Origin of the sequence: Embleya sp. NPDC008237 (assembly GCF_042956465.1) — a bacterium.
Taxonomy (GTDB): domain Bacteria; phylum Actinomycetota; class Actinomycetes; order Streptomycetales; family Streptomycetaceae; genus Embleya.
The window spans coordinates 1-57,671 of record NZ_JBIBGL010000030.1 but is presented as its reverse complement, the minus strand read 5'-3'; the positions used below and the strand labels follow the sequence as shown (position 1 = coordinate 57,671).

47 protein-coding genes and 2 pseudogenes (1 of these 49 running past the window's edge) are annotated in these 57,671 nt (G+C 70.9%); 32 read left to right on the top strand and 17 right to left on the bottom strand.

Annotated features, from left to right (window positions below):
- On the top strand, window positions 1-1,085 hold the 3' portion of the coding sequence (gene aspT, locus ACFZBU_RS44845) for an aspartate-alanine antiporter (RefSeq protein ID WP_391589590.1). 598 nt of this gene lie to the left of the window's left edge; 1,085 of the gene's 1,683 nt are visible here — the last part of the coding sequence; its start codon lies beyond the left edge, outside the window; the stop codon is at window positions 1,083-1,085.
- Between the two features lie 78 nt (window positions 1,086-1,163).
- Here the strand turns inward: aspT and ACFZBU_RS44840 are convergent, their stop codons facing one another.
- Window positions 1,164-2,852, bottom strand: coding sequence for a bifunctional aspartate transaminase/aspartate 4-decarboxylase (locus tag ACFZBU_RS44840; protein WP_391589589.1), 1,689 nt, complete (start codon window positions 2,850-2,852; stop codon window positions 1,164-1,166).
- 125 nt (window positions 2,853-2,977) lie between these two features.
- Complete coding sequence (locus ACFZBU_RS44835) at window positions 2,978-3,202, bottom strand: hypothetical protein (protein ID WP_391589588.1); 225 nt, start codon at window positions 3,200-3,202, stop codon at window positions 2,978-2,980.
- A gap of 583 nt (window positions 3,203-3,785) precedes the next feature.
- On the opposite strand from ACFZBU_RS44835, the gene ACFZBU_RS44830 reads away from it, so the two are divergent.
- Window positions 3,786-4,928 (top strand): S8 family serine peptidase, encoded by a 1,143-nt coding sequence (locus ACFZBU_RS44830; protein ID WP_391589587.1) that lies wholly within the window; start codon window positions 3,786-3,788, stop codon window positions 4,926-4,928.
- 142 nt (window positions 4,929-5,070) lie between these two features.
- Here the strand turns inward: ACFZBU_RS44830 and ACFZBU_RS44825 are convergent, their stop codons facing one another.
- A complete protein-coding gene (locus ACFZBU_RS44825; RefSeq protein ID WP_391589586.1) occupies window positions 5,071-6,414 on the bottom strand; it encodes a glycoside hydrolase family 18 protein in 1,344 nt (447 codons plus the stop codon).
- Window positions 6,415-6,768: 354 nt separating this feature from the next.
- Window positions 6,769-8,904 (bottom strand): PQQ-dependent sugar dehydrogenase, encoded by a 2,136-nt coding sequence (locus tag ACFZBU_RS44820; RefSeq protein WP_391589585.1) that lies wholly within the window; start codon window positions 8,902-8,904, stop codon window positions 6,769-6,771.
- A gap of 376 nt (window positions 8,905-9,280) precedes the next feature.
- Here ACFZBU_RS44820 and ACFZBU_RS44815 point away from each other — a divergent pair, with 376 nt between their 5' ends.
- The 5 genes from ACFZBU_RS44815 to ACFZBU_RS44795 all read left to right on the top strand — a co-directional run bounded on the left by ACFZBU_RS44815 (window position 9,281) and on the right by ACFZBU_RS44795 (window position 14,849).
- Window positions 9,281-10,150 (top strand): SGNH/GDSL hydrolase family protein, encoded by an 870-nt coding sequence (locus tag ACFZBU_RS44815; protein ID WP_391589584.1) that lies wholly within the window; start codon window positions 9,281-9,283, stop codon window positions 10,148-10,150.
- A gap of 23 nt (window positions 10,151-10,173) precedes the next feature.
- Window positions 10,174-10,719, top strand: a complete 546-nt coding sequence (locus ACFZBU_RS44810) for an acyltransferase family protein (protein WP_391589583.1) — start codon at window positions 10,174-10,176, stop codon at window positions 10,717-10,719.
- A 258-nt stretch (window positions 10,720-10,977) separates the two neighbouring features.
- Window positions 10,978-12,210, top strand: coding sequence for an ATP-binding protein (locus ACFZBU_RS44805; RefSeq protein ID WP_391589582.1), 1,233 nt, complete (start codon window positions 10,978-10,980; stop codon window positions 12,208-12,210).
- Complete coding sequence (locus ACFZBU_RS44800) at window positions 12,207-12,758, top strand: hypothetical protein (protein WP_391589581.1); 552 nt, start codon at window positions 12,207-12,209, stop codon at window positions 12,756-12,758. The genes ACFZBU_RS44805 and ACFZBU_RS44800 overlap by 4 nt, the downstream gene beginning before the upstream one ends.
- Before the next feature lie 519 nt (window positions 12,759-13,277).
- Window positions 13,278-14,849 carry an ABC transporter substrate-binding protein gene (locus ACFZBU_RS44795; protein ID WP_391589580.1) on the top strand — a complete coding sequence of 524 codons (1,572 nt, stop codon included), beginning with the start codon at window positions 13,278-13,280 and terminating at the stop codon, window positions 14,847-14,849.
- Window positions 14,850-14,971: 122 nt separating this feature from the next.
- Here the strand turns inward: ACFZBU_RS44795 and ACFZBU_RS44790 are convergent.
- A pseudogene (locus tag ACFZBU_RS44790) lies at window positions 14,972-16,507 on the bottom strand (M4 family metallopeptidase); the annotation flags it as partial.
- 760 nt (window positions 16,508-17,267) lie between these two features.
- Here ACFZBU_RS44790 and ACFZBU_RS44785 point away from each other — a divergent pair.
- The gene (locus ACFZBU_RS44785; protein WP_391589579.1) at window positions 17,268-17,984 is read left to right on the top strand and encodes a neocarzinostatin apoprotein domain-containing protein; all 717 of its coding nucleotides are present in this window, start codon (window positions 17,268-17,270) and stop codon (window positions 17,982-17,984) included.
- A 111-nt stretch (window positions 17,985-18,095) separates the two neighbouring features.
- Here the strand turns inward: ACFZBU_RS44785 and ACFZBU_RS44780 are convergent, their stop codons facing one another.
- Both ACFZBU_RS44780 and ACFZBU_RS44775 read right to left on the bottom strand, forming a co-directional pair.
- Window positions 18,096-18,977 (bottom strand): HEAT repeat domain-containing protein, encoded by an 882-nt coding sequence (locus ACFZBU_RS44780; RefSeq protein ID WP_391589578.1) that lies wholly within the window; start codon window positions 18,975-18,977, stop codon window positions 18,096-18,098.
- A gap of 520 nt (window positions 18,978-19,497) precedes the next feature.
- Window positions 19,498-19,866: a hypothetical protein gene (locus ACFZBU_RS44775; protein WP_391589577.1), complete on the bottom strand. Its 369-nt coding sequence runs from the start codon at window positions 19,864-19,866 to the stop codon at window positions 19,498-19,500.
- Window positions 19,867-20,250: 384 nt separating this feature from the next.
- Here ACFZBU_RS44775 and ACFZBU_RS44770 point away from each other — a divergent pair, with 384 nt between their 5' ends.
- The 4 genes from ACFZBU_RS44770 to ACFZBU_RS44755 all read left to right on the top strand — a co-directional run bounded on the left by ACFZBU_RS44770 (window position 20,251) and on the right by ACFZBU_RS44755 (window position 24,395).
- A complete protein-coding gene (locus ACFZBU_RS44770) occupies window positions 20,251-21,588 on the top strand; it encodes a HEAT repeat domain-containing protein (protein WP_391589576.1) in 1,338 nt (445 codons plus the stop codon).
- A 234-nt stretch (window positions 21,589-21,822) separates the two neighbouring features.
- Complete coding sequence (locus tag ACFZBU_RS44765) at window positions 21,823-22,146, top strand: hypothetical protein (protein WP_391589575.1); 324 nt, start codon at window positions 21,823-21,825, stop codon at window positions 22,144-22,146.
- A 13-nt stretch (window positions 22,147-22,159) separates the two neighbouring features.
- Window positions 22,160-23,278, top strand: coding sequence for a sensor histidine kinase (locus tag ACFZBU_RS44760; protein WP_391589574.1), 1,119 nt, complete (start codon window positions 22,160-22,162; stop codon window positions 23,276-23,278).
- A gap of 130 nt (window positions 23,279-23,408) precedes the next feature.
- Window positions 23,409-24,395: an endonuclease/exonuclease/phosphatase family protein gene (locus ACFZBU_RS44755; protein WP_391589621.1), complete on the top strand. Its 987-nt coding sequence runs from the start codon at window positions 23,409-23,411 to the stop codon at window positions 24,393-24,395.
- Between the two features lie 237 nt (window positions 24,396-24,632).
- Here ACFZBU_RS44755 and ACFZBU_RS44750 read toward each other — a convergent pair whose 3' ends face one another.
- Window positions 24,633-24,899 carry a YciI family protein gene (locus ACFZBU_RS44750; RefSeq protein WP_391589573.1) on the bottom strand — a complete coding sequence of 89 codons (267 nt, stop codon included), beginning with the start codon at window positions 24,897-24,899 and terminating at the stop codon, window positions 24,633-24,635.
- A 23-nt stretch (window positions 24,900-24,922) separates the two neighbouring features.
- Here ACFZBU_RS44750 and ACFZBU_RS44745 point away from each other — a divergent pair, with 23 nt between their 5' ends.
- From ACFZBU_RS44745 to ACFZBU_RS44735, 3 genes are all read left to right on the top strand, one after another.
- The gene (locus ACFZBU_RS44745) at window positions 24,923-25,672 is read left to right on the top strand and encodes a Crp/Fnr family transcriptional regulator (RefSeq protein WP_391589572.1); all 750 of its coding nucleotides are present in this window, start codon (window positions 24,923-24,925) and stop codon (window positions 25,670-25,672) included.
- Between the two features lie 464 nt (window positions 25,673-26,136).
- Window positions 26,137-26,400, top strand: a complete 264-nt coding sequence (locus tag ACFZBU_RS44740) for a hypothetical protein (protein ID WP_391589571.1) — start codon at window positions 26,137-26,139, stop codon at window positions 26,398-26,400.
- A gap of 48 nt (window positions 26,401-26,448) precedes the next feature.
- Window positions 26,449-26,709, top strand: coding sequence for a hypothetical protein (locus ACFZBU_RS44735; protein ID WP_391589570.1), 261 nt, complete (start codon window positions 26,449-26,451; stop codon window positions 26,707-26,709).
- Between the two features lie 157 nt (window positions 26,710-26,866).
- Here ACFZBU_RS44735 and ACFZBU_RS44730 read toward each other — a convergent pair whose 3' ends face one another.
- Complete coding sequence (locus ACFZBU_RS44730) at window positions 26,867-27,763, bottom strand: alpha/beta fold hydrolase (RefSeq protein WP_391589569.1); 897 nt, start codon at window positions 27,761-27,763, stop codon at window positions 26,867-26,869.
- 105 nt (window positions 27,764-27,868) lie between these two features.
- On the opposite strand from ACFZBU_RS44730, the gene ACFZBU_RS44725 reads away from it, so the two are divergent.
- Complete coding sequence (locus ACFZBU_RS44725; protein ID WP_391589568.1) at window positions 27,869-28,735, top strand: helix-turn-helix transcriptional regulator; 867 nt, start codon at window positions 27,869-27,871, stop codon at window positions 28,733-28,735.
- A 171-nt stretch (window positions 28,736-28,906) separates the two neighbouring features.
- Here ACFZBU_RS44725 and ACFZBU_RS44720 read toward each other — a convergent pair.
- Window positions 28,907-29,203, bottom strand: a pseudogene (locus ACFZBU_RS44720) (enolase C-terminal domain-like protein); the annotation flags it as partial.
- Here ACFZBU_RS44720 and ACFZBU_RS44715 point away from each other — a divergent pair.
- Together ACFZBU_RS44715 and ACFZBU_RS44710 are read left to right on the top strand one after the other, a co-directional pair.
- Complete coding sequence (locus tag ACFZBU_RS44715; RefSeq protein ID WP_391589620.1) at window positions 29,142-31,163, top strand: alpha/beta fold hydrolase; 2,022 nt, start codon at window positions 29,142-29,144, stop codon at window positions 31,161-31,163. The pseudogene ACFZBU_RS44720 and the gene ACFZBU_RS44715 sit on opposite strands and share 62 nt — an antisense overlap.
- Before the next feature lie 219 nt (window positions 31,164-31,382).
- Window positions 31,383-31,862, top strand: coding sequence for a pyridoxal-phosphate dependent enzyme (locus tag ACFZBU_RS44710; RefSeq protein WP_391589567.1), 480 nt, complete (start codon window positions 31,383-31,385; stop codon window positions 31,860-31,862).
- Window positions 31,863-32,017: 155 nt separating this feature from the next.
- On the opposite strand, the gene ACFZBU_RS44705 is transcribed toward ACFZBU_RS44710, so the two are convergent.
- From ACFZBU_RS44705 to ACFZBU_RS44690, 4 genes are all read right to left on the bottom strand, one after another.
- On the bottom strand, window positions 32,018-32,668 hold the full coding sequence (locus ACFZBU_RS44705) for a carbonic anhydrase (RefSeq protein ID WP_391589566.1): 651 nt from the start codon (window positions 32,666-32,668) through the stop codon (window positions 32,018-32,020).
- 173 nt (window positions 32,669-32,841) lie between these two features.
- The gene (locus tag ACFZBU_RS44700) at window positions 32,842-33,489 is read right to left on the bottom strand and encodes an L-threonylcarbamoyladenylate synthase (RefSeq protein WP_391589619.1); all 648 of its coding nucleotides are present in this window, start codon (window positions 33,487-33,489) and stop codon (window positions 32,842-32,844) included.
- 249 nt (window positions 33,490-33,738) lie between these two features.
- Window positions 33,739-34,803: a methyltransferase gene (locus ACFZBU_RS44695; RefSeq protein WP_391589565.1), complete on the bottom strand. Its 1,065-nt coding sequence runs from the start codon at window positions 34,801-34,803 to the stop codon at window positions 33,739-33,741.
- Window positions 34,804-34,933: 130 nt separating this feature from the next.
- A complete protein-coding gene (locus ACFZBU_RS44690; RefSeq protein WP_391589564.1) occupies window positions 34,934-35,491 on the bottom strand; it encodes a hypothetical protein in 558 nt (185 codons plus the stop codon).
- Between the two features lie 514 nt (window positions 35,492-36,005).
- Here ACFZBU_RS44690 and ACFZBU_RS44685 point away from each other — a divergent pair.
- Window positions 36,006-37,937 carry a flavin-containing monooxygenase gene (locus ACFZBU_RS44685; protein WP_391589563.1) on the top strand — a complete coding sequence of 644 codons (1,932 nt, stop codon included), beginning with the start codon at window positions 36,006-36,008 and terminating at the stop codon, window positions 37,935-37,937.
- Between the two features lie 18 nt (window positions 37,938-37,955).
- Here ACFZBU_RS44685 and ACFZBU_RS44680 read toward each other — a convergent pair whose 3' ends face one another.
- Window positions 37,956-38,894, bottom strand: a complete 939-nt coding sequence (locus tag ACFZBU_RS44680; RefSeq protein WP_391589562.1) for a hypothetical protein — start codon at window positions 38,892-38,894, stop codon at window positions 37,956-37,958.
- Window positions 38,895-38,934: 40 nt separating this feature from the next.
- On the opposite strand from ACFZBU_RS44680, the gene ACFZBU_RS44675 reads away from it, so the two are divergent.
- The 6 genes from ACFZBU_RS44675 (at window position 38,935) to rox (ending at window position 47,857) form a co-directional block, all read left to right on the top strand.
- Complete coding sequence (locus ACFZBU_RS44675; protein ID WP_391589561.1) at window positions 38,935-40,422, top strand: pyridoxal-dependent decarboxylase; 1,488 nt, start codon at window positions 38,935-38,937, stop codon at window positions 40,420-40,422.
- Between the two features lie 231 nt (window positions 40,423-40,653).
- Window positions 40,654-41,973, top strand: coding sequence for a WS/DGAT domain-containing protein (locus tag ACFZBU_RS44670; protein ID WP_391589560.1), 1,320 nt, complete (start codon window positions 40,654-40,656; stop codon window positions 41,971-41,973).
- A 405-nt stretch (window positions 41,974-42,378) separates the two neighbouring features.
- Window positions 42,379-42,879 (top strand): hypothetical protein, encoded by a 501-nt coding sequence (locus ACFZBU_RS44665; RefSeq protein ID WP_391589559.1) that lies wholly within the window; start codon window positions 42,379-42,381, stop codon window positions 42,877-42,879.
- A 53-nt stretch (window positions 42,880-42,932) separates the two neighbouring features.
- Window positions 42,933-45,272 carry a protein translocase subunit SecD gene (gene secD, locus ACFZBU_RS44660; protein ID WP_391589558.1) on the top strand — a complete coding sequence of 780 codons (2,340 nt, stop codon included), beginning with the start codon at window positions 42,933-42,935 and terminating at the stop codon, window positions 45,270-45,272.
- Between the two features lie 144 nt (window positions 45,273-45,416).
- On the top strand, window positions 45,417-46,205 hold the full coding sequence (locus ACFZBU_RS44655; protein ID WP_391589557.1) for an aminotransferase class IV family protein: 789 nt from the start codon (window positions 45,417-45,419) through the stop codon (window positions 46,203-46,205).
- 209 nt (window positions 46,206-46,414) lie between these two features.
- Complete coding sequence (rox, locus tag ACFZBU_RS44650; protein WP_391589618.1) at window positions 46,415-47,857, top strand: rifampin monooxygenase; 1,443 nt, start codon at window positions 46,415-46,417, stop codon at window positions 47,855-47,857.
- 185 nt (window positions 47,858-48,042) lie between these two features.
- Here the strand turns inward: rox and ACFZBU_RS44645 are convergent, their stop codons facing one another.
- The gene (locus ACFZBU_RS44645; RefSeq protein WP_391589556.1) at window positions 48,043-48,849 is read right to left on the bottom strand and encodes a dienelactone hydrolase family protein; all 807 of its coding nucleotides are present in this window, start codon (window positions 48,847-48,849) and stop codon (window positions 48,043-48,045) included.
- A 518-nt stretch (window positions 48,850-49,367) separates the two neighbouring features.
- Between ACFZBU_RS44645 and ACFZBU_RS44640 the strand changes: the two genes are divergently transcribed.
- Complete coding sequence (locus ACFZBU_RS44640) at window positions 49,368-50,162, top strand: hypothetical protein (RefSeq protein ID WP_391589555.1); 795 nt, start codon at window positions 49,368-49,370, stop codon at window positions 50,160-50,162.
- A 51-nt stretch (window positions 50,163-50,213) separates the two neighbouring features.
- Here the strand turns inward: ACFZBU_RS44640 and ACFZBU_RS44635 are convergent, their stop codons facing one another.
- Window positions 50,214-51,722 carry a DUF4246 domain-containing protein gene (locus tag ACFZBU_RS44635; RefSeq protein WP_391589554.1) on the bottom strand — a complete coding sequence of 503 codons (1,509 nt, stop codon included), beginning with the start codon at window positions 51,720-51,722 and terminating at the stop codon, window positions 50,214-50,216.
- A gap of 374 nt (window positions 51,723-52,096) precedes the next feature.
- On the opposite strand from ACFZBU_RS44635, the gene ACFZBU_RS44630 reads away from it, so the two are divergent.
- The 6 genes from ACFZBU_RS44630 (at window position 52,097) to ACFZBU_RS44605 (ending at window position 57,512) form a co-directional block, all read left to right on the top strand.
- Window positions 52,097-52,537, top strand: coding sequence for a peptidoglycan-binding protein (locus ACFZBU_RS44630; protein ID WP_391589553.1), 441 nt, complete (start codon window positions 52,097-52,099; stop codon window positions 52,535-52,537).
- A 211-nt stretch (window positions 52,538-52,748) separates the two neighbouring features.
- Window positions 52,749-53,333, top strand: coding sequence for a hypothetical protein (locus ACFZBU_RS44625; RefSeq protein WP_391589552.1), 585 nt, complete (start codon window positions 52,749-52,751; stop codon window positions 53,331-53,333).
- A 107-nt stretch (window positions 53,334-53,440) separates the two neighbouring features.
- The gene (locus ACFZBU_RS44620) at window positions 53,441-54,136 is read left to right on the top strand and encodes a hypothetical protein (protein ID WP_391589551.1); all 696 of its coding nucleotides are present in this window, start codon (window positions 53,441-53,443) and stop codon (window positions 54,134-54,136) included.
- A 428-nt stretch (window positions 54,137-54,564) separates the two neighbouring features.
- Entirely contained in the window at window positions 54,565-55,413 is an 849-nt protein-coding gene (locus tag ACFZBU_RS44615; protein WP_391589617.1) for an ABC transporter ATP-binding protein, read from the top strand.
- Entirely contained in the window at window positions 55,410-56,282 is an 873-nt protein-coding gene (locus ACFZBU_RS44610; RefSeq protein WP_391589550.1) for an ABC transporter permease, read from the top strand. Before ACFZBU_RS44615 ends, ACFZBU_RS44610 begins: the two co-directional genes overlap by 4 nt.
- 84 nt (window positions 56,283-56,366) lie before the next feature.
- Window positions 56,367-57,512, top strand: a complete 1,146-nt coding sequence (locus ACFZBU_RS44605; protein ID WP_391589549.1) for an ABC transporter substrate-binding protein — start codon at window positions 56,367-56,369, stop codon at window positions 57,510-57,512.
- Window positions 57,513-57,671: the final 159 nt, after the last annotated feature.

Sequence of the window (57,671 nt, the reverse complement as noted above, 5' to 3'; positions counted from 1 at the left end):
GCGCGGACCCGACGCTGGAGGAGGGTCAGGAGGCGTCGATGCCGGCCCTGGTCGGCCGGACGTACCACGTGACCGACGGCAGCGGGGTCACGATCGCGGCGCTCGAGAAGGCGGTCGGGCTGCACGCCTCCGTCGAGGGCGTCAAACGCGGCACCAAGGTGCTGACCGTCGCCCCGGACCTGACGCTGTCCCGCGACGACCGGGTGCTGGTGGTCGGACAGCGCGAAGGCGTCATGGCGGCCGGCGAACGGCTCGGGCCGGAGACCGCAGGCGTCCCCGGCCTCGAAACCCCGCTGACGGTGCGGGAACTGGTACTCACCGAAAAGAAGTTGGCCGGCAAGACGGTCACCGAGCTCAACCGGGCGTACCCGGTCGAGACCGAGGGCGTGTACCTCACCGGCCTGCAGCGGGTCGGCCAGGACCTCCCCGCGACCGGGGAGACGGAGCTGCGCCACGGCGACACGATGACCATCGTCGGCAGCGGTTCCAAGGTCGACCGGTTCCAGCGGAAGTTCGGCGCGAAGGTTCGCACCGAGAGCGCCGACTGGGTCTACATCGGCTTGGGCATCTGCCTCGGGGTACTGCTCGGCCAGATCGTCGTGCACGCCGGCGGCGCGGACCTCACGCTGGGCACCGGCGGCGGCTGCCTGATCTCCGGACTGCTGTTCGGCTGGTTCCGCTCCACGCAGCCCACCTTCGGGGCGTACCCGCCCGTCGCCGCGCAGACCATGAAGGACCTCGGCCTGGCCATGTTCATCGCCGTCACCGGCCTGGCCGCCGGACCGGACGCCGGGCCGCTGCTGAAGCAGTACCCGCTGCTGCTGCCGCTGTCCGGCATCGCGATGGTGGTGATCCCGGCGTTCCTGGGACTGTGGATCGGCCGGAGGTTCCTGAAAATCGACAAACCCATCCTCGTCGGCGCCATTGCCGGACAGCAGTGTTCGACCCCGGCGATCACCGCGGTCACCAACACCGCGAACAGCTCCGTACCGATGCTCGGCTACACGATCACCTACACACTCTCCAACTTCCTGCTCCCGCTCACCGGGCCGATCTTCGTCGGCATCATCGGCCTGAGGACCTGATCCGCCGGGGCCGACCGGAACGGCGGGGTGGGGCACTGCGGCTGCCGCAGTGCCCCACGACGTTTCCGGGCCGGTTGCTCAGCGACCGCTGCCACCGTCGGCGCCCGGGCTGCCCGCCTCGACCCATTCGTGGTGGTAGTCGTCGAAGATCCCGCGCACGGCGTGGCCGATCCTCAGGTAGTCGAGGTCGTCGAGGTTGGCCAGCGACGCGCGGATCGACCACTGCGGCCCGTCGAAACCGCCGCCGTTGAGAAGTACGACCGAGGTCTGTTCGGCGAGCCGGAACAGCGGGTCGATCGGCTCGTAATCGGCTTCCAGGAACTGCGCGAAGCCGTCCCCGTGCACGCGCTTCGCCTCCGCCACCAGGTCCAGTTCGACGTAGTAGCAGGCACGCTGCGGATCGTCCGCGATCCGCATCCCCGACCCCTCCAGGAGCAGATCGAGGCGGCGGCGCACGGTCTCCCGCAGGAGTCGCTTGTACGCCTGGCCCTCCTCCAGCAGTCCGAACAACGAGAACAGCGCCATCTGCACCTGCTGTGGCAGGCCCAGGCCCGCGGTGTGGTTGAGCGCGACCTGCCGCGAGTCCGCGACGAGCCGGTCGATGAACTTCAGGGCACCCGGCTCGAGCGCGATGGTGCCGTACCGCTCGGCGAGCCGCTGCTTCTCGGCATCCGGCAGGGTGGCGATCCGCGCGTCGATCACGTTGTCGTCGTGGACGCCGATGACACCCAGCCGCCAGCCGGTCGCGCCGAAGTGCTTGGAGTACGAGTAGACCAGGAGCGTGTTGCGCGGCAGTTCGGCGGCGATGGTGCGGAAGCCGTCGACGAACGTGCCGTACACGTCGTCGGTCACCACGATCAGGTTCGGGTTCTTGTCACGGACGATTGCGGCCATCTGTTGCGCGACCCGCTCCGACAGCGCGAGCGAGGGCGGATTGCTGGGGTTGACCAGGCACACCAGTTTGACCGAGGGGTCTTCCAGCTTGGCGATCTCCGATTCGGGATAGCGCCACTCGCGCACTCCGTTCTCGGCGAACAGCTCGGCTTTGATGTCGACCACGTCGAAGTCGTAGGTGTCCAGTTCGGGGATCTCGATGTAGGGCGTGAAGATCGGCACCATCAAGGCGATCCGGTCGCCCTGGTGCAGGACGCCGTTCTTCATCAGCGAGTCGAAGATGTAGCACATCGCCGCGGTGCCGCCTTCGGTGGCGAACAGGCTCAGGTTGTTGCCGGCGGCCGCCTTGCCGTCGAAGATCTCGTGGTGCAGGTAGGTTCGGACGACCTGCTCGGTGCACGCCAGAATGCGGTCCGGCATCGGGTAGTTGTCCCCGATATAGCCGTCCACCAGCTCGTGGATCCACACGTCCGGATCGAAGCCGAGTTCGTCGATGCCGTGCCGTACGCACTTGTTCAGCACCTCCACACCGACGAGTCCCGGATTCGCGGCGCGGAACGCCTCGAAACGGCCCGCGACTCCGGGCTGTGTGGGCATGCCGCCCAGGTCGTCGGCGGTCCACACCCGACGACTCTCGCCGAGCGCGAAATGCCCCAGCGCGAGGTACGCCTCACGCGGCCCGGTCGCGATCCAGTTCGGATTGCCGCGCCCGGCGTTGAGCATCTGCCGGGCCGCCCGGTGTTTCTGCGCGTCCTCGGGACTCGCGTCCGCCGCGTGCGCCTCGGCGAGCCTGATGAACTCGGCCTTCAGCTCGAACGGGCTCAGGGCGGCGAGCGTGCGCATCTTCTCGCGACTGTAGGTGGCCTTGGGCACGGCACTACTCCTCGGGAGGGAACCGGGACGGGAAGCGGAACGGGAATCGGGACGAGCCTGCGAAATGGAGGGCGAGGGACGGGCCGGTCAGTGGATGGGAAGCACGATGACCGATCCCCGGATGGTCAGCGGCACGTTCCCCACCGCGCAGGGGACCATGTAGCCGAGGTGGGCAACACCTGGCTGCGCGCGTTCTCTTTGATCGCGCCGATCGGTTCGTCGCCGCGGCGGATCCGGGTGATGTACACGCGTCGGCCCGCGTCGTGCTGTGCCGCCTCGAACCGGGCGACGGGCAGGAAGACCGGCAACTCCGCATACGCTTTGCAGATCTCGCCCTTGAGCCGGCCCATGGTCAGCTCCGGAACCGGGAAGGACGACCCGCCCGGAAATCCGACGGGACCGGGCCTGCCACGCCCCCGTCCGACGGGCGGAGCCGCCTCGGGCCCGTACACGTGGTCGGCACCCGTCGGCGACAGCGCGGTTCCATGCTCTCCTCCCGGCCCGCCGCGGTCAGGGGTCGATCGTCGCGGCGCCCGCCGGGAAGAGTGAACGGATCAACCGCGCACCACACCGCGGCTGCGCCGTACGGGTCAGCGGTGCACCCGTCGGGCCCAACCCCCACCGCCCCGCGATACCGGAGGGACACCACCGGCGAAGCCGCCACCGGCGCCCCCACCCCGACCGAACCGGAACTGGCGGAAAACGCTTCCCGAGAGGAATTCGGCCACATATTGCGACGATGCGGTATCCGTCATTCGAGAGATTCGGTGCCCGGCGACGCCGATTCGACGCATATGCAATCGCTGCGACGACGATACGACGATACGGCACGTGTCACCTTTTCGCTCGCAGCAAAATGGTTCGACGGGAAAAACGGAACTCCTCCTCGCACCTACGCGGAATCCCTTTCCATTGCAAACGCGCCATGCCACGATGCTGGCCTTGATCATCTTCCAGGCCTTCTTTGGAGGCACTTCAGTGCGCAAAAGAGCAATATTCCTCGCACCGTTCGCCGCGATGTTGATGCTGCTGACGGCGATCGGGCCGGCCCGGGCCACCGACTACACGCAGGTCACCGACAGTTGGGCGCTGGCACGCATCACGCAGACCGGCCCGGTCGCGGCCCCCGGCAACGGCCGGACGTACAACTACACGACGCACTCCCAGGGCGAAGGGGTCAACGCGTACATCATCGACGCCGGCATCGACATCGATCACCCGGATTTCGGCGGGCGCGCCCAGGTGAAGTACGACCCGTTCGGGAACGGTCCCAATGACTGCACCGGCCACGGCACCGGCATGGCCGAGTCCCTGGGCGGCGCCACATACGGTGTGGCCAAGAAGGTGAACCTGATCGCGGTCAACGCCGAGAATTGCCACGGCTCATGGGCCTGGCAGGATTACTACAACGCGATCATGTGGGTGAAGGACAACGCCGTCAAGCCGGCTGTGGCCGTCATCTCGCACAACTGGAACGGCGCGGGCTACTTCGGACAGCTCGGCCAACTCACCCAGGCCGTGAACGACCTTTCCAACTCCGGTGTCTCCGTCGTCGTCTCCGCCGGCAACGTGGGCGGCCCTGTCCCCTACTGCCTGTTCCCGTGGCTTTGCGTCTCCGCGGGGCCGGACGCACAGCGCTGGGCCGTGGACAACCCGCCGGCCAACGCCGGGCAGGCGATCGTGGTGATGGGCACCTCGCCCGACGACACCGTGCCGCTGAACAACCGGGTCACCCCGGACTGCATCAGCACCAACACCGGACAGCCGGTCAACGCGTGGAGCACCGTGGGAGGAGACATCTACGCACCCGGGTTCCCGGTCATGACCATCCGGGAAGTGCCCAACGCGCACAACGCCCCCTTCGGCTACGACTGCGGCACTTCCTACGCTGCGCCGATAACCGCCGGGGTCGTGGCGCTGTACAAGGCGACGTACGGCGACGCTCCCTCGCCGACCGTCAAGGCCTGGATCCTCGACCACGCCACCGTCGGGGCGATAACCAACAACCCGCCGCAGGACGGAACCAACGCCAACACCTACACCCCGAACCGGCTCCTGAACACCGCAGGGCTGTAACGGCGAATACCGGGATGTCGCCGGCGGGCCCCCGCCGGCGACATCCCCGGCCTGCCGAACCGGCTGAAGGCGCGCCCGATCGGGCGCGCCTTCAGCCGCATTCACCACAGCCGATGTCGAACCGCGAGCCCGGCGACCGGCACTAGTGCCGCAGGCCGCGGTCCAGGGCGGCCATGCCGCTGCCTCGGATGTCGTCGCCGTCCAGGGCCCAGATCATGACGCCGGCCAGGTCGTGCCGGCGGACGTAGCGGGCCTTGGTGGTGAGGATTTCGGCGTTGTCGTAGGTGTAGAAGGTGTTGCCGTCGTATTTCCACGAGGCGCCGTGGCTTCGGTCGACGTGGGTGGTGCCGGGGTGCGCGCCGAGTTCCTTGTAGGTGAGGTCCGGTGCGGTGGCGGTGGCCTTTTGGTAGAGGCCGTTGCGGTCGCCTGCCGGAACGCCGGTCCAGCCGTGGCCGTAGAACGGGACACCCAGGACGGTCTTTCGGGCGGGCAGGCCGAGTCGGGCGTAGTGGTCGACGGCCTTGTCGGCGCTGCGTTGGCGGGCGTCGGGGTCGGTGGGGTCGGAGTACAGGTTGGCGTGGTGGTTGGTGGGGCCTTTGGTCTCCCACGCGCCGTGGAGGTCGTAGGTCATGAGGTTGATGAAGTCGACCGAGGCGGAGACCTCGGGGATCTCCAGGCGGTCGGCAACCACGGAACTGGCCGGGAGGGCGGCGGTCAGCAGGTAGTGCCGGGGCTTGGGGCGTTCGCTCCGGCTCTGGGCCTTCTGCGCGGCGTACTCGTCGAGTTGCTTGCGGAACTCGGCCATCAGCAGGGTGAAGTTGCGGCCGTCCTCGGGGCGTTCGACGTTGCCTTCCGCGCCGCCGCCGCCCGGGTACTCCCAGTCGATGTCGATCCCGTCGAAGACGCCTTCGGCGGCGCCGGGGCCGCCCTCCGGAGCGCCGTCGAGCCGCGGCACGTCGCCCTTGATGTAGAGGTCGACGCAGGAGGAGACGAACTTCCTGCGCGACTGGTCGGTGGCGGCCGCGTCGGAGAAGTACTTGGACCAGGTCCAGCCGCCGAGCGAGATCACCACCTTGAGCTGTGGGTTCCCGGCCTTCAGTTTGCGCAGTTGGTTGAAGTGGCCCTTGAGCTTCTGGCGGGGGGCGTCGGCGACGCCGTCCACCGACTCGGCGGCGGTGAACGCGCGCTGGTAGTCGTCGTACGCGTAGCCCTGACCTTCGATGTTGGCCTCGAAGCAGGTGCCCTCCGCGGAGACGTTGCCGAAGGCGTAGTTGATCGTGGTCAACTTGGCGGCCTGGCCGGTCTGCTGGACGCGTTTGGCGGAGCTGTCGTGGCCCCACTGGGTGAAGTACCCGATCCGCTGGCCTTTCGGCTTCGGACCGTGCGGACCGTGGCCGGGGGTGGCGGTCGCGGTGGTGGCGGAGGTGGCGGCGAGCAGCACGGCGGCGGTGACGGCCGCGAGGAGACCGGCTGGACGAACGGTCACGAGGGCCCACTTTCCGACTGAGCGTCACGGCGCCCGGGGCCGGGCGTAGCAAAGGTCTAGTCCATTCTGTCCCGCGTGTACAAGGGGTGCGTTCGGATCGGTGCAATATGCAAAACGGTGGTGCGGCGAGCGCCGGTTCATTGCCGGCGCCCCTCGCCCTCGCACCACCACCGGCGCCGAGACCGCCGGCTCGCGAGGCGCAACTCGCCGGACGGGCCTGCCCGGTCGACCGCGGGCGTTCCCGGCCCGGCTCGGAATACGCGAACCGTCGGCTCCTGGCGCCGGTGTCGCCCGCGCTCCACGCCGGGGGGCGGTGAGGCGTCCCGGCCCGCCGCACCGCCCCCCGGCGCAGCGCTATTCGTCGAAGCCGGTGGCGTCGTCGGTGAAGGCGGTGCCGGTCGGCGCGAACTCGCCGGGCCCCGGGCGGGCTCCGCCCGAGTAGACGATGTCGATCAGCAGGATTCGGTCGTTGCCCGCCGTGCCGTCCTTGTCCGTGGACGTGGTGAGCCAGATGTCCCCGTCGTGGTCGACCTCCACGGTGCGCAGCCGGTCGTACGTCCCCTCGAAGAACGACTTCTGCTCGACCAGGTTGGAGCCGGAGTCGATGCGCAGCCGGTAGACGCGCTGCCCCCGAGTCGTGGCCACGAACACGTGGTCGTTGATGATGGTCAGGCCGCTCGGCGAGGCGGACGACACCGGCCAGGTCTTCTTCGGCGCGATGTATCCGGAGCAACTACCCTCGGTACCTTGACAGTTGGGCCAACCGTAGTTGCCGCCCTTCTGGATCAGGTTGACCTCGTCCATGATGTTGTCGCCGAACTCCGCCTGCCAGAGGCGTCCCTTGGAGTCGAAGTCCAGGCCCTGCGGGTTGCGGTGCCCGATGGACCAGACGGCGTTGCCGAACGGGTTGTCCGACGGGATCGTGCCGTCCGGATTGATACGCAGGATCTTGCCGTTGAGAGAGTTCTTGTCCTGCGCCCGGGAGTCGTTCTGGGCATCGCCCATGCCGGCGTACAGCTTGCCGTCGGGCCCGAAGCGAAGCCGACCGCCGTTGTGGTAGCGGCTCTTGGCCATGCCGGCGAGCAGCACCTTGTAGCCGCTGAGCGCGTTGTTCTCCAGCTTCATCCGGGCGATGCGGTTGCCGTCGGACGAGGTGTGCAGGAAGTACACGTAGTGGTCGGTGGCGAAGTTCGGGGAAACCTCCACGCCCATGAGGCCGCCCTCGCCGCCGGTGGTCTGGGAGTTGGGCACCTTGCCGAGCCGTGTCTTCTGGCCGGACTTGGTCAACCGGTAGACGTCGAAGGTGTTCCGCTCGGTGTAGATCCCGGAACCGTCCGGCAGGAACGCCACGCCCCAGGCGACGTCCACACCGGTGGCCAGGGTTTTCACGGTGCCCGGATCGGGGGTGCCGCCCGGCTGGGAACCGGTGGTGGTGACGCTGATCTCCGGGCCGAACGCCGACCGGTTGCCCTTGGCGTCGAAGGCTCGCACCTTGAACCGGTACGCCGTGTCGGCCTTCAGGCCGGCGACGGTCGTGGACGCGGTTGCCGAGGTACCCGCGGCGGCGCCGTCGCGGTAGATGTCATACCCCGTCACCGACACGTTGTCCGTGGACGGCGTCCATGCCAGGTCGACGCTGGTCGCAGTCTTGCCGGTGGCGTGCAGCGCCTGCGGAACACTCGGCGCCTCGCCGTCGGGCGGCGCGGGCAGCGTGGCGATGGTGACCACGTTGCTGGCGTCGGAGACGTTCGGGACCGCATCGCGTGCGAACACGGTCCAGTCGTAGCTGGTCTCCGGCGTCAGGCCGGTCACCGTGGTGGCCAGGGTGGAGCCGTCGACCTGCTTCATGAGCTGGCCGTGCTGGTAGACGTCGTAGCCGGTGACCTTCACGTTGTCGCCGGCCGCGTCCCAGGCGAGGGACACGGAGGTGGTGGTCGGCTCCTTGTCCTTGCGCAGGTTCTTCGGGGCCGTCGGCTTCTCGGTGTCGGCCGGGCCCTGCGGGGTGACGGTCAGGCTGTCGAGGTTGGGGCCGTCCACGCCCGAGGTGGTGGCGCGGATCTTGTTGGTGCCCGCAACCAGTGCCGTCGTGACGGAGGCCGTCTTCCAGGTCGTCCAGGCGCCGGTGGCGGGGAAGGAGAGATCGTCGGCGGCCCGGGTGCCGTTGACCGTGATGTCCAACGGCCGGTTGTCGGCGGTGCCGTTGGCGTAACGGAAGTCGAGCTTCGTGGCTCCCGGTTGCTCCGCCTGGACGGTGAACTCGACGTACGCGTCGGACACCGCGTCGAAGTTCACGAAGCCGGTGCCGGTGTGGCCGGCGTGGTTGGACTCCACCTTGCCCTTGACGACTTGGGCGGACTCGGCCTCGTACGAGGCGGTGCGAAGGAGGGGCGCAGAGTGGGCGGCGGGCAGGGCCACGCAGAGCGAGGCGGTGGTGGCAGCAGCCACCAGGGCGCCGAACGCCCTGGACGGCCGGGATTTGATGCGTCTCACGGTGTCCTCCAGCGAAGAGGGACTGAGCGCAAGGCGGCTCAGCAGCTCGTGGTGCTGCCCGGGCGGTCCGCTGCGAAGGTTTCGTGGCAAGCGACATCCGGCAACGGGCGGTCACCCGGGGGAAGTTGGCGCTGGACCTCGATAGTTAGGAAACTTTCCTATCTGGTGATGGAGCACGCTAGGCCTCGGTCGTGTGCCTGTCAACGGGTCACGCCACTCGATATGCGGACGCACTTCCGACCGCGCCTCGGCCGTGCGGCCGTCGGCGGGCACGATCCGGGTGCGGGCTCGGGGTGGATGACTGTTGCTCTCCCAGCGTGTGATGAAACGATGACAACCCCTCTCAGGAGGGATTTCGCAGGCTCTACTGGGCGACATGAACAGCCAGACCAACCCCTCCACCCGCCGTCGGCGCACTGTCCGGCTCACCGTGGGAATCGCCCTCGCCACCGCGACGGGTCTCCTCGGGCTCACCGCCTGCGACGACTCGGACAGGAAGAGCGCGGCCGGCGACGGCCGGTCCGACGCGGCCGCAACCTCCGCCGCCGCCCCCTCCGCCACAGCCCGCGACGGCCGGGAATCGTCCGCCGCCGGGACCAGGAGCGCGAAGCTCGCCAGGCTGCTGTGGACGGGTGACTCCATCGGCGAAGTCGAGGCCCCCGCACTCCAAGCGGCAATGCGGGCCAACGGCACGGAGTTCAAGTCGATGGCGGCCGCCGGTGCCGGCGGTGTCATCGGCGAGGTGGCCGAACCCACCTGGGAACAACTGCCGAAGGAACTCGGCTCCTTCAAGCCGAACGTCGTCGTCTACCAGATCACGACCTACGACTGGGGCAAGCCGGAGGAACAACACGCGAGCTACGAACGGCTGGTCAAGACGGTGACCGACGCGGGCGCCGAACTCGTCATCGTGTCCGCGCCGCCGTTCAGGATCGACGACTTCCACAAGCCGCACGAGGCGGAGATCAAGTCCGCCCCGAAGTCGGCCCGGGACGTGGCGGACAAGCACCCGGGCAAGGTGCGCTACCTCGACGCCGCAGCCCTGTGGGGCACCGACGGCGCCGCTGCCAAGGCGCACCGGAGCAGCGACGGCATCCATTCCTGCCAACAGGGATCGGCCGCGTTCGCCCAATGGTTGGGCAAGGAACTCGGCAAGCAGTACTCCTTCACACCGGCGGCAGTGGACCGCTGGGCCACCGGGTCGTGGACCGGCGACAAGGTGTACGGACGACTCGGCTGCAAGTAGTCGATCCCGGGCGATGTGCTCTGATGTGCTCGCCCTCGTGTTCCCGTGCACAGCGCCTCGCTTCCCGTGCGCGGTGTCGGGTCTTCAGCCACCTGTGGAGCATCGCCGTCGAGGAGCAGTTCTACCTGTTCTGGCCACTGCTCCTGGCTCTGGTGGCCCGGGGCCCGAACGCGGGCCGAAACGTCGCCGTCGTCGCGGCGACGGGGGCTTTGGTCTCGCCGGCTCTGATGATCGATCTCACCGACCCGATCGACACCACCCGGGTGTACGAGGGCACCGACACGCGTGCCTTCTCGCTGCTCCTGGGCGCCTTGACGGCCACGGCGCCGGCCGCTCGCGCGGTGGCCCGCCTGGGCGAGCACCTGGCCGGATGGATCTCTGTGGCCCTGGTGTGCGGCATCGGCGCGTACTGGGCCCTGGCCGACGGAGAGGATTCGCCGTCCCTTTTCCAGGGGGCATGTTCCTCCACGCGCCGGCCGCCGCCCTCCTCGTCTGCTGCCTCACCCGGGCCCCGGGCAGCCCCGTCGGCCGTGTTCTCGGCGGCGCTCCGTTGTGCCGGACCGGTCTGATCTCGTACAGCCTCCACCTGTGGCACTGGCCGGTCTATCTGCTGCTGGACGAGGAACGTCTGGGCTTCTCGGGCTGGGGACGGACGGCTGTCGTCGTGGCCGTTTCCGTTGCCGCCGCCGTACTTTCCAAGGTCCTGGTGGAGGATCCGATCCGCTTTCGGGCCCGTTGGGCGCGTGGTCGGACCGGGGCCGTCGCCCTGTTGGCCACGTTCGCCGCGATGGCGGTCCTGTGGGCCGTCATACCGGAGCCTCGCAACGGTGCGGACTCCGTGTGCCCCCGGCGCGGTCACCGCGGCGCTGCGATCCGCGGTGTTGCGGCGAAACGGCGCGGTGGCCCAGCGCGTTGCGGGGGCCGACGGCCCGCGGCTGGTCATCGGGATGCCGATCCTGCACGCGGGGCAGGACGACACCCCCACCCGGATCGTGGTGTACGCCGAGATGTCCCTGCGCGGCGAGCAGGCCGACATCCGCGCCCTGGTCACCGCGGCCCGCTACGGCGCGATCCCCGCCGTCGGACTCGCCCTCGTCCCGGCACTCATCGCGGCCGCGCACGTCCTTCGTCCGGTACGCCGGCTGCGCGCGGGCGCCCACCGCATCGCCGAGGGCGCGCTCGACACCCGCATCCCCGTCCGCGGCACCGGCGAACTCGCGGACCTGACCGCGACGTTCAACACCATGGCCGACACCATCGAACGCGACGCCGCGGAACGGCGCCGCCTGGAGGCGGGCGCCCGGCGGTTCGCGGCGGACGTCTCCCACGAACTGCGAACCCCGCTCGCGGCGATGGTCGCCGTGACCGAGGTCCTCGACGAGGACACCGCCCATCTGGGCCCCGACACCGCCGAAGCGCTTCGACTGGTGGCCGAGGAGACCCGCAAACTCGCCCGCATGGTCGAGGACCTGATGGAGATCTCCCGCTTCGACGCCGGGGCCGCGATCCTGCACACCGACGAGGTCGACATCGCCGGCGCGGTCTGCCGGACCCTGCGGGCGCGCGGGTGGACCGACCGAGTGGAGACCGAACTCCCCGACGGTATCCGCGTCGTCCTCGACCCGCGGCGCTTCGACGTCGCCCTCGCCAACCTGGTCGGCAACGCCCTGCGGCACGGCGGCAGCCCCGTGCGCGTCGTCCTGCGCCGCGCCGACGGCGGAGTCGCCATCGACGTGGTCGACCACGGCCCCGGCCTCGATCCGGCGGTGCTCGCGCGCATCTTCGACCGCTTCTACAAAGCCGACTCGGCCCGGACCCGATCCGAGGGCAGCGGCCTGGGACTTGCCATCGCCCGCGAGAACATCCACCTGCACGGCGGCACCCTACGAGCGGCCGGTGCCGCGGACCAGGGCACCGTGTTCACCATCGAACTCCCACTCGTGCCGCCCGCCGTGCCGGGCCGGCGGCACCTCGACGGCATCGGCGCACCCGGAACCGATCCCGACGGCGAGCCGGAGTCGCCGGGCGAGGTCGGACACCGACGTGAGGAGGATCAGTGAAGCTCGTCACCGCCGTGATCGCCATCGTGGCCTTCCTCGTCGCCGGATGCGGCATCTCCACCACGAAGCCGCACGGAGTCGGCCCCCCGGCCAGGGGCGTTCCCCAGGTCGGCGCCGTCCCCGACCGGGCTCGTCTGTTCTTCGTGTCCCTCGACGGTGTCCAGGCGGTGTCCCGACCCGCCGATGAATCCCTCGACCCCGGCCGGGCGGTCGCACTGCTGCTGGAGGGACCGACCGAGGCCGAACGGCGGCAGGGATTCTCGACCGCCCTGACGGATGTGGCCGGCCGGGTCGGCGTCGACACCGGGGACGGCAGGGTCACCTTCACGCTGCCCTTCGACGCCGGCCGAGTGCCGGTGGAGGCGATCCACCAACTCACCTGCACCGCGGCCAACGCCCGGGTCCCGGGTGGTCGACCGGTCGCCGACGTCGACATCGACTTCCGCGAACTCGGCAAGCCGGGCGTGTGGGGCCCCTTGCACTGCAACGTCGCCGGCTACTACGCGCGGCCCGAAGGGGGCCGCTCCCCGGGGGGCCTTCCCGGCTGAAGACTCTCGGGCCGAGGGTCCGAGATCCCCATCGACGGTGTGGAGATCCGCACGACAGGCGTCCCGGCGCCCCGGGTGGACACCGCCGCTCGTTCGACCACGCCCTCCCTCACGACGGCCACACCGGACGGTACGACGCAGGTATGGACGCCGCCCGCGGTGCGCTCGCGGGGTCGAATCGCGTCGGATCCGAGAATCCCGGAGACGGCCGGCCTCGGCGTCGGCGATTCGCACAGGATCGTGGAACGTTCTTCGTGCGCGGCGACGATCCCCCGGTTTCCGGCCACTGCCTACCGTGATCGTCCGCAGCGGCGCAAGCCGCACTCCGAGGAGGTTTCCCGTGACGGGACGATCCGCATTGCCGGCCATGCCGCCGACAGACCGCCGATGGGCACCGGGTGCCGAGTCGGGTGCGGTGCGCGGCACCGGGCACGCCGTGGCCGGGCGTTTCCCGGTCGCCGAGTGCTCCGCGGCTGCCGAGTGCTTCGCGGTCGGCGGGCATTTCCGGGGAGGCGCACGATGAGACGTGTCTCGCGTGGGGTCGTGGGGACCCTCGTCCTGGGCCTGCTCGCCGCCGGCTGCGGTGGGAGTGGTGGGGGTGGCGCCGCCGGCGACGGCGATACGCTGACCGTCGGGGTCGTCGCCGATCCCGGTGGCCTGAATCCGCTCACCGCGCTGAACGCGAGCGCGTTCATGCTGAACCGCTTCTCCTACGACGGGCTCCTCAACATCCAGCCCGACGGGCGGATCGTCTCCGGTGTCGCCGAGAAGTGGACGTCCGAAGCGACCACCGCGAGCTTCACCCTCAAGCGCGGCGTGACGTGCGACGACGGTACGCCGTTGACCGCCTCCGCGATCGCGGCGCAGTACGCGTACATCGCCGAGCCGGCCAACGCGTCGCCCATGCTCGGCATGATCGTGCCCACCGGCCTCACCGTCTCCGCCGACGACGCCACCGGCACCTTGACGTTCAAGACGCCGGAGCCCACTCCCTTCCTGCTGCGCAATGCCGCGACGCTGCAACTGGTGTGCCCCTCCGGCATGCGCGCGCAGGGCAAACTGGACCATGCCTCGGACGGCACCGGGCCCTACCGGCTGACCGAGGCGGTACCGGGCGACCACTTCACCTTCACCAAGCGGCAGGGCTACACCTGGGGTCCGGACGGCGTGGACAACGCCCGCACCCCGGACCGGGTGGTCTTCAAGGTGATCGGCAACGAGTCCACCCGGACCAATCTGCTCCTGGGCGGCCAGTTGGACGTCACGACGGTGGTCGGCCCCGACCGGTCCCGGCTGGCCGCGGCCGGGATCAAGTCCACGGCCATGCAGGACCCGCTCGGCCAGTTGTTGTTCAACGAGGACCCGAACCGGGTCACCGCCGATCCGCAGGTGCGTCGGGCACTGGTCACGGCGATCGACCTCCGGCAGCTCGGCGCGGTCGCCACGGGCGGCAAGGGCAGGCTGCCGACCCGGCTGGGCACCGCGATGTCCCCGCCCTGTCCGACCGACTCGGTCACCGCCAACCTGCCGACGCACGACGTGGACGGCGCCGCCGAGTTGCTGCGCACCGCCGGGTGGAAGAAGTCCGGCGGGTACTGGACCAAGGACGGGCGGCAACTGTCCATCGCCGTGCCCTACCCGGGCCTGTCCGGCACCCAGGTCGTGGCGGCGGCCGAGCTGGCCGTCAAGCAGTGGAATTCGTTCGGCGTGAAGGTGACCCTTCAGCCGACCACGCCGGCGACGAAGGTCTCCACGCTGATGACCGGCCAGTGGGACGTGGCGTGGGCGCCGCTGTCGTTGAGCACGCCCGACCAGATGGTCCCGTTCTTCTCCGGGGCCAAGCCGCCCGAGGGCCTCAACTTCGGTTCCGTACAGAACCCGGAGTACCAGCGCCTGACCGCGCTCGCGGCGGCCAAGTCGGACACCGCGGGCTGCGCCGAATGGACCGCGGCGGAGGAGGAGTTGATGAAGCGGATCGATGTGATCACCTTCATGGACAGCAACGTCCCCTACTTCACCCGAGGCTACGCGTTCGAGGTCGACGGCGGCGGTTTCCTGCCCACATCCCTGCGCCGTACCGACGCGGGCTGACCGCTCGCGCGTCCACGGGTTCGGCCCGTACCCGGACACTGCGAACGAGGCCGCGGCGGGTGGCCGCGGCCTCGTCGAAGGACGAGCGTCGGATGTCTATCGCAGTGCGTTCGGCATCACGGGCAGGTCGGGTCACCGACCTGGGCCGGCACGCTCACCGCGTCCCAGGCGGCCTTGGTCTTGTTGAACAGGCCGCAGGTGGAGTCGAGTGCCTTGGCGGACTTCAGAGTCGCGGTGCGGTACTTCTTGTAGGTCATGCCGCTCGTCTTGAGCAGCATGCCGCCGTAGAAGATCTTGCCCGCGGTCTGGATTCCGGCGCCCGTGAGTCGCGTGTTGTTGCAGGTCGGGCTGCTGGGCTTGCCGCCACCGGGGTTCGTGCCCTCGGCGAGCAGGTAGAACCAGTGGTTCAGGGGTCCGGCCGCCGCGTGGGTCTCGGTGCCCGGGATCGACGAGCTGTAGCAGTTCGGGTTGTTGCCGACCTGCGAGGGGTTGTACATGTTGCGGATCGGGCCGTTGCCGACCAGGTTGACCGTCTCGCCGACCAGGTAGTCCGGACGGTCGTAGGGCGAGGGCTCGTTGGTGTACGCCTCGGTGAGCGCGCCGAAGATGTCGCCGGTACCTTCGCCCAGTCCGGCCTCGGCGCCGGCGCCGCCGGGGGTGAACTGGTCTATGCCGTGCCCGAATTCGTGGCCCACGACGTCCATGGACGCGATCCACTGGTTGCTCTGGTTGTGGCCGATCTGGATCTGCGAACCGGTCCAGTAGGCGTTGATCGCGGGGAGCCCGACCCGTACCGGCCAGCTTCCGCCGTTGCCGTTGTGCCCGTTGCGACCGAGCCAGTCGCGGAGCATGTTCCATTCCTTCTGCGCCGCCCACATGGCGTCGACGCAGCCGGTCTCCTTGTTGGTGGCGTTGCCGTTGCCCCAGGTGTCGGTGGCCTTGGTGAAGACGCCGCCGCTGTAGTCGGCGCAGGACAGGCCGGGCCGGGTGGTGTCGATCATCTTGTAGCTGCCGGGGCTGCCGCTGGTGTTGATCGTCAGCGGGTTGGGGCCGTTCCACTGGCTGGTGCCGGTGCCGCCCTTGACGTCGTCGTAGGAGTCGAGCACCTGCCCCGACCGGGCGTCGACGAAGACGTGCAGCCGGCTGGGCGCGGTCTCGGTGCTGCCGATCAGCACGGTCTCCCAGGCCAGGTTCGCGGAATTCTCCCGGACTCGTACGACCAGGCGCCGCGACTCGACCTTGTCGACGACCTTGAGTCGCGACCGCGAGACGTTCTCGGCCGCGCCCTTGCCGACGATCGGCTTGACGGGGACGTCGATCCGCACATCGGTGGCCGACTCGGCGGCCCGGACGGTGCCGTTGCCGTCGGCCAGCACCGCGGCGCTCGCGCCGACCACGGGCAGCCCGCGGTAGGTGCGCTCGTAGGCCACGGAGTACAGGTTGTCGACCCACGGGGTCACCTGCTGCCGCACGTAGCTCTCGTCGGGGCCCTTGGCCAGGACGTCCTGGCCGCTCGCGGCGGCCTTGTCGGCGGCGGACACCGCCGCCGCCAAGCCGGGCGCGGGCGGCGGCGTCGCCGCGTTCGACTGGGACGTACCGACCACGAGGCCGGCGAGTAAGGCCAGGACCGACCCGACCGTCACCGTGCTGCGTTTCATCGAGGCTCCTTGGATAGGGGAAAGACCTCGACCACGAGTCCGGTTCTCGTCGGCTCCGCGGGCTGAGCGGGACCGACCATCGCGTGCGCCGGGTTCGTGCCCGAGCGTACGAAACGCTCACACGCTCCCAAGTCGACCGTCAACGAATGTGTTCGACGCGGCACATTCTGTCAACAACCACCCGTGCACCCCCGTCGAGCCCGCGGGCCGCCCGCTCCTTTTCCCGACAACCGGGCGCCCAGGAAGGCGAGTTGACCCGAGTGGCGAACCGGACGCGGATCGTCGGGGGCGGCTGCCCGGTGCGCGGCGCGCATCGGCAGGGGACGCCGACCTGCCTGGCGGGGAGCCGAGCCGGTGGTCGGCGCGCGACACCCGGCGGTGCCGCGGCTCCGTCGCGGCCATGCTCGAGAACTCCTCGTTCGGGATGCGGACGGACGACTTCGCGCCGACCGTTCCGGAGCATGCTCGCCTCGGCGAGACCCGAATCGGTTCGGCCCGGGACGGCTCGGGAAGTTGTCGTTCGATGTACGCGACCGCGCTCGTGTCGAGGATCGTCCCCCACGCCGGTTGCTGCGTCCGAGGTGGTCACCCGCGAGTCGTGGATGACCGCGACCCGACCGGGTAAGGGCAAGCACCGAAGCGATCAACGCTTCCCGCGCCCCGGGAATCCGGGGCGCCTCGGCGGGCACGACACCGCACGCCGCCACCGCAGGCCCAAGGGCGGGCCGACATACGGAAGCGATTGGGAACGATCATGGTCATGCCCCCCACCGGCCGCCCCTGTCGAGCGGCCCTCGTCCTCGCCGCGCCCGCCCTGGCCTGGACGCTCGCCGGCCTACCGGGACCGGCGCTCGCCTCCCCCGCACCGACGAGCCAGGGCGGACCGACCCTGACGGCCGACCGCACCAGCGCCCTGGATCCGGCCGGCGACCACATCACCGTGATCGGTCGCGGCTTCCGACCCGGCAGCGAGGTACGCCTCAAAACGTGCGACCCCGCACAGGGGCCCGACAAGGCATGCGACTCCGATCTCGGCGAAGACCCCGTGCGGGTCGACACCGACGGCTCCTTCGGCCGAGCGCTGCGCGTACGCGCCGCGTTCGGCTCCGTCGACTGCCTGCGCACCCGCTGCGCCGTGGCCACCACCAAGGTCGGCGGCGGCGGGGACCGCAGCCAGGAGACCTACCTCTCGATCGGCTTCCGCGGCGAAGTCCCCGGACTACCCCCCACCTGGACACCGAGCCCGGCGCCCGCCCCCGGCAGCGACGGCGCCTCGGCCGCGCAGCCCGCACCGACGACCCCCTCGGCCTCCGCCGACTCGGCGATCCCCGACGCGCAGGACACGGACACCGACAAGAACCCATGGGTCCTCCCGGCCGTCATGGCCGGCGTGATCGCGGTCATCGCCGTGATCGTGGTGCTCGTGGTCCGCAACCGGCGCCAGGCCGGAACCGGCCGAGGCAGCGGAGACGAGTAGCCGGCGACGGCCGAACCTCGCCCCCGGCGAAAAGCACCACCTCGGTTCCCTGTCGCGCGCGTGGTGGAACACCGAGGAGGCGGTGGTGCCGAAGACGAGTGCCGGCGGTCACTACCCGATGCGGCGCCGGGCCTGGAGAACGACGGCCACGACCTCGTCGGACACTTCGTCGCCCACCGAGATCCGAACGTCCGTGACCGTGCCGGGCCCGGGAGCCGTGAGTTCGGTCGAGACGTAGTCGTTCTCCAGGACCGCCAGCAGCTCACCGTCGCGGACGGTCCGCCCGCGCTTCACCAGGCCCTCCATCACGCGCCACGGTCCGCCGAATGGCGCACCCCCTGTGGTGAGTTCCCGCGGCCCCAGCTCGAGCCAGACCGGCGGTGCCAGTGGTCCACCGATGCGTCGCTCGACGCGATCCAGCGCCTCCGCGGCGCGTCTTGCCGTGTGACCATCGTCGGCGCTCAGCCTGCGCAGCAGGGGTTCGATTGCGCGGACGTCCCCCAGCCGCCCGAGTACGTCGAAGGCTTCGGACCGCGTCGGTTCGCTCGCGTCGTCCAGGCAGTCGACAACGGCCTCCGTGTGCTCGGCGGTGCCGTGCACGGCCAGACCGCACAGGGCTGACCAGCGGACTCCGCTACCGGGACGCAGCCCGCGTTCGAGAATCGGCACCGCGCGCGAATCCTCGACACACCTGAGCATCCGCATGACCGCCGGTTCGAGTGTGCGGTCGTGCGCCACCGCATCGAACAGGGCCTCGGGAAACGCACGGGCCAGGAGCCCCTGCAACCGGTCGAGGTGCTCGAACTCCTCCCGGCCGCTGCGTTCCCCCGCTGCCCCCGACGCGTTCCAGCCCGGGTCGACCCGGCCCGCCAGTGCGTCGATCAGACGGCGCAGACTCACCGGTCCCGCGGCCACCAGCCTGTCGCCGGCCCTGTTGTCGCCACGCAGGAATGACACGATGAGTTCGTCGATCCCCTCCGGTACCACGTACATCGGCAATCAACCACGCTTTCGGCCGGCAAGGGGTCGGTGCGGACAGGGGATCGGTGCCGGCAAGGGCACCACGCGGGGTGCACGAACCGGCCCCGCCCAGTGTCCCTTCGAGCGGTGACCCGCGGAAGTCGGGTCAGCCGCAGACCGCCTTGTCCAGGAGGGCTTCGACGGCGTCGTGCCCTCTGCTACGGCGGCGTGGTTCGGTCGGTGCTCCATACCATCCTCGACGACGTGATGGGCCGACCCGATTCGTCGGGCCGGCCCATCACGGACGGGGGTTCGGTATGCGGCTGAGCGCTGTTCGCGGGTGTGTGCGTCATGTCCCGGACGCCGGGCACGGGGTCGGACGGTTCGTCGGACGTTCCGCGCGGTGGGCAGCACCCCGGGCGGGGGCTGTTCACCGGATCGGCGCAGCGGTGGTGAGAGCGGCGTCGCACAACGCGCCGCGTCCGGCCGGGTCCGGCCGTCCGGCCGGTGATCCTCTTGGCGGATCACCGGCCGAACGACCGGTCGCTGCGGATCAGATCAGACGCAGGTACAGGGCGACGCTGCTACCCGGCGCGTTCCAGGCGAACGTCTTCTTGGTGTTCTTGGGGCAGGCGTTGGCGCTGTTGACTGCCACCGAGCCGACGCTGCCGTAGACCTCGGCGCACTTTCCGTCGGCCTTGGTGTCCTTCACGTAGCCGTCGACGTAGACCCGGCCACCCGAGCACCAAACGGTCCAGTGGGCTTCGGCGCCGTTGATGGACACGTTCCTCGTCTCCGGGCAATTGCCCAGGACGCTCACCTGCCCGGACGGTGCGGCGGGCGCCGCCGAGGCGACGGCCGTCCCGGAGCATGCCGCGAAGGCTGCCACCGCGACGAGCCCCGTGGCTATGCGTCGTTTCATGGTTTTCTCTCCCCTGTGTAGTCGGTTGTGCAATGGCAGGACGACGCTATCCACGGGGCCGGCAGAGCACGTCAAACGTGGGGTGGATCCGCCCCCACCACGGTCGTTCTACACGCGCGCCTCGGCATACCACCGTCGTGCCGGCCGACGAGAATCCGGATGCCGCGCCAACGGCGACGCAACCGGCGCCGGAAATCGCTCCATACGCCGGGAGCCTGGCCCTGACCGAGCGCACCGTCTCGCGGGATTCATCAAATGACGCACTCGAGCCCGGGTGTCCCCGATACTTCACCAGGTGATGCCGACCCGTGCGCGGGGGCCCGACCCGGCCGGCTACCCTCGTTCCGTCCTCGATCTCGTGGTGTGACAGGTGGAGGACGCGGTATGTCGAAGCGGACGGGAGACGCGGGCGTGGAGCCACTCATAGCCGCAGTACGGAGTGGGGACGCAAAGCTGACAGCCGCGTTGTTGGACGCGGGAGCCGATCCCGATTCCGTCGACGAGCACGGCACTCCCGCGTTGTGTCTGGCGGTGGACGCTTTCGACCTTCCGGTCGTCGACGTCCTGCTCGCGTGGGCCCGGCTGGACGACGCCGCGCCCGACGGCCGCACTCCGCTGTTGCGCGCGATCGGCCGAGGCGCCTGCGAGATCACGGACAGACTCGTCGGGCACGGGGCCAAGTTGTGGCTCGCGGACGCCGAAGGACGTGACGCCTTGGCGACGGCCCGGTACTGGCACGAGGCGGACGTCGAGACGGAGTTGCGCCGTGGAAGCGGTTCCGGTCGGGTCGAGCGCGGAAGCGTCCGACGGTCGGAGTCCGGGACCGTCTGCGAGGAACTGTCGTCGGGTGGTCTGACGATCAGGAACGGACACACCGCCATCCTCACCGCGCTCGAGCCGCGCTACGGCATCCGCCCGCCGTTCGACGAGTTGTTGTCGCGCGCCCTGGCCGAACCCGATGTCGACCACGAGGTGTGGTGGGCGACGACGTACGCGCTCGAGCAGCGTCATGACACCGGCGTGTGGGATGCCGCCGCCGCCCTGTGCGACCGGTCGGACCCGTTGGAGCGGTACTTCGGCGCGGAAGTACTCCGCCTGATGAACCTCTTCGACGAGCGTGCCGACGCACCGTACGACCGGCCGCTCGTCGACCTGTTCCTGCGCCGGGTGGCCTGCGAACCCGATCCTCGGGTGACCCGGGTGCTCACCGCCGGGCTCGTCGACGCCATGGATCCACGCGCCGGCCAAGCGCTTCCCTCGCTCACTCGCCACCTCGACGCCAAGGTTCGGGAGCAGGCGGTCGGCGGACTGCGTTCCGAGATCGAGACGGCAAGCCCCGAGGCCCTGGTCGCCGCGACGGAGCGCATCGGGGACGCGAACGCGGCGGTTCGCCGAGCGGCCTGCTGTGCCCTCGCCTCCGCCCCACCGGACACCGCCGACGTCTCGGACCTGCTCGCCGGCTGCCTCGTCGACCCGGACCGGGACGTACGCGTGGAGGCGGCGGCACGGCTCGCCCTGCGAGACGACCCCCGCGGCGACGAGATCCTGCGCGGCCTCGACCCCACCGACGAGGACTCCCCGTACCACTGGCTGCTCGACGACGTGTACCGACACCGCGCTCGCGCCGCCGAACACCCACAACACACCCCGGCCATCGCACCATCGAAGTCCCGAAGCGCCGACGCTCGGCCTCGCCACGTCGAGTGCTCGTCCGCTACCTGAAGCCCAGTCGCATCCGTGGTGACCGGGCGCCCGGGTCGGCCCATCGGATTCTCACCCGACACACGAAGCCCCGGACGGGCCGTCAAACCGCCCCGGCACGGCAGCGCTTCCCCCGCGCGGTGGCCGCCCGGGCGGTCGCCCCGTCCGGCTCGGCGCACAGCCGTTCGGCAGGTTGCCGTCCCGGACGCGGTTTTCGATACGGCGACGATATGCCCGGGCTCGTAGCCTCGGCGTATGCGTGTGTTGATCGTCGAGGACGACCCCCGTATGGCCGAGGCCATCTGCGATGGCCTGCGCCCGGAAGCCATCGCGGCGGACATCGCGGTCGACGGCGGCACCGCGCCGGAGCTGCCGAGCATCGATACGTACGACGTCGCCGTCCTCGATCGGGACGTTCCCGGGGCCGGCGTCGAAGAGGTCGCCGACGCGGTACACGTCACCGTCTCGGCCCTGCGCAGGCATCTCGGTGAGCCCTGGATGAGCGCCACCGTGCCGGGCGTCGACCACCGCATCGACACGGCACCCCGCACCGGACGCGCGGAACGTGGCCGTGGATAGGCGGCAGCCCGGTGTGAGCGTTCGCGTCAAACTCACCCTCAGCTACGCCGGATTCCTCATGCTGGCCGGCGCCCTGCTGATGGCGGCGGTGTGGGTGTTCCTCCTGAGTTACGTCCCCGACCGCGCGATGCTCATCAACCCCGATGACAGGCCCCAGGGTGGCGTCTTCCCCATCCGGTCCGCCCTTTTGGACGTTTTCGCTCCGAGGGCGGCCGCGGTACTGGCGTTCCTGCTGGTGTTCGGTCTCGTGGGCGGGTGGATCCTCGCCGGCCGCATGCTCGCTCCGCTGACCCGCATCACGGACGCCACCCGGATGGCCACCAACGGATCGCTCTCGCACCGCATCCGGCTGCCGGGACGCGGGGACGAGTTCCGCGAACTCGCCGATGCCTTCGACACCATGCTGGAGCGGCTCGAAGCACACGTCGCCGAGCAGCAGCGGTTCGCCGCCAACGCCTCGCACGAACTGCGCACGCCGCTGGCGACCACGCAGGCCCTTCTCGACGTGGCCCGCAACGATCCGCATCGTGACATCGACGCGTTCGTCGAGCGCCTCCGCGTCGTCAACGCCCGGGCGATCGACCTCACCGAGGCGCTGCTCGTGCTCAGCCGCGCCGACAAGCAGGCCTTCACCCGGGAGCCCGTCGACCTGTCCCTGCTCACGGAAGAGGCCGTCGAGACGCTGCTCCCGCTCGCCGAGAAGCGCGAGGTCACCATCGACACCTCCGGCGACATCGCCACGGCTTCCGGCTCGCCGGCGCTGCTGCTGCAGATGACGACGAACCTGGTGCACAACGCCATCGTGCACAACCTGCCCGAACGGGGCGCCGTGTGGGTCCGCACCGGCGTCCGGTCCGGGAGCGCGGTACTCACCGTCGAGAACAGCGGCGAAGAGCTCTCCCCGCAGTCGGTCCCGACCCTCACCGAACCGTTCCAGCGCGGCACCGAGCGCATCCACAACGACCACGCCGGGGTCGGCCTCGGCCTGGCCATCGTCCAGCGGATCGTCCACGTACACGACGGATCCCTCACCCTCGTCCCGCGCACCGACGGCGGCCTGCGTATCACCGTTCGACTGCCCGCCCCGGCACCGCATTCAGCCAAACAGTTCAGGAACTCGATCAGTGAGTGAAGCAAGAGAAGACGTCGCGGGCGCGCCGTCGGCCGCGCCGCCGCGGACCGAAGCGGAGGCGCGCGCCGAGACGGCCGCAACCACCCGACCCGCCGAAACCGCCGACAAGCGCTCGGTCGTCCACCGGGCGATCGGCGGCCTGTCCCGACCGGGGCCGTGGAAACGCGCCCGGGTGCTCACGGCGACGGCGTTGCTCCTCGGCCTGCTCCTGCTCCTGCACGCGTGGATACCGAACCGGATCTGGAACATCGGCAGCCTGGTGGAGGCCTTCCTGCCGTGGTTCGGAGTGTTCATCCCGGTGCTCCTCGCCGGGGCCCTGTGGCGCCGCTCCGCCGTCGCGGTGGTCGCTCTGCTGCTGCCGGTCGTGACGTGGGTGAGCCTCTTCGGCGGCTTGCTCACCGACAAGTCGCACCCGGGCGGCGACCTCACCGTGATCAGCCACAACGTCGACGCCGACAACCCCGACCCCACCGGCACCGCCCGCGATCTGGCCGCCTCCGGTGCGATCCTGCTGGCCCTCGAGGAGATCGACACGCAGGCCAAGCCGGTGTACGAGAAGGAGCTGGCGCAGGCATACCCGTACCACTCGGTGCAGGGCACCGTCGGACTGTGGAGCACGTTGCCACTGTCGGACATCCGGCCGGTCGACATCGCGCAGGACGTCGGGCCGCTGGGCGACTCCAAGCCGGCCGCCGACAAGTGGGCCGACAACCGGGCGCTGCGCGCCACGGTGGCCACCGACCACGGGCCGCTGGCCGTGTACGTCGCCCATCTGGGCTCGGTACGCGTGAATCCCAGGGGAGGCTTCGGGACGGGGACCCGGAACAGGAACGCCGAGGCGCTCGCCAAGGCCGTCGCCGCCGAGCAGAACGAGCGGATGGTGCTGCTCGGCGACATGAACGGCACCACGGACGACCGTGCGCTCGACGGCATCACCTCGCAGCTGCACTCGGCCCAGGACGCGGCCGGCAACGGCTTCGGCTTCAGCTGGCCGGCGACGTTCCCGATGGTACGGATCGACCAGATCCTCACCCGGGGCGTGAAGCCGCAGAGCGCGTGGGTGCTGCCGGCCACCGGAAGCGACCACCGCCCGGTGGCAGCCCGCCTCGACTGGTGACCGCACCCCGGCACGAACCGTGCCGGACCCGATCGGCAAACGGCGAACCGCCGCCGGCCGCCTCGTCGTCGGCACGGATGCTCCGCATCCAGCCGCCCCGCCAGGATCGAGCACCGCGGGTGCATCCGCCGGTCCTGGCGTCCCGCAAGCGGTGCGGTGGACACTCGTGCCCACGGTGTGCCGCCGTCGTGGGTGTGGATGTAGGTGTGGATGTAGGTGTCGCTGTTGGAGCGCCCGTCAGCGCTTCGGGCCGACCACCGGTGCCCATTCCCGGATGCCTGTGATCGTCACACCCGGCGTGCGGTAGTACGGATCGGCGTCCAGGATGTCCTCCAGTTCCGGGCGCTCCAGATCGAATACCAGCAGCGCGCCCGAGTCGTCCGCCCAGGGACCCGCCGCGAGCAGGCGTCCCTCCTCGTGCAGCCGGGCGAGGAACGACCGGTGTGCAGCACGCGCGGCGAACCGTTCGGGGGAAGCGGTGAAGGCCAGTTCGAGGATCATCATGCGGGCGACGGTACGGTCTGCCGATGGGAAGTTCAGTATCGGCCGATACATCGGCGCCATGGCGGGCCATGGCCGCCGTGCCCCTGTTCGCCACACTGCCCGAGGATCGGCTGCGCGCGCTGTGGTTCGTCTCGCTCCCGCGGCGCCACCGCGCGGGAGAGGTGATCCGCAATGCCGGCGATCCGGCCGAGCACCTCCTTGTGCTGCTGCGCGGCCGGGTGTCCGCCGCCACCACCACGGCCGGCGGCCGGGCCGTCCGCTTCGGCGACTGGACGGGTCCGTGCGCGCTGGACAAGGTCGCCGTGATCGACGGTGGCGGGCACACGGCCACCCTCACCGCGGTCACCCACTGCTCCGTGCGCAGCCTGCCTCGAACCCGATTCGAGGAACTGGTCGACGACGTGCCGGCGGTGCGTCGGCACGTATTGCGCCTGCTCGCCGAGCATGCCCGACATCAACAGGAGCGGTTCGCCGACGCCGCCACCCTGCCGGTCGAAGCGAGGCTGGCGACCTGGCTGTTGACGCAAGCGGCGGCTTCCGCCCGAGCCCGGGTCGAACTTCCGGGCACCCAACAGGACTTGGCCGACGTGCTCGGGACGACCCGAGTGACGGTCAACCGATTGCTCGCCCGGTTGAGCCACGACGGTTTGATCGAGGTCACCCGCCGCGGTGTCGCCGTGCTCGCACCGGAACTCCTCGCTCTGCGCGCGACCGCCCCCGGCCCCGGGCCACTCGCGCATTCGCGTGGACGAGGGAAGATCTCGACGACCTGATCCCCGACGAGCGGGCCCAGGTCTTGCCGGCACGGCCGTTGCGCCGGCCCAAGGGCGGCGGGAGCACTCCCCGCCGCACTCCCCGCCGCGACGGCAAGGATGGCGACTGTCCGCAGTAGGCACCGCCGAAGCGCAGCGTTACGTGTCGTGATCCGTGGAGTCGGAAGGACGCCAATTCGCGGTCGTCGGCTTCCTGCGACGCCGACACGTTGCCGAGGTGCGCGATCGACCATTCCTCCAGCGCCCGCAGCGGCTCGCGCAGGGTGCGGCCCGCCCCGGTGAGCGTGTCCGGTGGATCCGGCCTCGGCCGCTGGGACCACGGTTGCCGGCCCGCAGGACAGACCGGATCGATGGAGACGGACAGCCGGTGACCGAGGTGGGCCGGGTGCTCCGTCCGGGCGAATTCGGCTGCCTTGGCGGGGCGTCGCGGTGAGCGGCGGCATGTCGTCCGTAGGGTCGAACGCATGGCCGAAGCACTGCCCGAGCGCCTGCGCCCCCTGCTCGACCACCAACTCGCGTTCGAGTTGGCCCACCTGGAATGTCTGCGGGTCGCGGACACCGACGACGCCCAGGCGCTCGACCGGGCCAGAGCCGCGCGGATGAACGCCATGCGGGCGCTGATCGCCGCCCGCGAGGACGCCGGCGCCACGAGCGCCGAGGACCGTGACGCCCTCAAGAAGGCCGCCCTGGCCGCCCTCACCGGTCAACCGACCGACCCGCCCGGGTAGTCCGTTCCGCCGCCGGCGGGATCGGGCCGGCCGACGCACACTCGAATGATGGAGATCACCTCGGCGCACGGCCACGTCACCGTTCCCGGCCGCGGGGACATCGAGATCACGGCCGACCTGTACGACTGGCCCATCGACGGCGACACCCTCCCCCGCACCTGGACCGGGATCATCGACGGCGGGCCCGTCCTGGCGACGGGCACCGAGGGCGTCCTGCACCTCGACACCGAACCCACCGCGCTCGGCCACCGATTCGTCGTCGTCGCGAGCGCGGGCCACGTCTCCCGGATCAGCGGACACCGGACCTGACCCGGCTCCTCCCACGTCGCCCGGGACTGCTACGACGGACCCGCGATCGCCGCCGCCGCCGGCACGAGCATCCCCGTCGAGGCCCTGCGCCCGGAGACCGCCGGAATACGGCACGAACGGGTGTGGGCCGACGGCCCCACCGTCGACATGAACCGCTTCACCGAAGCTGCGGTCCGCCTCCTGCGCCGGGGCCTGTCGCGGGTCGGGAGTCGAGCACTGTGTGGATTCGTTCCGCGGTTCCGCGTGGGCGAAAGACGTATCCGTTGTGGCCGCCGGGAAATGTCTCCAGGCGTGTGCCCAGTGCACCGGCGAGCATCGCGGCGCACGTGTGTGGCCAGACGTGGCCCGAGTTCTCACCGGCGGCGGGCACGACACGGGCGGGTGAGCCCTTGAGCGCGGCCACGTCGAGGACGTGCGCCCTGATCGCCGGCATGTCGTGCGTGAGCAGGACTTCCGCGTTCCGCAGGTGGTCGGGCCCCGGAGCGCGTGTCGGGACGTCCGGCTCGCAGTCGCTCGGGTCGATGTCGATGTCGGCCGCGAACCTGCGCATCGCCGGAGCCGCTCCCTCCGCCCTGAAGGTCTCCTCGATGGTGCGCAGTTGCCCGAGGGCGAGGGTGCGCCCGGGTTCCGGCAGCAGGTGCGTGACGGGCGGTTCGTGCGCGACGACCGCCGCGACCTGATCGGGGTGCCTGACGGTCAACTCCAGCGAGATCAGGGCGCCGATGCTGGTGCCGTAGACGAGTGCGGGTTCCGGAGTGAAGGCGGAGAGCAGGCGGGAGACGTCGTCGGCGTGCGTGGCGAGCGTCGTCGCGGGGGCCTCGGTGGTGCTCCCCGACAGGCCGCGCCGGTCGTAGGTGAGGACGGTGTACCGCTCGGCGAGGTGGCCCGCGAGCGGTTCGTTCGCGTCGACACCGTGGTGGCCCCCGGCGACGAGCAGGAGCAGGGGACCCTCGCCGCGGACGGCGTAGCGCAGTCGTGCGCCCGGAACTTCCAGTACGGATTCCCTCATGATGCGACCACCGATCTTCTCGCCGAACAGGCCCTGGAGGGCCATGTACCGATCGTGCCGCCACCGCCGGCACCCGCAGAAGCGGAGCGTTTCCCCTAGGATCGGCGGTCCCGGGATGCGCTTTCACGACACCGATATCCTGGGAAGGACATGACACTCAATCGTCCCGACCTCGCCGATTTCCTGCGCCGATCCCGGGAGCGGCTGACGCCACGCGACGTCGGGCTCGTCGAAGGGCCGAGGCGGCGGACCCCGGGCCTGCGTCGCGAGGAGGTCGCGATGCTCGCCGGCGTGTCGGCCGACTACTGCATGCGGCTCGAACAGGCCCGCGGCCCCCAGCCCTCGGTCCAGGTGCTCGCCGCGCTGGCGGGCGCGCTGCGGCTGACCGAGGACGAGCGGGACCACCTGTACCTGCTCGCCGGACACCGCCCGCCGGAGGGCGCGCGGGCCGGGGAGTACCTGCGGCCGGCCCTGCGGTACCTCCTCGACCGCCTGGACGGCGTGCCCGTGCAGGTGGTGAGCGATCTGGGCGACCTGCTGGCGCAGAACGACCTGGCGCTCGCGCTGTTCGGGTGCGTGTGCACGGTCGCCGAGGAGGACCGCAACATCGTGCTGGGCTGGTTCACCGACCCCGCCGTCCGCGCTCACTTCGCGGTCGAGGAACACGAGGGGCAGGCCCGGCAGTTGGTCGCCGACCTGCGGGCCGCGACGACCCGTCGCGGCGACGACGCGGCGTCCCGCTCGCTTGTGACGCGACTCCGGGCCGCGAGCCCGGAATTCACGGCGCTGTGGGACCGGCACGAGGTCGCCGTGCGCAGGTCGCACCCGTACCGGCTCGTGCATCCCGACCTGGGCAGGATCGACCTGGACTGCGAGGTGCTGGCGACGCCGGCGGCGGACCAGCGGCTGCGGATCTTCACCCCTCCGCCCGGTGGTACCACGGTGCTGGACGAGTTGCGCGTGCTCGGCCCGCAGCACCGGCACGACCGCCACGCGCCGGGCGCGACCGCACCATAGGCGCCGGGAACGCTGTGCGCTCTCGCGCGCCCCTCCCTCGGCCGCGCGCCCCTCCCTCGGCCGAACCCACGGAGTGTTCCGCCAAACCGAGACGTCCCCAAGCCCGCCCACCCCCCGCTCCGACCACCACCCCCGAAATCTCCGCCTCCGCGGATGGCATCCCCCCGCCGGTCAGCCTCGGCGTAGTTCGCTCACCGTCGTGGTGACCTCGTCCAGCACCGCCGGGATCGGCTCGACACCGAGACCGGGACCCGTCGCTACCGCGAGGTGCCCGTCCCGCAGGACGAAAGGCTCGGTGATGTCGGTGGCGAAGTATCGATCCGAGGCCGAAATGTCCCCCGGCAACGTGAAGTTCGGCAACGCGGCCAGCGCCGCGTTCCCGGCCCGGCCCAGCCCGGTTTCGAGCATTCCACCGCACCACACCGGAACGCCGGAGGCAGCGCAGACGTCGTGGATCCGACGGGCCTCCCGCAGCGCCGATGCCAGGGGCGACGCGGCACTCGTCTCGTATTGGCTGGAACGATTCGACGGCGCCGATCTCGATCTGGAATTGCCCACCGACCGGCCTCGCCCGGCCACCCCCTCGTACGCCGCCGCCCGGATCAGCCGTCCGCTGGATCCCGACCTGTCGGACCGACTGCGTTCCTATGCCGGCGACCGGCGGGCAAGCCTGTTCATGGTGGTCCCGGCCGGACTCCAGGTCGTCCTGCACCGGTACACCGGGCGCACCGACGTCACCGTGCTCTCACCGGTTGCCAAGACCGAGAACGTCGACTGCACCGAACTCGTGCCCGCGGTACTGCGCGCGCTCCTCGACCACACCCGGAGCAGCGGATCGGACCTGTCGTTCGTCCGTCTGCTGATCGGCGGCGGCGAGAAGTGGCACGTCAGGGAATACAAGCTGGCGCAACGCCTGGTCGGCCCGAACAACCGCGTCGTCAATTCGTACGGTGTCACCGAGGCCACCGTCGACAACGTGCTCTTCGAAGGTTCGGTCGAACATCTCGCCGACGACGCGCCGTTGCCGATCGGACGGCCCTTCCCGAACAACCGGGTCTACGTCCTCGACGCGCACCGCCGGCCGGTTCCCGCAGGCGTGGTCGGCGAGCTGTATCCGGGCGGGCTCGGCGTCGCATCCGGCTATCACGACCGGCCCGAGCTGACCGCCGAGCGGTTCGTGTGCGATCCGTTCGTCACCGCACCCGGCGCCCGGATGTACCGCACCGGCGACTCGGCCCGGTTCCACCTCGACGGCACCGTCGACTTCCTCGGCAGGCTCGACGACCAGGTCGAGATCAACGGGTACCGGATCGAACTCGGCGAGGTCGAGGCCCGTCTCGCCGTGTTGGAGCGGGTGGCGGCGTGCGCCGTGGCCGCGCACGGGTCGCCCGGCGGCATCAGCCGGCTCATCGGCTACGTGGTGACCCGCGACGGGGCGGATGCCGACGAGGCCGCCTACCGCGAGATGCTCGCCGCGGGTCTGCCCGCGCACATGGTTCCCACCCGTATCCTCACGCTGCCCGCGCTCCCGTTGACGCCGAACGGAAAACTGGACCGGCGCGCGCTGCCCGCCCCGGCCGGAACCGGGCCGGCATCCGCCACGACACCGGCTCGGACCGACGCCGAGAAGCGGATCGCGGCGATCTGGGCGGAGGTGCTCGGGATCCCCGAACCCGGCATCGACGACAACTTCTTCGCCCTCGGCGGCGACTCGTTCTCGGCGCTCGGGGTCGTCCGCCGCATCGAACCGGCCCCCAGGCTGGTCGAGTTCTACCAGTACGCCACCATCCGTCGACTGGCCGCACATCTCGACGCGCGGTCGGAGGCCGGGCCCGCCGATCAGCGGCTGCTGCAACGGCTCACCGCCGGCGACGCCGACCCGGCGACCGGCGGGCACACCGTCGTCGCGGTGCCCTACTCCGGTGGCAGCGCCGTCGCCTATCAGCCGCTCGCCGACGCGCTTCCGGCGAACTGGGCGCTGCGGGCGTTGGAGTTGCCGGGCCACGACCGGTCCAGGCCGGACGAGGACCCGGAGCCGATCGCCGTCGTCTCCGACCGCATCGTCGCCGAAATGCGAACGATCGCCGGCCCGGTCCTGCTCTACGGGCACTGTCTCGGCGTCGCGCTCACCGTGGAAGTGGCACGGCGCGCCGAGGCCGCGGGCGTGCCGCCGGCCGGGGTCGCGCTCGGGGCGGGATTCCCGACCGCCCGGCTGCCCGGACGGTTCTTCGACTGGATCCACCGGCACGTGCCGGTGGACCGCTTCACCTCCGACCGCGAATCCTGGCCTACCTCCGCGCACGCGGCGGTTTCACCGATCTGGACGACGACGAGCAGGAGGCGTTCGTACTCCGCAACGTCCGGCACGACGCCCGCGACGCCGAGGAGTACTTCACCGCCGCGTACCGGCAGACCTACGCCCCACTGAAGGTTCCGGTGCTCACGGTCGTCGGCGCCCGCGACCGGGTCACCGAGCACTATCAGGAACGCCACCAGGAATGGCGGCACTTCACCGAAGGCGCCTTGGGCCTCGTCGTGCTGCCGCGCGCGGGACACTTCTTCCTCAAGAGCCACGCCGAGCCATCGCCTGGCCCACACGTCGGGGGCTCTGGACGGCAATGTCGACGGCCCCTGCCAGGACGCGGTCATGGAGGGCCACGGACATGTCGTCCACGCTCTGCACCGAGAACTGGGCGGCGCCCCGGCCGCTCTGTGGATCCCGGTCGGCAACGGCACGACGATCGTCGCCGCCCACCGCCGAGCCCGCCTGCCGGCCTGGCCGCTGACCATCCACGCCGTCGGCTCTCCCGGCAACAACCCGATCGTGACGAGCTGGCCGGGGCCCTACCGCACGCTGCCCAGCCGGGACGTCGTCACGACGGAGCACAACGAGCCCCTGGTCAACTGGCACGCCCTGCACGGCCCCCAGGCCCTGGCCGCGGTAGCCGACTCGGGCGGCGCGGCGCACGCCGCGGACGACGACGCAGTGCTCGCCGCCCGGGCCCTGCTGGGACAGTACGGAGTTCACCCCACCGCGGCGGGCTCGGCCGCGCTCGCCGGCCTGCTGGCGCACGCCGAGACCACTGCGGTCGGCGGGAACCGGATCGTCCTGCTGACCGGCCGCTGAGCCCCCGCGGAACTCCGGAGGCCGTCGCTCACGCCGGGCAGGCGTGAGCGGCGGCCTCATCACCGGTCAGGGGTCGCCGGGGTCGCGTGGGGTCACCGGGCCACGAGGCACGTGCCGGCGTTGCTCCCGGCTCCGTCGCCGGAGCCGGTCGCCGTTCAGGCGCCGGGGGCCGGGGGCGTCGCCTCGGCCGGTAGGCCGCGGGCCGTGACGAGTCGGGCGCTGCCGTCGGCAAGCCGGTAGGACAGGCCCAGCACGGCCGTTCGTCCCTCGGCGACCTGGTCGGCGAGCACCCGGGAGCGGTCCAGCAGGAGGTCGACACTGTGCCGTATGTGCTCGGCGAGGATGTCGTCGTCCTCGGTGAGCCCGGCCGCGCGGGCGGCCAGGAGGCTGGGCGTGACGCGTTCAATGACGTCGCGCACGTAACCGGTGGCCGCGACGCCGTCGGTCAGTGCGGCACGGGCGGCCGCGATGGCGCCGCACGAGTCGTGGCCCAGGACCACGACCAGCGGGCAGTCCAACACGCTCACGCCGTACTCGATGCTGCCGAGCACCTCCGGCCCCGCCACATGGCCCGCGGTGCGGACGACGAACAGGTCGCCCAGCCCCCGGTCGAAGATGATCTCGGCGGCCAGGCGTGAGTCGGAGCAGCCGAAGAGCACGGCGAAGGGACGCTGGCCGGGCGCGGTCTGCGCGCGGCGCGCGGCGTTCTGGTTCGGGTGTTGTGGGGTGCCGGCGACGAAGCGTCGGTTGCCGGCCATCAGCAGTTCGGCGGCTTCGGACGGAGTCGGTGGCGAGATGTCGGGCATGACCGCAGATTAGCCAAGCCTCGTTCCCCACGGCATCGGGGCCCGCCGAAGGACGGGCGACGGCGGCAGGATTCGTCCGGCGCCCGGTCGGGCATCGGGACCGGGCCCCGACGAGCGAACCTGTCGCGGGGCGGGCTGCGCCGATGGGTGCGCTCGGTCGGCGCGGGATCGCATCACCCGTCCTCCCGCAGGTCGGGTACCACCTCGCGCAGGCGCAGGACGTCGATCGCCCCCGCGCGCTTCAGCACGGGAGTCGCGGCGGTCAGGTCCACGATCGAGGAGGCGACGGCGGCTTCGGTGGGCCCCGCGTCCAGGTAGACGGCGATCGAGTCGCGGAGCATGTCTTGGGCGGCGGCACAGTCCTGCGGGGACGGCCGGCCCGTCAGGTTGGCGCTGGAGACCGCCATCGGGCCGGTTCGGGCCAGCAGGTCGAGGGCCACCGGATGGGCCGGCATCCGGACCGCCACCGTGCCGTGCGTCTCCCCCAGGTCCCAGTCCAGCGACGGCCTGTGCCGCAGGATCAGGGTCAGCCCGCCCGGCCAGAACGTTTCCACCAGTGCCCGGCCCGGCGGGGGAAAGTCGGTGACCAGGTCCCGCAGGGCGTCCGCGGATGCGACCAGCACCGGCGAGGGCATGGCCCGCCCCCGGCCCTTGGCCTCCAGCAGACTGCTCACCGCCTTTCGGTCGAACGCATCGGCCCCGACGCCGTACACGGTGTCCGTCGGCAGCACCACCAGTTCACCCCGGCGCACCGCCGCGGCGGCCTCGTCGAGCCCGACGGAACGCCCGGACGCCGTGGAGCAGTCATAACGACGGGACATCGCCGTCCTCCATTCCACCGGGCCTTCGGCCCGCACCTGCTTGCTCACTCCGGCAGGCTACCGGCCCGCGCCGAGCGTTCCCGCCGTACGGTTCGCCCGCTCGCGCACGAACCCGCGGGAGGTCCGGTCACGGCCGCGCGGGCGTGGGCGCCGCGCGTGTCGCCGGCGCGGGGCTCGGCTCCACCGCGGCGAAAACCCGGCAGGTCGGGGGCGGGCCCGCCCCGGGAGTCGTCCCGGCACGGCCGCTGCTCAGTCGGTGGCCACGGCCTCCACGACGGACAGCACCGTGGGAGTGTCGAGGATGCGGTTCAGCCGCAGGCCGGCCTCGGCGAACAGGGCCGCGAAATCCGCGGCGGTGCGCTCCCGGCCGGCCAGGGAGGCCATCATCATCAGGTCCAGTGCCTTGGCCTGGTGCCGGGCGTCGCCGGGCGGGACGACGGCGTCGACGACCAGGATCCGGCCGCCGGGGGCCAGCGCGCGGCGGCAGTTGCGCAGCAGGGTCACGCAGTGCTCGTCGTCCCAGTCGTGGGTGATCCGCTTCATCGTGTAGACGTCGCCGCCGTCGGGCACGGCGGCGAAGAAGTCACCCTCGGCAAGCCGCCAACGCCCCGCGAGGTCCGGGGAGTCCAGGCGATGGCCGGCCAGCACGTGCGCCCGGTCGTAGAGCACGCCGTGCAGTGCGGGCCGGCCGCGCAGGACGGCCCGGAGCAGGCCGCCGTGGCCGCCGCCGACGTCGACCACCACGCCGTGCTCGGGGAAGTCGTACGCGTCGGCGATGGGCTGGTCCTCCGGGTCGGACATGGCCGCCATGCCGTCGTGGAAGACGGCGGCCGTGGCGGCGTCTCGGGCGAAGTGATCGAAGAACGGCATTCCGAAGATCGCGTCGAAGGCCGACCCGCCCTCGCGCAGGCAGCGGTCCATCTCGCCGGCCGGCAGCCACATGGTGCGGTCGGTGATCATCAGGACGGCGGACCGCACGGACAGCGGGGCGTCGCTGCGCAGCGCGCCGCCGGCGGCGGTGAGCCGGAAGGCCCCGGTGCCGTCCTCGGCGAACAGGCCGCGGGTGGCCAACAGGCGCAGGACCCGGTGGAGGTAGGCCGGGTCGGTGCCGGTGGGGCCGGCCAACTCGGCCGGGGTGCGCGGGCCGTCGGCCAGGTGGTCGGCCACCCCGACGACGGCGGCCGCTCGAAGCGCGGCCGGGTACAGATACGCCAGCGCCTCGTCGATCAGATACGCCGCCGAGGCGCGGCCGTCCGGATCGGCGGCGTCGGCCGGTCGGTTGCCGTCGGCCGGTCGGGGCTGGACATCACTCACCGGATGACCTCCTCGTCGTGGGGGCGGCCCTGCTGTCGCCTCATCGTGGCAGCCGGCGCGCGACGCGGATACGCGTTCCTCGCTTTCCGTCGGGAGGTCGAGCACGAACGTCCGAAACCCACCCGCACACTCAGGACAGGTGCGCGATCTCCACCGTCAACGGACCCGCGGCCTCGGTGAGACCGGCCTCGGTCGCGCATTGTGGCTTGGGCAGTGGCGACAGGGTTCGGGTGGTGACCGTCGTGGCGCCGGCGAAGCGTCCGGAGAGGATCCTCCCCTTGAAGACCGCCGCCCGCCCCCCGCCGACCGGGCTTTCGACGCCGCCGGACTCCTCGAGGGTGCTGCTGCCGCCGTCGTCCCAGGTGATGGTCGTCTTCCGGGTGCGGGTGCCTCCGTCGCAGGTCATCACCCCCGACATCGTGGAGGTCAGGCGACCCGAAGCGGGCAGCGAGTCGCCGAAGGGCAGACAGGAGGTCAGCTCGCCGGTGCCTGCACCGGCGACCTGACGCGGCGTCGCGTTCAACCCCGGCGTGAAGGTTTCGCTCTGGAACCCGGTGCAGACCTGCACCACGGGCACCGGCAGCGCGTGCGCGGCGGGTCCGGCCGAACTCGCCGTACCCGCCGCGACGAGCACCAGCCCGGCGGCGAGGCCGGCCGGTCCCGTACCGAGGAGTCGGGTGGGGTTCATGGGTCGACCTCGCAGACGGATGTGGCCGTCGGGCGGCGGCGAAGGAGCCGTAGGGGCGCTCGCCGCACCCGCCGCGGCGGCGGGAACGAGAATGACAGGCACTGCGATCGCACAACGACGCAGGTCCGGGAGGCGTTGCGGGTGTTCCCTCGAAAGGGCGAGACACCTTCCCGACGGCCGACCCCGGGCGGCTCCCAGCCTCTTGACCCAGTCAATGAGTTCGTGCCACTCTGCGACCGAGGGAATCCCTTCAGTGGCATTTTGTTGGCGTATGCCCGGGTTCACCCATGCGGCGAGACATGCCGCGGCACCGCGCACTCGCCGGGTCGGTTCCGAGCGTCCCCACCGGTCTGCGCTCACCGAACCGGCCCGCATGTTCGGCCCGATGGGCCCGATGGGCCCGAGCGCATGTGCCGCTTCGCCGACGATCACCTCACTCGGGGCGTCGTCTCGTGAGCCACGCAGCCGGCGGACGGTTGCCGCCGGTCGCCTCACCGACTTGGAGAGCGTCCGGATGAACGCCCGCAACCCGCACGCAGGACTGCCGATCACCGATGACGACGCGGCGATCGCCGCGGCGCTGGAGGACGTCAGCGTCCCGGCGCTGATGTTGTCGCTGGTCCACTTGACCGGCGACCCGTCGTACATCCGGGGCGCGATCAAGCCGCGCATGCTGGTACTCAACGAGATCCAGGGCTTCATGCCCGAGGAGGAGCAGGCCGAGGTGCGCAGGCTCGCGCTGGAGGCCATCCGCGCGTACCGGGACGCGGGCTGCGTGTTGCCCGAGCAGCCCGGCCCCGAGCTGCTGCACGAGATGATGAGCTGGGTGGCCTGCGACGAGGTCCCGCGAGAGTACCTGCCGATGCTCCTGGAGGACATGGAGCTCGACGGCGTGGACGCCCGCCGCGCGAGCGAGTCGGGGGATCCGGCCGCCCGTGCGGGGTTCCCGGTCGTGGTCATCGGCTGCGGTCAATCCGGTCTGCTGGCCGGGATCCGGCTCGAGGAGGCCGGCATACCGTTCACGATCGTCGAGAAGAACGCCGGCGTGGGGGGCACGTGGTACGAGAACACCTACCCGGGCTGCCGCGTCGACGTGGGCAACCACTTCTACTGCTACAGCTTCGAACCCAGCGACCACTGGAGCGAGTTCTTCGCCCGCCAACCCGAACTCCAGGCCTACTTCGAGTCCGTGATGAACCGTCGCGGCATCGCCGAGCACGTGCGCTGGGGCACCGAGGTCGTCTCCGCGGTGTGGGACGAGGGCTCCGCGACGTGGCAGGTGACCGTCGAGACCGACGGTGCCCGCTCGGTGCTGACCGCCCGAGCGGTGATCTCGGCGGTCGGCCTGCTCAATCGACCCAAGCTGCCCGACATCGAGGGCATGGACGACTTCGCCGGTCCGTCCTTCCACTCCGCGCGATGGGACCACGGCGTCGATTACCTGGGCCGCAGGGTCGTGCAGATCGGAGCCGGGGCCAGCGGCTTCCAGATCGCCCCCACGATCGCACCGGACGTCGCGCACCTGACCGTCTTTCAGCGCACCGCGCAGTGGATGTTCCCCAACCCGAACTACCACGAGAAGGTCGGCCCCGGCGTGCGGTGGGCGCTGCGGCATCTGCCGTTCTACGGCCGCTGGTACCGCTTCATGATCTTCTGGCCGGGCAGCGACGGCGCCCTGGCCGGGGCCCGCATCGATCCCGAGTGGCCCCACCAGGACCGCGCGATCAGCGAGCGCAACGACCTCACCCGCCGGTGGTTCACCGACTGGATCACCGCCCAGGTCGGCGACGACCCCGAACTGCTCGCCAAGGTTCTCCCGGACTACCCCGCGACCGGCAAGCGCACCCTGCAGGACAACGGGAGTTGGCTGCGCACCCTCAAGCGCGACAACGTGGACCTGGTCCGGGAGGGCGTCGCACGCATCGAGAAGGACGCGGTGATCAGCACGTCCGGAGAGCGGTACGAGGCGGACGTCATCGTGTACGCGACGGGCTTCCACGCCAACAGGTTCCTGTGGCCGATGCACATCGTCGGACGCGGCGGCGCGGTGCTCGGCGAGCAGTGGGGCGACACGCCCACCGCGTACCTGGGCATCACCGTCCCGAACTTCCCGAACTTCTTCTGCCTGTACGGGCCGGGCACCGGGCTCGCGCACGGCGGCAGCCTGATCTTCCAGTCCGAGTGCCAGATGCGGTATGTCTCGGCGTGTCTGGACACGCTGATCTCCGGGGGGCACCGCTCCATGGAGCCCACCCGCGAGGCGCACGACGAGTACACCGCGCGGCACCAGGCGGAGATCAAGCAGATGGTGTGGTCCTCCCCGGCCGTCGAGCACTCGTGGTTCAAGAACCGCAACGGCGACATCTACACCGCGAGCCCGTGGCGTTTGGTCGACTACCGGGACTGGACCAAGAGCCCGGATCCGGACTCCTACACGATCGACTGACGATGGTGGGCCTGGTCGTCACGGGGCGGTCCGGGAATTCCGCGCGGCGGTGCGGATCTCGTCCCGGGCGTCGGGCAGTCGGGCCGGCGCGCCGGCGGGCTCGACGTCCAGGCCGGCGCGGCGCCGCTGACACAGGCGTTCGAGCGCCTGCACTCCCGGTTCCGCGCCGCGGAGCAGGGAGGGTCCGGAGCCGACGAAGCGCGAGCAGACGCCCACATGGGCGTGGTGCACTTCGGTCAGGACCTCGACAAGGCGTCGGTGGGCAGGCCGCAGAGTGGCGGACTTCGTCGGTGCGGCCAGACCCCACTCGCGCAGGCACCGCACCAGGACCCGGTGATCGGCCGACCACAGGCCGGAGAACCCCGTTCGGCGGACATGCGGTGGAGCCATCGAGGGCCGGACGATGTCGTGGTAGTCGTCGACGCCGAAGGACGCGGTGATCCGCAGGGCGGACGCACAGGCGCGCAGGAAGTGCGCGGCGCTGTCCAGCCCGTGCGCCGTCTCGGCGGGCGAGGGGGCGTGCAGGGCGTGTCGCAGGGCGATGACGGTGGCCTGGGTGAGGGCGAAGAACAGTCGGTGTCCCTGGATCCAGCGTTCGCGCACCGTGGCCTGCGTCGCGCGTTCGGAAGAGTCCGTTCGAGGAGCCAAACCCGCCGCGTGCGCGGCGAGTTCGAGGTCGGGCTCGGTCGGGGTTCCGTCCGGGTTCCGGGAGAAGGCCCGCACCGTGCCGAGGATGTCGTCCAGGGCGTCGATCAGCAGGGGCTCGGGGGCACAGGCGCACCGCGCGACTACGAAGTATTCGTCGAACGCGGCTTCGCGGGGGTCGCGTTCGGGGACGCGACGGTGGCCGGGGGGCGTGTGGTGACGATCGGGTCGGTGCGCCGCCGCACGCAGGCCTGCCAAGTCGTGGGGCAGGCGGTGGGGAGGAGCGAGCCACAGCACGGATTCGCTTGTCATATGGGCCGTTTCGATAGGTTTGTGCGGTACGTTACCCGGCATGTCACGAATTCCCATGGATGATTCGTTTCGCGGCGCGATCGGCGTGGTCGCGGAGATCCTCGAAAACTATTGGGAGGACCTGCGCGAGGAACGCCTGCCGGTGACGCCGGACCTGCGGCCGGGGGAGGTGCGCGCGATGCTGCCGGATTCGGTGCCCGTGCACGGCGAGCCGATCCGGGACGTGCTGGCCGATGTGCGGCGTGTGGTGATGCCCGGGCTCGTGCACTGGCAACACCCGTCGTTCCTGGGCTACTACCCCACCCAGACCAGCCCCGCGTCGGTGGTCGGCGAGCTCCTGGCGTCCGGTCTGGCGGTCCAGCACATGATGTGGTCCACGGGTCCGGCCGCCACCGAACTCGAAGAGGCGGTCCTGGACCATCTCGCCCGCGCGCTGGGCCTGCCGGAGCGGTTCCTCAGCGGTGGGGACGGCGGCGGGGTCCTGCAGGACTCCGCGTCCTCGGCGGTCCTGGTGGCCGTGGTCGCCGCCCTGTACCGGGCCTCGGGCGGGCGGTGGCGCGAGCACGGCACCGAGGGGCGGTATCGCCTGTACTGCACCGACCAGGCCAACTCCTGCGTCCCGAAGGCCGCACGTATCGCGGGCCTGGGGGAACCGGCCCTGATCCCCACCACGACGGGCACCTGCGAGATGGACCCGCACGCCCTGCGCGAGCGACTGACGGCCGACCGCGCCGCCGGCGTCGTTCCCGCGATCGTGGTCGCCTCCGTCGGCACCACGGGCACCTGCGCCGTCGACCCGGTCGCCGCCGTGGCCGCGGTGTGCCGGGAATTCGGGGCGTGGCTGCACGTGGACGCCGCCTACGCCGGATCGGCCGCCATCTGCCCGGAGAACCGCTGGATCAACGACGGCGTCGAACACGCCGACTCCTACGCCGTGAACTGCCACAAGTGGTTGCTGACCGGACCGCCCTGCGACGCCATGTGGGTGGCCGATCGACGCAGCCTCACCGCGGCCATGGACATCCGCCCGGACTTCCTGCGCAATCGGGCCAGCGACTCGGGCCACGTCACCGACTTCCGGGACTGGCAGGTGCCGCTCATGCACCCCTTCCGGGCCCTGAAACTGTGGTTCGTCCTGCGCACCCACGGCATCGAGGGCCTGCGCGCGCACATCCGCGAACAGCTCTCCCTCGCCGCTTTGTTCGCCGACCTGGTCCGCGACAGCCCCGGCTTCGAACTCGTCTCGCACACACTCGGACTGGTGTGCTTCCGCCTCGAAGGCGACAACGCGCGCACCGAACGCCTGCGCACGGACCTGGACGCCACCCGGCGAATCCTGGTCACTCCCACCACCGTCGACGGCCGCTACGTCCTGCGCGCGGCCCTGGGCTCACGCCTGGCCTCGCAGACCTCGGTACGCGACGCCTGGGCCTTGGTGCGCGAGGTCGCCGCCGCGATCCCCGACGAACGCCTCGGCTCGCCCGAAGCGCCGACTTCGATGACGACGACCTCGGTGGGCACCCGATGACCACGAACGCGTCGGCCCGCCGCCGCCACCGGAAGGCCGCGCCGCCCGCCCGGGGCACCGCACGAGCGGTCGCGCTCCCGGAGGACGACACGGACCGTGGGCGTGACCGGAGCGGGATCCGGCCGTACCGGAACGTGGTCGATGCGGAGTCCGAAGGCCTCACGCGCACCGGGCACACACACCCACGGACCCACACCATCGGCACACGGACGACATCCCACGGAGAACATCGTGTCCGGACCTGACAAGGGGGCTGCGGCAGGCGAACGCTGGTTCGACTACGCGGCGGCACACCCTCATTCCAGCATGGAGATCGGCGGGGTGGCCGTGGTCGCCGGCCCCACGCCCTCGACCCTCGAACTGCACGCGCTGATCGACCTGGCCCGCGCCGCCCATCCGCCGCTGGGCGACCGGGCCCGCCCGCCCGGCGCGAACGCGCGCGGCCCGGCCGAGCCCGCCGACCACTTCGACGAGGTGGTGCTGCCCACCGACGGCGGCGACGTCGCGCTGCACGCGGCGATCGAGCGCGTGTGCGCCCGACCGCTCACGGACGTCACCTGGGGCGTGACCCTGCTCCACGGCCACCGCGACGACGAGTTCGCCCTGCTCCTCCGCGCTCACCACGGCCTCCTGGACGGCATGTCCCTGATCGGGATCATGCTCGCCGCGCTGGGGGAAGCCGGCCTCCCCCGCCGCCGCACACGTTCCGGGTCGTCGCCCGCCTGGACGCCCGGCCGAGTGCGGGCCCTGCTGGGCGCGGCCGCCGACCTCGCGCTGCCGGCGCGCTCGATCACCCTCGGCCCCGCACGGGTCCAGGCACCGACCGGCCCACCGCGTCGGCGCTGGGCCCACACCCCGTTGCCTCGACTGAAAGCCATCGCGCGCGCGGGCCGCACCAGCCTCAACGACGTCTACCTGGCCGCCCTGGCCGGCGCCCTGCGGCCCTGGCTGCCCGACGACGCCGGCGGCACCGTACGGGCGATGGTGCCCCTCGACGCCCGGCGCCGCGACACGAGCGACGCGGTGGGCAACTTCCACCGCGGCGTCCCCGTCGTCCTGCCCTGCCTGCTTCCCACCGCCGTCGAGCGACTGGCCGCCACTCACCTGGCCACCGCGAACATCCGAACCGGCCGCCTGGACCCGGACGCGGACGCCCTGTTCGAGACCCTGCCCACCCGCTGGCACGGTCGGGTCCTGGCCCGGGCCCTGCACCCGCGACGCACCACCCTGGTGGCCACCCATGTCCCCGGCCCCGCGCGGCCCCTCGAACTCCACGGCCACCACATCCACACCCTGTTGCCGCTGATGTTCCTGCCCGCGGGCCACCACCTGTCCGTCTGCCTGGCCGAATACGCCGGAACCGCGCACCTGGCCGTGATCGCCGACCCGAGCCTGCCCGACGTCGACGAACTCCCCGTCCGCTGGCTCGCCGAGCTCGACGCGCTCGAAGCCGCCCTCACCCCCCGCCGCCCCGACGCCGCTCCCGCGATCACGCCCGAAGCGACCGCCGACCCGAAGCCGGCCCGCGCGATGCGCACCACGACGCCGTGACGCCGCCCCGGTCCGGCCGAGGGTGTTGTCGTCGTGGTCGAGGCGACGCCCGCATTGTCCGATTCCCGGTGTCACTCGGGCGAGGACGGCGTCGACGTCGGTGGTGACGACGCGGCGCCACCGGGCACCGAGGATGCGTTCGAAGCGCCGGCGGCCGCGCAGTTCGCCGGTGTGGCGGACGGCGTCGAGGTGTTCGGGGATGCGGTTCGCGTAGCGGTGCGTGACGCGGCACCCGGCGGGAGTCCGGGCGGACGTCGAAGCGGTGGTCCCACCAGGGCGCCCCGTCGCCCGCACCCGGTGCGAAACAACGAGGGTGGGAACTCGGGACGGGCGGCCGGGCGTTGGGATCGTGAACCGGATCGTGTCCACATCGGCGTGGAAACGGCGCGGACCGAGGAGGGTGCGATGATCCGGCGACACGTCGCCGTGCGTCGTCCCCTCGGCGGCTCCGCCCACAGGCGCGGCCGCGGCTCACCGGCCCCCGCTCGCCGGGGCATCCGGCGCGGTGGGTGGCTCGGGGTGTTGCTCGCGATCGCCCTCGCGCTGCTCGGCGTGGTGGCTTCCCCCGCGTCCGCGCGCGCGGACGTCGTACCCGATCCCGACCGCGCCTCGATCTCCGCGCACACCGCCGCCGACCCGGGGCACGTGCGCGACGTCGCCGACGAGGCGACCCGCGACGCGCGACGCGGCCCGCCGGGACCGTCGGCCGTTCGCGAGACCCCCGACGAGCGGCACCACCTCCACCACTCCCTCGACGCGGCGCTCGCGGGGCGGGACTCGGCGCTCCCGCCACCCGCGGGACATCGAGCCTTCGCGCTCGCCGTCGGCGTCGATCCCTCGCTCCGTCGTTTCGCGCTTCCGCCGGGTCGCGCGCCACCGTCTCCCCGGGCTCCAGAGCGTCCCTGAGTCCGATCGCCGCGCGCCGGCCGCCGGCCGCGGTGCATCCGTGGAGACCATCCTTGTCACGTACCTCCAAGGTGCGGGCGTTGTTCGCCCTCGCCGTCCTCGTCATGTCCACCTACATCGCCGCGACCGTGCCGCCGCGCCTCGGCCTCGACCTGCGCGGCGGCACCCAGATCGTCCTGGAGACCCGGGACTCCCCCACCGCGAAAGCAGACCGCGACGCCACCGATCGAGCCCTGGAGGTGCTGCGGCGTCGAGTCGACGCGCTCGGCGTCTCCGAACCCTCCCTGGTCCGCTCGGGAGACCGACGGATCATCGTCGAACTACCCGGCGTGCAGGAGCCGCGCCGGGCCGCCGAGGTACTCGGCCGTACCGCACAGCTCACCTTCCATCCCGTTCTCGACGTCGCCGACCCGGGCGGTGCCGCCACCCCACCCGACACCGAGGGACGACAGGTACTGCCGGACGAGTCCGGCCGGATGCTGAGGCTGGACGCCACCCGGATGACCGGAGCCGACGTCGACAAGGCCGAGGCGCTGCTGGATCCGGCCGGCGGCGGCTGGCACGTCACGCTCGACCTGCGCGGGCGGGGCGAACGGGCCTGGGCCGAACTCACCGGGAAGGCCGCGTGCGCGCCGGCGGGAACACCCGAGCGACGCGTGGCGATCGCCCTGGACGGCAAGGTCGTCTCCTCGCCCCAGGTCGACTCGTCGGTACGCTGCGACACCGGCATCCTCGGCGGGTCCACCCGCATCACCGGCGACTTCGACAAGCGCGAGGCCCGCGAGTTGGCGCTGCTGATCAACGGCGGCGCACTGCCGGTACCGGTCGAGACGGTCGAACACCGCACCGTGGGACCCACACTGGGCAAAGCGGCCATCGAAGCCGGCACCTGGGCCGCGATCGTCGGCGCGGCGGCGACCGCGCTGTTCATCGCGTGTGTGTACCGGCTGCTCGGCGTGCTCGCCGCCGTGGCCCTGGCCGGCTACACGGTGATCGCGTACGCCGCCCTGGTCGGGGTGGGCGCCACCCTCACCCTGCCCGGACTCGCCGGATTCGTGCTGGCCGTCGGCATGGCGGTCGACGCCAACGTGCTGGTGTTCGAACGAGCCCGCGAGGAGTACCTCGCGCGGACCGCACCGGCCCTGCGTCCGTCGCTGACCCGAGGCTTTCGCAACGCGTTCGGTGCCGTCGCCGACTCCAACGTCACCACCCTGATCGCCGCCGGCCTGCTGTTCTTCCTGGCCACCGGCCCGGTACGCGGCTTCGGGGTGACACTGGGCATCGGCGTGCTCGCGTCGATGATCAGCGCGCTGGTGGTCACCCGGGTCCTGGCCGAGTTCGCCGTGAGCCGTGCGGTGGTGCGGCGCCGGCTCCGGATCAGCGGCATCGCGCACCCGGGCCCGGTACGCGAGTGGCTGGCCCGACGCGATCCGAACCTGATGCGGCATCGCCGGCGCATGCTCGCCGTCTCCGGCGTGCTCGCGCTGGGCCTGGCGGTGTCCGGTGTGGCGGTACGCGGCCTCGACTTCGGCGTGGAGTTCACCGGAGGACGGCTCGTGGAGTACTCGACCACCCGGTCGGTCGATCCGGACCGGGCCCGGTCGGCACTCGGCGACGCCGGATTCCCCAAGGCCGTCGTGCAGACTTCGGGCGATCGCGAGCTCACCGTACGCACGGAAAAGCCGACCGAGGCCGAGGAGGCGCGGATCACCGCGACGATCGCCGAACTCGGCGGCGGAGCGGAGAAGGTGCGCGACGAGTTCATCGGACCGAGCCTGGGGGAGGAACTGCGCTTCAAGGCCATGGTCGCCCTCGGGGTCGCGCTCGCCGCCCAGATGGCGTACCTCGCGGTGCGGTTTCGATGGACCTTCGGGGTGGCCGCCGTCGTTTCGATGGCGCACGACGTGCTGATCCTGGTGGGCGCCTTCGCCTGGTTGGGGCGCACGGTGGACGCGGTGTTCCTGGCCGCGCTGCTCACCGTGATCGGCTACTCGGTCAACGACTCCGTCGTCGTCTTCGACCGGATCCGCGAACTGCGCCGGGCGCCGGGGCCCGCGCGGGGCAAGCGCTCGCTTGCCCGGATCACCGACACGGCGGTGTTCCAGACCCTGCCGCGTACCGTCAACACCGGCTCCGGCGCGTTGTTCGTCCTGATCGCGCTGGCGGTGTCGGGCGGGGACGCACTGGCCGACTTCGCCCTGGCGTTGCTGATCGGCGTCGTGGCCGGCACCGCCTCCACGGTGAGCGTCGCCGCCCCGCTGGCGGTCGCGCTGGAATCACGCGCGACACCCGCGCCACCACGCGCGGCCCCGGCCCGAAACCCGGCCGACCGCACCGGCCACCGCGCCCGCCGACCCGGACACGCGCCCCGCGACAACGGCGCACGCGTCTGACCCCAACCACCCACCGCTCCAACCCCGGGCCCGAACATTCCGGCGTCCGCGCCGGACTCGTTCGCACCGGTGTGGACGGCGGGACGCCGGCCGGCCGCACCGTCGGGGGCAAGGCCCCCGTACGGGGCGGTTATTGTCGGCGGCATGAGTGCTTCGGCAATGTCACGGGTCGAGATCGACGGCCGGTCCACCACGGTGGACCGGCTGCACGCCGTCGCCGTGGGCGGCTACGGCCATTTCACCGCGATGCAGGTGCGCGGCGGCCGGGTGCGCGGCCTCGCCGACCACCTCGATCGGCTCGACGCGGCCAACCGGGAGTTGTTCGGCAGCGCCCTGGACGGGGAGCTGATCCGGCGGTACATCCGGCACGCGCTGGCCGACGACGTTCTCGACGCGTCGGTGCGGGTCCATGTATTCGCCGCGGACGAGGCCGGGGCGGTCGCGGTCCTGGTCACCCTGCGACCGCCCGGCGACATGCCGCCCACGCCACAGGCGTTGCGGTCCGTCCCGTATCTGCGTTCCGTCGCGCACATCAAGCGCGTCGGGGACTTCGGACAGGCGCACTACCGCCGACTGGTCGCCCGCGAGGGCTTCGACGAGGCGCTTCTCACCGGCCCGGACGGACTCGTCGCGGAGGGCGCGATCACCAACATCGTCTTCTTCGACGGCACTTCGCTGCTCTGGCCGAACGCGCCCGTCCTGGAAGGCATCACCATGCGTCTGCTCGAACGGGCGCTCTCCGCAGGGCCCTTGCCCTCCCGACGCGGCCCGGTCCACCTGTCCGACGTGGGCTCGTTCCGGGCCGCGTTCGTGACGAACTCGCGCGGGATCGCGCCGGTCCGGTCGATCGACGACGTACCGATCCCGATCGACACCGCGTTGACGGCGACGCTCGGCCGAGTGTACGAGTCGGTCGCGTGGGACCCGATCTGACACGCATCGTGTGCGGTGGCCGTCGCCGCGGTCCGGGCGTGGTCGGCCACCCGGTACGCCCGGTGCGCCCGGGCAAAACGAAAGGCAAGGAGCGTACCCACTCCTTGCCACTCTCAACTTATAGCGCACCGGGGGGCTTGCGGCAAGACCCCCGGCGAGCCGCAGAATGATCGACCTCAGCTCGACAACCTGCGGAAATGAGCGTTTTGATGATCGACGTGATCGTGGTGGGCGGCGGACCGACCGGCTTGATGCTGGCCGGCGAGTTGCGGCTGGCCGGAGTCCGGGTGGTCGTGCTGGAGAAGTTGACCGAGCCGACCGAAGAATCCCGCGGGCAGGGCCTGCACACGCGCAGCGTCGAGATGATGGACCAGCGCGGCCTGCTGGACCGGTTCCTCGCGGTGAGCGAGAAGTTCCAGGCCGGTGGTCTCTTCGGCGGCATCATGAAGCCGTGGCCGGAGCGGTTGGACACCGCGCACCCGTACGGCCTCGCCACGCCGCAGCCGCTGACCGAGCGCCTGCTCGACGAACGGGCCCGCGAACTCGGTGCCGAGATCCGACGCGGCTGCGAAGTGGTCGGGCTGAGCCAGGACGACGACGGGGTGAGCGTCGAGTTGGCGGACGGTACGCACCTGCGCTCGCGCTACCTCGTCGGGTGCGACGGCGCCCGCAGTGCGGTGCGCAAGGGGATCGGCGTCGGCTTCCCCGGCGAGCCCGCCCGGGTCGAGACGATGCTGGGCGTCATGGAGGTGACCGAGGATCCGGCGACGATCACCGCCGTCGTCGCCGAAGTCCGCAAGACCCAACTGCGGTTCGGCCTACTGCCCCTCCAGGACGAGAACAAGGGGCTGTACCGCATCGTCGTTCCCGCCGACGGTGTGGCCGAGGACCGTGCGACCCCGCCGACCCTCGAGGAGTTCAAGCGGCAGTTGCGGGCCGTGGCGGGCACCGATTTCGGCGCGCACTCGCCGCGCTGGTTGTCCCGGTTCGGCGACGCCACCCGGCAGGCCGAGCGCTACCGGGTCGGCCGGGTGCTGCTGGCCGGCGACGCGGCGCACATCCACCCGCCGACGGGTGGGCAGGGGCTCAATCTCGGCGTGCAGGACGCGTTCAACCTGGGCTGGAAGTTGGGCGCAGCGGTCAACGGTTGGGCACCGGAAGGGTTGCTGGACAGCTATCACGCCGAACGCCACCCGGTGGGCGCGGCCGTGTTGGAGAACACCCGGGCGCAGATCACCCTGTTGGGGACCGACCCGGGAGCGACCGCGCTGCGGCAGCTGTTCTCGAAGCTGATGGACTTCGAGGAGGTGAACCGGTACATCACCGAGATCATCTCCGCGGTCGGGATCCGCTACGACTTCGGCGAGGACCAGGGCCATGAACTGCTCGGTCGCCGGATGCGGGACGTGCCGCTGAAGGAGGGGCGTCTGTACGAGCGGATGCACGGCGGCCGCGGCCTGCTGCTCGACCGGACCGGCCGGCTTTCGGTGACGGGTTGGGCGGACCGCGTCGACCACGTCGCCGATCCCGGCGAGGAACCGGACGCACCCGCGGTGCTGTTGCGGCCGGACGGCCACGTGGTGTGGGTGGGTGAGGACCGGTCGGAACTGGAAAACCGGCTGTCCGCGTGGTTCGGCGCCGCGACCGGCTGAACAGGCGGGTGGCCGGACGGCCGGTGAGGCGACTCGCAGGCGAGGCCCGCACACCTCCTCCTCGGCAAGCCGCACACACCTCTGCATCCGCCTACCGCCATCCGCACCCGGTGCCCGTGTCACCGACCTGGATTACGGGACGGTGGCACAGGCACCGAAGTGCGAACGGTCACATGCCTTTTCGATTACCCGAAACGGCGATCATTCCCCCCGGCCCCGGAGCCGGGTAGGTCAGGGTCGGTGCTCGGGCCGAAGCCGCGGGTGTCGGCCGGGGTGCGGTCGAGGAGGGGGAGCAGCCGGTCCCAATGACGTTGCATTGCGGAGGGGTTGAAGGCATCGGTGTCGGACATGGTGAAGCCGTGGACGGTGTCGGGGTAGATCTCGGAGGTGTAGTCGACCCCCGCGGCGTCCAGGGCCTGGTTGAGCTCGCCGAGGGCCTCGGGCGTCATGTCGCCTTCGGCGTGGCCGAGGTGGACCCGGGCGGTGAGCTTGGCGAAGAGGTCGGGCCCGTCGACACCCACGGGGCCGTGGAACGCGGCGACGGCGGCCACCCGGCCGGGGTGGGCCGCAGCGGTGCGCATCGCCAGGAGACCGCCTATGCAGTAGCCGGTCACCGCAACCGGTCCGGCGCCTACCTCGGGCCGGGTGGTGAGGAACCCGAGGTAGGCGTCGGCGTCGCTCAGGACACGCTCGGCGGTGTGCGCCTCGATCAAGGGCATCAGCCGGCCGAAGACCGCGGACCGCACCTCTTCTCCGATGTACTCGGGCAGTTCGATCACCGGTGCCGGGCCGTGCCGGTAGAAGAGGTTGGGGACGAGCACGTAGTACCCGTGCTCGGCCAGTTCGTGTGCCAGCTCCCGCAGCACGGGCCGGATGCCGAAGCCGTCCGCGTACATCAGCACCCCTGGGTACCGCTCGCCACCGTCGGGGAAGGCGGCGAACGCGTCGGCCCGGCCGTCCGCGGTGGGAATGTGCAACGTCTTGGTGGGCATGAGTTCTCCTGTCGTGGTTGACGTGTCGAGCTGTGATCAACGATCGACACGACAGGAGGCGGAGCCCGCGCGGCAGCGGCGGACCTTCGATCCGACAACGGGCCGGCACCGGCCCGTACGGCGCTCAGCGGAGCGCCGGGTCACCAATCCGTGTGTGGCGCAATGCCGTCCCGGTAGTCATCGCCGCCCAACGTAGCCCATCGAACCCGATCGATGCCGGCCCTCCCCGGTCCACTGCGCTGTCGCCGCCCGGAAGGCGCGTGGACACGCGATGCGTTCCCACCGGTTCCGCCTGTCCCGATTGCGCGAGGGTGCGCGCATGCGCATGCACGCGTAGGACAATCTCCTCGCCCGGAGCTCACCGATACCCATCGAGCGAAAGGGCATCCGCGCACCCGCACACCCGCATCGGTGCTCCACCGCAGGTCGAAGCGCCACTCCCCCGACACGTCACTGCGACACACGTATCGTCTGGCATGCCTGGTCCCGGTACGCCGCTCACGGAGAGACGAAAACTCATGCGCTCCACACGTACACGATTGACCATGGTGGCGGTGGCCCCGCTGCTGCTGTTCGCCGTCGCTTGTTCCGACGACTCCGGCAGCTCCGGCAACAACGCGGACGGCACGACCGGTTCGCCGACGAACGGTGCCACGACCGGATCCTCGACCAGTGCGTCCGGATCCCCGCAGACATCCGGGTCGGGTGCCCCCGCGCCGTCCGGCAGCGGCACGTCCCGACCGTCGGATGGCAAGGGGTCGGCAGCCAAGACGCTCAGCGCGGCGCAGCTCAAGGCCGCATTCGTGGTCGCCGCCGATCTCCCGTCGACCGGCTGGCGGGTGACGACGCCGGAAACCGAGGATCCGGACGCGTCGACGGTCGACAAGCCGGCCTGCCAACCCGTCATGGACCTGATGGGCGGAGGCGGCGTGACCGGTCCCTCCGTCGCACACATCAGCGGCGAGCTGACCCCGCCGGGCGCGGCGGAGTCGCAGTACGCGTTCTCCCTCGCCTCGTATCAACCGGGCGTGGCCGAGAAGCTGTTGAAGGACGCGAAGGCGGCTCTCCCCTCGTGCGGCACCTTCCGCTATAGCACGCTGACCTACCACGTGACGCCGCTGCCGACCCCGAACTTCGGCGACGAAAGCCTCGCCTTCAAGGTCTCTTCCGACATCGGCCTCAGCGCCGCCATGACCACGACGCGCGCCGGCTCCGTCATCGTGCAGGGTGCCTCGCAGAACGCCGAAAAGGAGGTCCCACCGGCCGTCTTCAAGGCACAAACCGACAAGGTCACGGCGGCGCAGCGCGGTTGAACCCCACTCCTGACGAGGAGGGCTGCCTGCACCTTTCCGGATGGATAAGGTTCAGTGCTCGCAGAGGGAGAATTCTCGTTCGTACACCTGCTCGTTGTGTTCGTCGACGAAGAACTTGCGTTCCCGCATGAGTTGTTCGCGGTGGTTCCTGGCCTGTTCAAGCGTCATGGTCGAGGTGTCGGACCATGGTTGTTGCGGTGGCACATCGGATGTCGAGACGATCGTTTCCGACGGGTCGACCAGGAAGAACGCGAGAATTTTGCGATGCCCCGGGCGGGTGGGGTCCATGAGGCGGAACGGGCCCACGCGGTGTTGCAGGATGTTCGGGAACGCCAGGCAGCGACCCGCCGGGGTCGATGTCGATCCCAGCATCTGATTCAGTGCGTCTTCGTCCTCCAGCCCGTAGACCTCACGCAGGCCGTCGTCGTCGTTCTGTTCGTAGTTCGGGTCGTCGAGTGCCGCCCGGAAACCCAGGCTGCTTTCGGTGATGTTCTCGCTGTCCCAGTAGTAGATGCCGGTCGAGACGATCCGCTCGTTCATCATCCCCTCGACATGCCAGGAACCGCCCGGGTACTCGGGCTTGTCCGGGGTGAGATGAATGGTGGCGAGCTTGACGATGACCTGGAGACGGCGGCCGCGCAGGTCGACTCGGGCGGATTCGTCGGGCAACTCGGGCGGGGTGAACGCCGGGGCGTCCGGGACGACCGGACGACGGTTTTCCCACCAGTCTTCATGGGCCGCTTCCCATGCCCGGTGGGCTTCTGTGTAGGCCCCATCGTCACTGTAGGAGGCTCTGTACGGATACTCCGGCTCGGAGTCGTACCACCCGTAGGGATCGGCCTCGATCCGCAGGGGCCGCGGATGGCGCAGATCGGTGAGCACGTTCTCCAGCAGCGGGCGCATGCGCGCGAACAAGTCCGGCAGGACGGAGGCCAGTTCGCGATGGGCCTCGGGGTGGACGTTGTTGACGTACGAGCGGAAGACGACATCGCCGTCGTCACTGACGTCGACGTCCGTGGGTAGCCACTGGAATTTCTCCGAGACCTCGTACTTCGACCAGCGGTCCGTCGGGTTCCGCCAAGCCCGCTCGGGTCCGCCGCTCACCTCTCTCACCAGGCAGAACAGTGAGGGATGGACCAGATCCAGGACCTGGTTGTCGGATCCGGGATGCCAGTCCTGTTCCGCTTCGGGGACCTGTTCGAGAACCCGAACCGCCTCGCGCAGCCGGGATCGGAGCTTGTCGTCGATCAGTGTGTCCGACTGCCACACCCCGTCGACGGCGGACACCTCGACGCCGGTTCGTTCCTCCCGCAGCGCGGCGTAGTGCGCGAGTTCGGCAAGCACGTAACGAACTTGCGCCTCGGTGAGGCCCTGGGCGAGCGCCTCCTGCGTCCACCTACCGACGATGTCGGCGTCGTTCATCTTGTCGAACCACCCCGGCTTCGCCCGAATGTGTGCGCTGCACTGCATCATCTGAAGTTCCCGCAGCGTTCGCAGTGGCGCGAACGATATGGAACGGGAAGCTCGAAAGGGCAGCGGGAAAGCAGACAGGCCGGTCAACTCGCTTGGTCCTCCCAGTCGGTGTGCGGTGGCCGGAAGGCTACTTCAACAGACCGACACCGCAGCCGTGACCCCTGTCATCGCCGGCGGTCCGGGAGTCGGGGCTTCATAAAACACTCGCCGTCGACCGACGACAGCGGCGACACCGCAACCATCGCGGTGACCGCCGAGGGGCCGTGGCCCGTGGGCGCCACGGCCCCGTCGCACGCCGACGCCAATGCCTGTTCGGCACGGCCCGGCGCAACGTGACGCGCCCTCGGGCCGCGGCACGATCCGACATCCGCAGCCGATCCGCCCTCACCCGCCGGCCGAGCCTCCCGAACCGGATGAATCGTCACCGCGCACGATGAATCCGCCTGATCTAGCGTGGAAATATGAAGACACACGCCACGCATTACACAGTTGTCAAGGGCGACACACTCTCCGCGATAGCCGCAAGGTTCGGGACCACCGTCGAACGACTCGTCGAGTGGAACCACATCGCCGATCGAGATCGCATCCCGATCGGGCTGGACCTGCTCGTCGCCGAACCGAATCCGAGCGAGAGCTACGTACCGTTCCCCGGTGCGGGCTTTTTCACGAGTACGCAGGACCACCGGATCATCATGTCGATGGGGATCCGCCTGGTCCAAGAGGACTGCTCGGCCTGGCTTCCTCCGGAGGGACCGACGTCGCTGTGGACGAAGACCGCCCGGGAGTCCTACGCGATGTGGCAGCGCAAGCTCGGCTACCGGGGTTCGGACGCGGACGGCATTCCGGGCCTGGCGTCCTGGACGAAACTCAAGGTGCCCTACTTCAACAACGAAGGCGACTGAAGAAACCCGGGTCGCCGCCATGTCCGCCCTGCCCGGCGCAGGGCCTGTCACGGCTGTGCGATCCTCGGGCCGTCGCCGCTCGAGGGACGGGAAGGGCTTCCCCGCAAGCCTCGCCGATCGCAATGCCGACGTTACCCGAGACCGGTTCGCCGGCCCGGGGTCGTTGGTAGTCTCGCCCCGGACCTGAACGATGTACCTGCGGGGGAGCGTTGTGAGCGATCAGCCGAAATGGGCCTGGTGGGTCGTGGGGATCGTGATCCCCGTCGTGGGGATCGTGGTCTCGATCCAGCTCGCCACGAACTCGGATTCCGACGACGAGTCGCCGTCGACGAACACCGCTGCCTCGGCGCCCGCCTCCACCGGTGGCCGGAACCCGGCACCCGCGTCCGACCCCACGGCCTCGTCGGCTGCGAGCGGACCCGCGAAGGTGCTGGCCGGGCCGGTACGCATCACGCTGACCGACGCCGCCGACTACATCGACCTGGACAGCCCTTCGCCGACTCCCCAACCGTCGGGAAAGGGCACCGACGCGACGGTGGGGTTCAACCTCCCGGACCTGTCGCTCGGCCCGCCCCGCTCGGGCAACGTCGTAGCGATCGCGCCGCCCCAAGGCCCCGACCCGACCCGGGACGATTGCAACCAGGCCATCACCAAGCGCGGCACCTACACGAGCGGCCCCCTGGCCCAGGGCATGCGCGTATGCCTCCAGACCGACGAGGGCCACACCGCCTACCTGCGCGTCACCAGCGTGCCCACCCGCAAGGCGATCACGTTCGAAACCACCGTCTGGGAGTGACCGCAAGCCCGGCGCGACCACCCCGACGGGCCGACTCGTCGCGTTCGGGGTGGATCAAGCGCCGTGAACGCGGCGTGCGCACGGCGTTGGGGGCAGGAGGACAGCAGGTGACCGGCCACAACCCCCCTGCGGACGGCGAAGTCCGGGACCCCTTCGGGACTTTGCGCCGGGCGTTGTGGATCGGCGGCGGCCAGTGGGCCGGGAAATCGACCGTGGCCCGACTCCTGGCCGTCCGGCACTGCGTCACCGTCTATCACTACGACCACCACGACGCGCGCGCTCACAACGATCGCCGAATCGCCCGTCGCGTCCGCCGCGGCGAGCCTCCCGCCGAGACCGACCCGGACAAGGTGTGGGTCCATCCCACCCCGGAGGAGATGGCCACCGAAACCCTGGCCGGCTTCCCGGACCGGTTCGAGTGGGCCCTGGACGACCTGCGCGCACTCGTCTCGGGCCACCCGATCATCGCCGAGGGCTGGGGGCTCCGTCCCGAACTCGTCGCGCCGCTCGTCGACTCACCGCGCCGGATGGTCGTGATGGTGCCCACGCCGGAGTTCCGCCGACACCAGCTCCGCGAACTTCCCCGAGCCGCCTCGCTCGGGCACCGCGTCAGCGATCCGGTCCGAGCCCAGGCCAACCGCCTCGCCCGGGATCGCCTCGTCGCCGAGGACGCCGTCCGCACCGCCCACCGGCTCGGCATCCGCGTGATCGAAGTCGACGGATCCCGCGATGCCGCCGCGATCGCGGACATCGTCGCCGACCACTTCGGCCCCTACCTCCCGCGTCACCGGCACGAGGTTTGATCACGACACGACGCGAAGTCGCGCATCGCGTACGTACCTCTGCATGGTTCGCCATACCCGTCACGTTGGTCCGCCCCGGGTGCCCGGTGCGTCGGCACCCGGGTCACCTGCCGCGTCGCTCGCGTCGTCGGCACGCGACGTCGCCTTCGGACACCGGCTCACCCGCGACACGGCCGGGACGTACGCCCGTGCGTGGTGGGCCGGTTCATGATCGATGTCGTCTTGTCGATGCGATCGATTGTGAAATCTGACGCATCGTCATATCGTCACGCCGGTCGAACGGAATGATCGACTCCGGTGGAGACACCGGGTGTGCTCGAACGCGCACGCATACGTGCACTGGACGCACGGATCGACGGATCGCACGGAGTTCAGGGGTGAGACACGTGAGCCAGGAGCTGCCCGAACCGGCCGCGCAGGCCGGCGGGATCCGAGCCGTGGGGATCGAACGCCGGTTCGGTCGCGGCGCGAGCCGGGTGCACGCACTCGGCCCCCTCGATCTGGACGTCGGCGCGGGAGAGTTCTGCTGCATCGTCGGCCCGTCCGGGTGTGGCAAGTCCACGTTCCTGCGGATCGTGGCCGGCCTGGTCAAGCCGACGGCCGGCCGGGTCGAGGTGACGGCGACGACCCCGCACCCGGCCGCGATGGTGTTCCAGAACTACGGCATCAGCCCGTGGAAGACGGTACTGGCCAACGTCCGGTTCGGCCTGGACCTGCGCCGGGTGCCGCGCAAGGAGGCGGACGCACGAGCGCGCGACTGGTTGGGTCGACTCGGCCTCGCCGACTTCGCCGACCGCTATCCCGCGGCCCTGTCCGGCGGGATGCAGCAGCGCGTATCGATCGCCCGCGCGCTCGCGGTCGAGCCGGAGATCCTGCTCATGGACGAACCGTTCGCGGCCCTGGACGCGCAGTTGCGAACGATCCTGCAGGACGAGCTCCTGGAGATCTGCCAGGCGGACCGGCGCACCGTCCTGTTCGTGACGCACAGCCTGGAGGAGGCGCTGGTCCTGGGCGACCGCGTGCTGGTGATGTCCGCCCGCCCGGGACGACTGATCGCCGAGCGGGTACCGCCGTTCGCCCGCCCGCGCACCGGAGAGGTGCGCAGGTCACCGGAGTTCGCCGCGATGCAGGCCGAACTGTGGGAACTGCTGCGCGGCGAGGTCGAGCAGGCGTCCACGCAGGAGCAGGAAACGGATCGGGCGCGGGAAACGGGCCCGGAGCAGGACCCGGAGCAGGGCGACAGACGGAAGAAGGACAAGGAGGAGGTCGCGTCGTGACGGTCACCGTGAAGGACAACGCGCCGATCCGGGTGCTGGTCCGTGAGCCGGGCGCCGCCGAGCGCGACCCCGGCCGGGCGCGGACGCGACGCCGACTCGTGGAGATCGGCCTGGCCGTGGCCGTTCCCGTGCTGCTCCTGTTGTGGTGGCAACTCGCGGCGAACCAGGGGTGGGTCGACGACCGGCTCTACCCCGCACCCTCGACCATTGTCGCGGACGGCTGGACCGATGCCGCCGACGGCAAGCTGTGGCCGGACGTGTGGGCGACCCTGGCCCGGGTCCTGCCCGGCTACGCGATCGGCGCGTTCGGTGGGTTCGTCGTCGGCCTCCTGATGGGCACCAACGCGCTGATCCGGGCCGCGCTCGAACCCACCCTGGACGCCCTGTACGTGGTGCCCAAGCTCGCGCTCCTGCCGATCTTCATGACCATGTTCGGCCTCGGCGAGGCGCCGCACATCGCGCTCGTCGCGGTGACGGTGTTCTTCTTCGTCTGGATCGCCACGATGGCCGCGGTCATCGCCGTGCCCGACGGCTACCGCGAGGCCGGGGCGGTCTTCGGCGCCGGTCCCTGGCAGATGTTCCGGCACGTGCTGCTGCCCGCGTCGCTGCCGCAGGTCATGGTGGGCCTGCGGATCTCCGCGGGCGTCGCGGTCCTGGTCATCATCGCCTCCGAGGGGATCGCCTCGCCCGACAACAAGGGCCTGGGCTACGTGATCTTCAACTCGCGCCAACTCTTCGACAACCGCGCGATGTTCGTCGGGATCATCGTGGTCGCGATCGTCGGGGTGCTCTTCTCCGAGCTGATCCGCTACGTGGGTCGAGTGTGCACCCCGTGGGCACCGCGCGACCGCGGTCCCGGGCAGTCCTGACGCGACGTCACCACCTTGGCCGGGCCGCCTCGTGCGCGACCGGGCCCGATCACACCTCGGCGCACCGACTCCGAAAGGCACATCATGGCGAGACGCGGATTCCTGACGGCCACCGCATTGTTGGCGTGCACCACGCTGCTCGCCGGGTGCGGCGGCTCCGCCGACTCCGGTTCGGGCCGGGACAAGACCCCGCAGCCCAGGCGTGCGATCGAGGCGGTCGCGGGATGTGAGCACGCGTGGACCGATCCGGCCGACCTGGCCCCGACCCGCAAGCCCGCGCGTTGCGCGGCGGGTTCGCCCGCCGCGAAGCCGCTCGCGCAGAGGGTGAAGATCACCGTGACGGCGGGATCGTTGTCGGCCGAGTATCTCGGACCGCTGCGCACCGCGATCGCCAAGGGCGAGTTCGCGAAGGAGGGCCTGGACGTCGAGCTCAAGCAGATGCCGGCCACCGATGCGATCACCCTGCTGGCCAAGGGCCAGGTGGACGTGCTGTACTCGGCGCCCGAGGCCGGCATGGTCAACGCGGTCAAGCAGGGCTTCGACATCAAGTGGGTCGCGGGCAACTACTCGGTTGCTCCCGAGTCCAAGACCGGGGTCTGGGCCCGGGTCAAGAACGGCCGGACCGGGGACGCGGTCGACCTCAAGAACGCGCGCTTCGGCACGCTGGTGGGCAAGACGTCGGTGATCATGTACCCGATCGAGAGCGTGCTCGCCCAGCACAAGACCAAGCCCACCGAGGTCTCCTTCCAGCAGTTGGACGGCGCGGGTGTGCCCGAGGCGTTCAAGAACGGTGGCATCGACGCCGCCTGGCTGCTCGACCCGATCTGGAAGGACTTCGAGGGCAAGCCCGAGTACACCTTCCTGGGCGGCCAACCGGTCGGCGAGCCGCTCGGCGGAATGCTCTACGGGGAAAACCTCCTGGCCAAGAACCGGGACGCCGGCGTCGCGTTCCTGCGCGCGCTGATCCGCACCGTGAACACGTACTTCGCGGGCGACTACAAGCAGGACCCGGCCTTCGTCCAGGAGTTGGCGACGACGCTGGGCAGCAAGCCCGAACTGCTCAAGTCCGTGCCCGCGCAGGTGGTCGACTGGGAGATCCGCGGCGGCACGACCGACCGGGTGCAGAAGATGTACATCGAGGGCAAGGTGGTCGAGGCGCCCGCGCTGCCGGAGGACAAACTCGTCGATCGGTCCTTCTACGCGGAAGCCGTGGGCCACACCGGCCCCTGAGCGCGGCGCCCCTCACGCGGGCGACACCGGACCGGACGCGGGGGGGGGGGGGGCCCCCCCCCCCCCCCCGCCGCCCCCCCCCCCCCCCGCGCCCGGCGCGGAGCGGGGCGCGCGCGGCGCCCCCCCGCCCGCCCCGCGCCCCCCCGACCCCGCCCGCCC

What these genes read in the sequence shown, in the direction of transcription:
- ACFZBU_RS44835 (WP_391589588.1), bottom strand. Translation starts at nt 3,202, where the DNA reads ATGGGCCGGCTCAAGGGCGAGATCTGCAAAGCGTATGCGGAGTTGCCG.
- ACFZBU_RS44830 (WP_391589587.1), top strand. Translation starts at nt 3,786, where the DNA reads ATGCTGGCCTTGATCATCTTCCAGGCCTTCTTTGGAGGCACTTCAGTG.
- ACFZBU_RS44815 (WP_391589584.1), top strand. Translation starts at nt 9,281, where the DNA reads ATGAACAGCCAGACCAACCCCTCCACCCGCCGTCGGCGCACTGTCCGG.
- ACFZBU_RS44810 (WP_391589583.1), top strand. Translation starts at nt 10,174, where the DNA reads ATGTGCTCGCCCTCGTGTTCCCGTGCACAGCGCCTCGCTTCCCGTGCG.
- ACFZBU_RS44795 (WP_391589580.1), top strand. Translation starts at nt 13,278, where the DNA reads ATGAGACGTGTCTCGCGTGGGGTCGTGGGGACCCTCGTCCTGGGCCTG.
- ACFZBU_RS44785 (WP_391589579.1), top strand. Translation starts at nt 17,268, where the DNA reads ATGCCCCCCACCGGCCGCCCCTGTCGAGCGGCCCTCGTCCTCGCCGCG.
- ACFZBU_RS44780 (WP_391589578.1), bottom strand. Translation starts at nt 18,977, where the DNA reads ATGTACGTGGTACCGGAGGGGATCGACGAACTCATCGTGTCATTCCTG.
- ACFZBU_RS44775 (WP_391589577.1), bottom strand. Translation starts at nt 19,866, where the DNA reads ATGAAACGACGCATAGCCACGGGGCTCGTCGCGGTGGCAGCCTTCGCG.
- ACFZBU_RS44770 (WP_391589576.1), top strand. Translation starts at nt 20,251, where the DNA reads ATGTCGAAGCGGACGGGAGACGCGGGCGTGGAGCCACTCATAGCCGCA.
- ACFZBU_RS44765 (WP_391589575.1), top strand. Translation starts at nt 21,823, where the DNA reads ATGCGTGTGTTGATCGTCGAGGACGACCCCCGTATGGCCGAGGCCATC.
- ACFZBU_RS44750 (WP_391589573.1), bottom strand. Translation starts at nt 24,899, where the DNA reads ATGATGATCCTCGAACTGGCCTTCACCGCTTCCCCCGAACGGTTCGCC.
- ACFZBU_RS44745 (WP_391589572.1), top strand. Translation starts at nt 24,923, where the DNA reads ATGGGAAGTTCAGTATCGGCCGATACATCGGCGCCATGGCGGGCCATG.
- ACFZBU_RS44740 (WP_391589571.1), top strand. Translation starts at nt 26,137, where the DNA reads ATGGCCGAAGCACTGCCCGAGCGCCTGCGCCCCCTGCTCGACCACCAA.
- ACFZBU_RS44735 (WP_391589570.1), top strand. Translation starts at nt 26,449, where the DNA reads ATGGAGATCACCTCGGCGCACGGCCACGTCACCGTTCCCGGCCGCGGG.
- ACFZBU_RS44730 (WP_391589569.1), bottom strand. Translation starts at nt 27,763, where the DNA reads ATGGCCCTCCAGGGCCTGTTCGGCGAGAAGATCGGTGGTCGCATCATG.
- ACFZBU_RS44725 (WP_391589568.1), top strand. Translation starts at nt 27,869, where the DNA reads ATGACACTCAATCGTCCCGACCTCGCCGATTTCCTGCGCCGATCCCGG.
- ACFZBU_RS44710 (WP_391589567.1), top strand. Translation starts at nt 31,383, where the DNA reads ATGGAGGGCCACGGACATGTCGTCCACGCTCTGCACCGAGAACTGGGC.
- ACFZBU_RS44705 (WP_391589566.1), bottom strand. Translation starts at nt 32,668, where the DNA reads ATGCCCGACATCTCGCCACCGACTCCGTCCGAAGCCGCCGAACTGCTG.
- ACFZBU_RS44700 (WP_391589619.1), bottom strand. Translation starts at nt 33,489, where the DNA reads ATGTCCCGTCGTTATGACTGCTCCACGGCGTCCGGGCGTTCCGTCGGG.
- ACFZBU_RS44690 (WP_391589564.1), bottom strand. Translation starts at nt 35,491, where the DNA reads ATGAACCCCACCCGACTCCTCGGTACGGGACCGGCCGGCCTCGCCGCC.
- ACFZBU_RS44685 (WP_391589563.1), top strand. Translation starts at nt 36,006, where the DNA reads ATGAACGCCCGCAACCCGCACGCAGGACTGCCGATCACCGATGACGAC.
- ACFZBU_RS44680 (WP_391589562.1), bottom strand. Translation starts at nt 38,894, where the DNA reads ATGACAAGCGAATCCGTGCTGTGGCTCGCTCCTCCCCACCGCCTGCCC.
- ACFZBU_RS44675 (WP_391589561.1), top strand. Translation starts at nt 38,935, where the DNA reads ATGTCACGAATTCCCATGGATGATTCGTTTCGCGGCGCGATCGGCGTG.
- ACFZBU_RS44665 (WP_391589559.1), top strand. Translation starts at nt 42,379, where the DNA reads ATGATCCGGCGACACGTCGCCGTGCGTCGTCCCCTCGGCGGCTCCGCC.
- ACFZBU_RS44655 (WP_391589557.1), top strand. Translation starts at nt 45,417, where the DNA reads ATGAGTGCTTCGGCAATGTCACGGGTCGAGATCGACGGCCGGTCCACC.
- rox (WP_391589618.1), top strand. Translation starts at nt 46,415, where the DNA reads ATGATCGACGTGATCGTGGTGGGCGGCGGACCGACCGGCTTGATGCTG.
- ACFZBU_RS44645 (WP_391589556.1), bottom strand. Translation starts at nt 48,849, where the DNA reads ATGCCCACCAAGACGTTGCACATTCCCACCGCGGACGGCCGGGCCGAC.
- ACFZBU_RS44640 (WP_391589555.1), top strand. Translation starts at nt 49,368, where the DNA reads ATGCGCTCCACACGTACACGATTGACCATGGTGGCGGTGGCCCCGCTG.
- ACFZBU_RS44630 (WP_391589553.1), top strand. Translation starts at nt 52,097, where the DNA reads ATGAAGACACACGCCACGCATTACACAGTTGTCAAGGGCGACACACTC.
- ACFZBU_RS44605 (WP_391589549.1), top strand. Translation starts at nt 56,367, where the DNA reads ATGGCGAGACGCGGATTCCTGACGGCCACCGCATTGTTGGCGTGCACC.